General features: G+C 43.4%; 63 protein-coding genes and 1 pseudogene (2 of these 64 only partly in view). 54 read left to right on the forward strand and 10 right to left on the reverse strand.

The genetic code is table 11. From position 1 onward, the window contains the following. The 4 genes from tpdA to IX95_RS17860 all read right to left on the reverse strand — a co-directional run. Positions 1-440: the beginning of a cyclic di-GMP phosphodiesterase TpdA gene (gene tpdA / locus IX95_RS17845; RefSeq protein ID WP_038162521.1), read on the reverse strand. 1,273 nt of this gene lie to the left of the window's left edge; only the first 440 of its 1,713 coding nucleotides appear in the window; the start codon lies at positions 438-440; its stop codon lies beyond the left edge, outside the window. Positions 441-678: 238 nt separating this feature from the next. Beyond that, positions 679-2,040 (reverse strand): L-serine ammonia-lyase, encoded by a 1,362-nt coding sequence (locus tag IX95_RS17850; RefSeq protein ID WP_019276100.1) that lies wholly within the window; start codon positions 2,038-2,040, stop codon positions 679-681. Between the two features lie 94 nt (positions 2,041-2,134). Then, complete coding sequence (locus IX95_RS17855) at positions 2,135-3,388, reverse strand: aromatic amino acid transport family protein (protein ID WP_019276101.1); 1,254 nt, start codon at positions 3,386-3,388, stop codon at positions 2,135-2,137. 290 nt (positions 3,389-3,678) lie between these two features. Continuing rightward, positions 3,679-4,287, reverse strand: coding sequence for a CoA pyrophosphatase (locus IX95_RS17860; RefSeq protein WP_038162524.1), 609 nt, complete (start codon positions 4,285-4,287; stop codon positions 3,679-3,681). An 83-nt stretch (positions 4,288-4,370) separates the two neighbouring features. Between IX95_RS17860 and IX95_RS17865 the strand changes: the two genes are divergently transcribed. Both IX95_RS17865 and IX95_RS17870 read left to right on the forward strand, forming a co-directional pair. Then, on the forward strand, positions 4,371-4,913 hold the full coding sequence (locus tag IX95_RS17865; protein WP_038162527.1) for a heme NO-binding domain-containing protein: 543 nt from the start codon (positions 4,371-4,373) through the stop codon (positions 4,911-4,913). 5 nt (positions 4,914-4,918) lie between these two features. Next, complete coding sequence (locus IX95_RS17870; protein WP_038162530.1) at positions 4,919-6,610, forward strand: ATP-binding protein; 1,692 nt, start codon at positions 4,919-4,921, stop codon at positions 6,608-6,610. Here the strand turns inward: IX95_RS17870 and pabB are convergent. Beyond that, positions 6,607-7,974, reverse strand: coding sequence for an aminodeoxychorismate synthase component 1 (gene pabB / locus IX95_RS17875; RefSeq protein ID WP_038162533.1), 1,368 nt, complete (start codon positions 7,972-7,974; stop codon positions 6,607-6,609). The genes IX95_RS17870 and pabB overlap by 4 nt on opposite strands. A gap of 191 nt (positions 7,975-8,165) precedes the next feature. On the opposite strand from pabB, the gene IX95_RS17880 reads away from it, so the two are divergent. The 8 genes from IX95_RS17880 to IX95_RS17915 all read left to right on the forward strand — a co-directional run bounded on the left by IX95_RS17880 (position 8,166) and on the right by IX95_RS17915 (position 15,850). After that, complete coding sequence (locus IX95_RS17880) at positions 8,166-9,689, forward strand: fumarate hydratase (protein WP_006958887.1); 1,524 nt, start codon at positions 8,166-8,168, stop codon at positions 9,687-9,689. A 110-nt stretch (positions 9,690-9,799) separates the two neighbouring features. Beyond that, entirely contained in the window at positions 9,800-9,985 is a 186-nt protein-coding gene (locus tag IX95_RS17885) for a hypothetical protein (protein WP_038162536.1), read from the forward strand. Positions 9,986-10,114: 129 nt separating this feature from the next. Continuing rightward, positions 10,115-11,491 (forward strand): YcjX family protein, encoded by a 1,377-nt coding sequence (locus IX95_RS17890; RefSeq protein ID WP_038162540.1) that lies wholly within the window; start codon positions 10,115-10,117, stop codon positions 11,489-11,491. Continuing rightward, complete coding sequence (locus IX95_RS17895) at positions 11,488-12,537, forward strand: YcjF family protein (RefSeq protein WP_038162543.1); 1,050 nt, start codon at positions 11,488-11,490, stop codon at positions 12,535-12,537. Before IX95_RS17890 ends, IX95_RS17895 begins: the two co-directional genes overlap by 4 nt. 102 nt (positions 12,538-12,639) lie before the next feature. Beyond that, positions 12,640-14,184: a transcriptional regulator TyrR gene (tyrR, locus tag IX95_RS17900; protein WP_038162545.1), complete on the forward strand. Its 1,545-nt coding sequence runs from the start codon at positions 12,640-12,642 to the stop codon at positions 14,182-14,184. Next, positions 14,185-14,763, forward strand: a complete 579-nt coding sequence (gene rimJ / locus IX95_RS17905) for a ribosomal protein S5-alanine N-acetyltransferase (RefSeq protein ID WP_038162548.1) — start codon at positions 14,185-14,187, stop codon at positions 14,761-14,763. It abuts the gene before it with no gap. A gap of 2 nt (positions 14,764-14,765) precedes the next feature. Next, a complete protein-coding gene (locus IX95_RS17910) occupies positions 14,766-15,353 on the forward strand; it encodes an HD domain-containing protein (protein WP_038162551.1) in 588 nt (195 codons plus the stop codon). A gap of 23 nt (positions 15,354-15,376) precedes the next feature. Then, on the forward strand, positions 15,377-15,850 hold the full coding sequence (locus IX95_RS17915) for a DUF2947 domain-containing protein (protein ID WP_038162554.1): 474 nt from the start codon (positions 15,377-15,379) through the stop codon (positions 15,848-15,850). Positions 15,851-15,889: 39 nt separating this feature from the next. On the opposite strand, the gene IX95_RS17920 is transcribed toward IX95_RS17915, so the two are convergent. Then, complete coding sequence (locus IX95_RS17920; protein ID WP_038162557.1) at positions 15,890-16,309, reverse strand: BLUF domain-containing protein; 420 nt, start codon at positions 16,307-16,309, stop codon at positions 15,890-15,892. A gap of 122 nt (positions 16,310-16,431) precedes the next feature. On the opposite strand from IX95_RS17920, the gene IX95_RS17925 reads away from it, so the two are divergent. From IX95_RS17925 to IX95_RS17970, 10 genes are all read left to right on the forward strand, one after another. Then, positions 16,432-17,403: a GGDEF domain-containing protein gene (locus tag IX95_RS17925; RefSeq protein WP_038162560.1), complete on the forward strand. Its 972-nt coding sequence runs from the start codon at positions 16,432-16,434 to the stop codon at positions 17,401-17,403. Between the two features lie 184 nt (positions 17,404-17,587). Further along, on the forward strand, positions 17,588-17,764 hold the full coding sequence (locus IX95_RS26690; RefSeq protein WP_006958866.1) for a hypothetical protein: 177 nt from the start codon (positions 17,588-17,590) through the stop codon (positions 17,762-17,764). A gap of 161 nt (positions 17,765-17,925) precedes the next feature. Next, complete coding sequence (locus tag IX95_RS17935) at positions 17,926-18,564, forward strand: GTP cyclohydrolase II (RefSeq protein WP_006958865.1); 639 nt, start codon at positions 17,926-17,928, stop codon at positions 18,562-18,564. Between the two features lie 166 nt (positions 18,565-18,730). Continuing rightward, positions 18,731-19,993: an imelysin family protein gene (locus tag IX95_RS17940; protein WP_006958864.1), complete on the forward strand. Its 1,263-nt coding sequence runs from the start codon at positions 18,731-18,733 to the stop codon at positions 19,991-19,993. A 115-nt stretch (positions 19,994-20,108) separates the two neighbouring features. Next, on the forward strand, positions 20,109-21,497 hold the full coding sequence (locus tag IX95_RS17945; RefSeq protein WP_038162563.1) for a di-heme oxidoreductase family protein: 1,389 nt from the start codon (positions 20,109-20,111) through the stop codon (positions 21,495-21,497). 9 nt (positions 21,498-21,506) lie between these two features. Beyond that, complete coding sequence (locus IX95_RS17950; protein ID WP_038162565.1) at positions 21,507-22,538, forward strand: imelysin family protein; 1,032 nt, start codon at positions 21,507-21,509, stop codon at positions 22,536-22,538. Further along, positions 22,528-23,610 carry a DUF1513 domain-containing protein gene (locus tag IX95_RS17955; RefSeq protein WP_038162567.1) on the forward strand — a complete coding sequence of 361 codons (1,083 nt, stop codon included), beginning with the start codon at positions 22,528-22,530 and terminating at the stop codon, positions 23,608-23,610. The genes IX95_RS17950 and IX95_RS17955 overlap by 11 nt, the downstream gene beginning before the upstream one ends. A 109-nt stretch (positions 23,611-23,719) precedes the next feature. Continuing rightward, the gene (locus tag IX95_RS17960; RefSeq protein WP_038162568.1) at positions 23,720-25,273 is read left to right on the forward strand and encodes a L,D-transpeptidase family protein; all 1,554 of its coding nucleotides are present in this window, start codon (positions 23,720-23,722) and stop codon (positions 25,271-25,273) included. A gap of 184 nt (positions 25,274-25,457) precedes the next feature. Next, positions 25,458-25,997, forward strand: coding sequence for a YcbK family protein (locus tag IX95_RS17965; protein WP_006958859.1), 540 nt, complete (start codon positions 25,458-25,460; stop codon positions 25,995-25,997). An 83-nt stretch (positions 25,998-26,080) separates the two neighbouring features. Further along, a complete protein-coding gene (locus IX95_RS17970) occupies positions 26,081-26,737 on the forward strand; it encodes an MBL fold metallo-hydrolase (protein WP_038162570.1) in 657 nt (218 codons plus the stop codon). 53 nt (positions 26,738-26,790) lie between these two features. On the opposite strand, the gene IX95_RS17975 is transcribed toward IX95_RS17970, so the two are convergent. Continuing rightward, entirely contained in the window at positions 26,791-27,468 is a 678-nt protein-coding gene (locus IX95_RS17975) for a DUF2982 domain-containing protein (RefSeq protein WP_038162571.1), read from the reverse strand. A gap of 221 nt (positions 27,469-27,689) precedes the next feature. Between IX95_RS17975 and IX95_RS17980 the strand changes: the two genes are divergently transcribed. The 8 genes from IX95_RS17980 (at position 27,690) to IX95_RS18015 (ending at position 36,227) form a co-directional block, all read left to right on the forward strand. Beyond that, entirely contained in the window at positions 27,690-28,061 is a 372-nt protein-coding gene (locus IX95_RS17980; protein WP_021457472.1) for a hypothetical protein, read from the forward strand. Positions 28,062-28,494: 433 nt separating this feature from the next. After that, positions 28,495-29,586, forward strand: coding sequence for a TRAP transporter substrate-binding protein (locus IX95_RS17985; protein ID WP_038162573.1), 1,092 nt, complete (start codon positions 28,495-28,497; stop codon positions 29,584-29,586). 138 nt (positions 29,587-29,724) lie between these two features. Continuing rightward, a complete protein-coding gene (locus IX95_RS17990) occupies positions 29,725-30,264 on the forward strand; it encodes a TRAP transporter small permease subunit (protein WP_006958854.1) in 540 nt (179 codons plus the stop codon). A 10-nt stretch (positions 30,265-30,274) separates the two neighbouring features. Continuing rightward, positions 30,275-31,558, forward strand: coding sequence for a TRAP transporter large permease (locus IX95_RS17995; RefSeq protein ID WP_006958853.1), 1,284 nt, complete (start codon positions 30,275-30,277; stop codon positions 31,556-31,558). A gap of 79 nt (positions 31,559-31,637) precedes the next feature. Beyond that, positions 31,638-32,993 (forward strand): cache domain-containing protein, encoded by a 1,356-nt coding sequence (locus IX95_RS18000; RefSeq protein WP_006958852.1) that lies wholly within the window; start codon positions 31,638-31,640, stop codon positions 32,991-32,993. Further along, the gene (locus IX95_RS18005) at positions 32,986-33,624 is read left to right on the forward strand and encodes a response regulator (protein ID WP_006958851.1); all 639 of its coding nucleotides are present in this window, start codon (positions 32,986-32,988) and stop codon (positions 33,622-33,624) included. Before IX95_RS18000 ends, IX95_RS18005 begins: the two co-directional genes overlap by 8 nt. Before the next feature lie 88 nt (positions 33,625-33,712). Further along, entirely contained in the window at positions 33,713-34,051 is a 339-nt protein-coding gene (locus IX95_RS18010; protein ID WP_038162576.1) for a DOPA 4,5-dioxygenase family protein, read from the forward strand. Positions 34,052-34,352: 301 nt separating this feature from the next. Further along, positions 34,353-36,227, forward strand: coding sequence for a methyl-accepting chemotaxis protein (locus tag IX95_RS18015; RefSeq protein ID WP_038162580.1), 1,875 nt, complete (start codon positions 34,353-34,355; stop codon positions 36,225-36,227). A 28-nt stretch (positions 36,228-36,255) separates the two neighbouring features. Here the strand turns inward: IX95_RS18015 and IX95_RS18020 are convergent, their stop codons facing one another. Next, positions 36,256-37,122, reverse strand: a complete 867-nt coding sequence (locus tag IX95_RS18020; protein WP_038162583.1) for a patatin-like phospholipase family protein — start codon at positions 37,120-37,122, stop codon at positions 36,256-36,258. Between the two features lie 217 nt (positions 37,123-37,339). Here IX95_RS18020 and IX95_RS18025 point away from each other — a divergent pair, with 217 nt between their 5' ends. The 3 genes and pseudogenes from IX95_RS18025 (at position 37,340) to IX95_RS18035 (ending at position 39,885) form a co-directional block, all read left to right on the forward strand. After that, positions 37,340-37,816: a Dps family protein gene (locus IX95_RS18025; RefSeq protein ID WP_038162586.1), complete on the forward strand. Its 477-nt coding sequence runs from the start codon at positions 37,340-37,342 to the stop codon at positions 37,814-37,816. Positions 37,817-37,902: 86 nt separating this feature from the next. Beyond that, positions 37,903-38,127 carry a hypothetical protein gene (locus tag IX95_RS18030; protein ID WP_038162589.1) on the forward strand — a complete coding sequence of 75 codons (225 nt, stop codon included), beginning with the start codon at positions 37,903-37,905 and terminating at the stop codon, positions 38,125-38,127. A 339-nt stretch (positions 38,128-38,466) separates the two neighbouring features. Next, a pseudogene (locus IX95_RS18035) lies at positions 38,467-39,885 on the forward strand (basic amino acid/polyamine antiporter). 24 nt (positions 39,886-39,909) lie between these two features. Here the strand turns inward: IX95_RS18035 and rarD are convergent. After that, complete coding sequence (gene rarD, locus IX95_RS18040; protein WP_038162592.1) at positions 39,910-40,800, reverse strand: EamA family transporter RarD; 891 nt, start codon at positions 40,798-40,800, stop codon at positions 39,910-39,912. A 299-nt stretch (positions 40,801-41,099) separates the two neighbouring features. On the opposite strand from rarD, the gene IX95_RS18045 reads away from it, so the two are divergent. The 5 genes from IX95_RS18045 (at position 41,100) to IX95_RS25955 (ending at position 44,579) form a co-directional block, all read left to right on the forward strand. After that, positions 41,100-41,456, forward strand: coding sequence for a PilZ domain-containing protein (locus IX95_RS18045; protein ID WP_021458334.1), 357 nt, complete (start codon positions 41,100-41,102; stop codon positions 41,454-41,456). Between the two features lie 343 nt (positions 41,457-41,799). Then, positions 41,800-41,985, forward strand: a complete 186-nt coding sequence (locus tag IX95_RS18050) for a hypothetical protein (RefSeq protein ID WP_038162595.1) — start codon at positions 41,800-41,802, stop codon at positions 41,983-41,985. Continuing rightward, complete coding sequence (locus IX95_RS18055) at positions 41,975-43,084, forward strand: LPO_1073/Vpar_1526 family protein (protein ID WP_038162598.1); 1,110 nt, start codon at positions 41,975-41,977, stop codon at positions 43,082-43,084. The genes IX95_RS18050 and IX95_RS18055 overlap by 11 nt, the downstream gene beginning before the upstream one ends. 165 nt (positions 43,085-43,249) lie before the next feature. Continuing rightward, complete coding sequence (locus IX95_RS18060) at positions 43,250-44,053, forward strand: hypothetical protein (protein WP_038162600.1); 804 nt, start codon at positions 43,250-43,252, stop codon at positions 44,051-44,053. A 226-nt stretch (positions 44,054-44,279) separates the two neighbouring features. Further along, complete coding sequence (locus tag IX95_RS25955) at positions 44,280-44,579, forward strand: WYL domain-containing protein (RefSeq protein ID WP_081885447.1); 300 nt, start codon at positions 44,280-44,282, stop codon at positions 44,577-44,579. A gap of 158 nt (positions 44,580-44,737) precedes the next feature. On the opposite strand, the gene IX95_RS18065 is transcribed toward IX95_RS25955, so the two are convergent. Next, entirely contained in the window at positions 44,738-45,091 is a 354-nt protein-coding gene (locus IX95_RS18065; protein ID WP_038162604.1) for a hypothetical protein, read from the reverse strand. Between the two features lie 321 nt (positions 45,092-45,412). Between IX95_RS18065 and IX95_RS18070 the strand changes: the two genes are divergently transcribed. From IX95_RS18070 to IX95_RS18160, 18 genes are all read left to right on the forward strand, one after another. After that, complete coding sequence (locus tag IX95_RS18070) at positions 45,413-45,715, forward strand: hypothetical protein (protein ID WP_152562045.1); 303 nt, start codon at positions 45,413-45,415, stop codon at positions 45,713-45,715. 186 nt (positions 45,716-45,901) lie between these two features. Continuing rightward, complete coding sequence (locus tag IX95_RS18075; protein WP_038162609.1) at positions 45,902-46,249, forward strand: hypothetical protein; 348 nt, start codon at positions 45,902-45,904, stop codon at positions 46,247-46,249. Between the two features lie 618 nt (positions 46,250-46,867). Further along, entirely contained in the window at positions 46,868-47,209 is a 342-nt protein-coding gene (locus IX95_RS18085) for a hypothetical protein (RefSeq protein ID WP_038162614.1), read from the forward strand. Positions 47,210-47,567: 358 nt separating this feature from the next. After that, positions 47,568-47,939 carry a hypothetical protein gene (locus IX95_RS18090; protein WP_152562046.1) on the forward strand — a complete coding sequence of 124 codons (372 nt, stop codon included), beginning with the start codon at positions 47,568-47,570 and terminating at the stop codon, positions 47,937-47,939. Between the two features lie 603 nt (positions 47,940-48,542). Beyond that, entirely contained in the window at positions 48,543-49,043 is a 501-nt protein-coding gene (locus IX95_RS18095) for a hypothetical protein (protein WP_235202647.1), read from the forward strand. A 135-nt stretch (positions 49,044-49,178) separates the two neighbouring features. Continuing rightward, positions 49,179-49,631: a DUF6998 domain-containing protein gene (locus tag IX95_RS18100; RefSeq protein ID WP_038162620.1), complete on the forward strand. Its 453-nt coding sequence runs from the start codon at positions 49,179-49,181 to the stop codon at positions 49,629-49,631. A 146-nt stretch (positions 49,632-49,777) separates the two neighbouring features. Continuing rightward, a complete protein-coding gene (locus tag IX95_RS27025; RefSeq protein ID WP_038162625.1) occupies positions 49,778-50,101 on the forward strand; it encodes a hypothetical protein in 324 nt (107 codons plus the stop codon). Positions 50,102-50,276: 175 nt separating this feature from the next. Beyond that, positions 50,277-50,609: a hypothetical protein gene (locus IX95_RS18110; protein WP_025625109.1), complete on the forward strand. Its 333-nt coding sequence runs from the start codon at positions 50,277-50,279 to the stop codon at positions 50,607-50,609. A 162-nt stretch (positions 50,610-50,771) separates the two neighbouring features. Continuing rightward, positions 50,772-51,278 carry a hypothetical protein gene (locus IX95_RS18115; RefSeq protein WP_038162631.1) on the forward strand — a complete coding sequence of 169 codons (507 nt, stop codon included), beginning with the start codon at positions 50,772-50,774 and terminating at the stop codon, positions 51,276-51,278. 143 nt (positions 51,279-51,421) lie between these two features. Next, positions 51,422-52,174, forward strand: coding sequence for a hypothetical protein (locus IX95_RS18120; protein ID WP_038162634.1), 753 nt, complete (start codon positions 51,422-51,424; stop codon positions 52,172-52,174). 116 nt (positions 52,175-52,290) lie between these two features. Then, positions 52,291-52,779, forward strand: coding sequence for a DUF523 domain-containing protein (locus IX95_RS18125; RefSeq protein WP_038162636.1), 489 nt, complete (start codon positions 52,291-52,293; stop codon positions 52,777-52,779). A 144-nt stretch (positions 52,780-52,923) separates the two neighbouring features. Further along, positions 52,924-53,436, forward strand: a complete 513-nt coding sequence (locus IX95_RS18130; protein ID WP_038162639.1) for a DUF4145 domain-containing protein — start codon at positions 52,924-52,926, stop codon at positions 53,434-53,436. Between the two features lie 146 nt (positions 53,437-53,582). Next, positions 53,583-54,095, forward strand: coding sequence for a hypothetical protein (locus IX95_RS18135; protein ID WP_038162643.1), 513 nt, complete (start codon positions 53,583-53,585; stop codon positions 54,093-54,095). Between the two features lie 133 nt (positions 54,096-54,228). Then, a complete protein-coding gene (locus IX95_RS25995) occupies positions 54,229-54,546 on the forward strand; it encodes a CPCC family cysteine-rich protein (protein WP_081885450.1) in 318 nt (105 codons plus the stop codon). Between the two features lie 645 nt (positions 54,547-55,191). Further along, positions 55,192-55,605 (forward strand): RDD family protein, encoded by a 414-nt coding sequence (locus tag IX95_RS18145; protein WP_038162647.1) that lies wholly within the window; start codon positions 55,192-55,194, stop codon positions 55,603-55,605. A 137-nt stretch (positions 55,606-55,742) separates the two neighbouring features. Further along, positions 55,743-56,216 carry a hypothetical protein gene (locus IX95_RS18150; protein WP_038162652.1) on the forward strand — a complete coding sequence of 158 codons (474 nt, stop codon included), beginning with the start codon at positions 55,743-55,745 and terminating at the stop codon, positions 56,214-56,216. Between the two features lie 134 nt (positions 56,217-56,350). Further along, on the forward strand, positions 56,351-57,301 hold the full coding sequence (locus IX95_RS18155; protein WP_038162653.1) for an adenylate/guanylate cyclase domain-containing protein: 951 nt from the start codon (positions 56,351-56,353) through the stop codon (positions 57,299-57,301). Next, on the forward strand, positions 57,298-57,671 hold the 5' portion of the coding sequence (locus IX95_RS18160; RefSeq protein ID WP_038162656.1) for a Pycsar system effector family protein. Its footprint extends 157 nt past the window's final position; 374 of the gene's 531 nt are visible here — the first part of the coding sequence; its start codon is at positions 57,298-57,300; its stop codon lies beyond the right edge, outside the window. Before IX95_RS18155 ends, IX95_RS18160 begins: the two co-directional genes overlap by 4 nt.

Below are 57,671 nucleotides of genomic sequence, written 5' to 3' on the forward strand. Positions count from 1 at the left end.
GTAAGACATAGGGCGATAGCGTAACGAATAGTGTGCTTAGATGTTTTGCTGATTTTTAGTTGCTGCTGAACGCCATTTTGCTGATTGTCATGACTTTTAAAAGGCACAAAATATCCAATTCGGTGGATGTTTTCGATGACATTTTGGCGCGAATCCAGATGCGATTTGGTCAGTTGCTTAAACTTTTTTCGTAACGAGGCGACGATGTTTTTAAATCCGTTCTCAGGCAGCGTGACATTGTGATGTTGAGAGATTTTGCGTTCGATACAACGCTGGCTTATCGGGGCATTTAACGTTCCGTAACAAGAGATGATACTTAAAATCAGATATTCATTTTGGCTGATTGAAAGAGAAGAATGTCGTGTGTTGTTTAATTCTAATGAGATGTCGCTGTCTGACAAACAAACGCAGATTTGGTTTCCTAATTCAAACCTAATCATTTGTGAAGGCGCTCCTGGGATTAAATGTAGCGGGAAGTTATCAATAATGAGACAAGTTGGATGTGATGTATTGCGAGCATATCCAAAGTAAGAGGATATAGTGTCTTATTTAGCTTTTTTTATATATTTAACTACGTGATTTTAAAAAGGATGCAAGCGTAACAGATAGGAAGGGGAGACAGGAAATAAAAAAGCCCGAGCGACTGCCCAGGCTTTCCAAACAAGATATCTTAAAGTGTTAGCAGATAACTTTTACTGCAAGGCCACCTTGAGAAGTTTCGCGGTATTTTGCGTTCATGTCTTTACCGGTTTCTAGCATGGTCTCGATAACCTTATCCAGAGACACAGTCGGAGCCGATGAACGACGCAGAGCCATACGAGAGGAGTTGATCGACTTCACGGCAGCAATACCATTACGTTCGATACATGGAACCTGGACCTGACCCGCAACAGGATCGCACGTTAGACCTAGGTTGTGCTCCATCGCGATTTCCGCAGCCATACAGACTTGCTCTGGGCTACCACCCATAAGCTCGGCAAGACCAGCCGCTGCCATTGAACACGCTACGCCGACTTCACCCTGACAACCAACTTCCGCACCAGAGATTGACGCGTTACGCTTGTAAAGGCCACCGATCGCGCCAGAAGCCGCGAAGTAGCGGATGTAATCTTTCTCAGTGACGGTTTGAATAAACTTGTCATAGTAGGCTAAAACCGCAGGGATAATGCCACACGCACCGTTTGTTGGTGCTGTAACTACACGGCCACCTGCTGCGTTTTCTTCATTAACGGCGAAAGCAAACATGTTGACCCAGTCTACAACAGCCATTGGATCGTTAGTCGTTTTCTCAGAAGTCATCAGTTGCTGGCGAAGAGCCGCAGCACGGCGAGGTACACGAAGTGGACCAGGCAGAATACCTTCCGTATTCATTCCGCGATCCATACACTCGCGCATGGTTTTCCAAATGTTAGCAAAGTAAGTGCGAGACTCTTCTTCAGAGTGCAGTGCGGCCTGGTTCTTCATCACTAGTGTACTGATGGAGAGGCCGCTTTCTTTACACTGGTTCACCAGCTCTTCAGCGGTTGTGAATTCGTAAGGCGCTTTAATCGGGTTTTCTTCTTCTTTGCCGAAGTTTTCTTCGTCAACGATGAAACCACCACCGATTGAGTAATAGGTTTTTGAGTACACTTTCTCGTTGTCGATCCAAGCGTGGATCTGCATACCATTTTCGTGCAACTCAAGGTTAGTAGTATGGAAGTTCATACCACCATCTTTCGGGAACGATACTGTGTGACAGTGCATGCCAACAGGTAGGCGCTCAGTTTCTTCTACACGAGCGATAAAGCCCGGAATAGAATCAATATCGACTTTCTCAGGGGTGTTGCCTGCAAGACCCATAATAATAGCGATATCCGTGTGGTGACCTTTCCCTGTCAGTGATAGCGATCCATAAACGTCAACGGTGATTTTAGTGATGTCGCGCAATTTTCCCATTGAGCGTAAATCATCAATAAACTCTTTGCCCGCCTTCATTGGGCCTACAGTGTGCGAACTTGAAGGACCAACACCGATTTTATAGATGTCAAAAACACTAATCATATCGATTTCCTCAAAACAAAGCCTCCCAACGGGGAGCGGGAGGCTTATTATTATCGTTATATTTTTTGTTTAACCACTTAATTCACTAGTGTGATTAAAGTGCTCCGTAGATTACAGAACTAATTGCCGCAAGACCACAGATTGTTGTGAAAATCTGAACAGGCGCAGAAGTTTTGTACTTCGCCATTGCTGGTACTTTTTGCATCGCAAAAACAGGCATTAGGAATAGGATCGCTGCAATCATTGGCGCGCCCATGGTTTCAATCATGCCAAGGATGCTTGGGTTAACAATAGCCACAATCCAAGTGGTGATAACGATGAAAAGAAGAGAAGCTTTTTCAATCTTGCTCTTTGGTGCTTCAGAGCGAGATTTGATTAGACCCACAAGACCTTCATGTGCTCCTAGGAAGTGACCAAAGTAGCTAGACGTAATTGCTGCGAATGCTACAAGTGGACCCATGTAAGAGATAAGTGGAGACTCATGAACGTTTGCTAGGTAAGACAGTACAGAGATGTTCTGTTCTTGCGCCATTGCTAGCTGCTCTGGAGATAGAGACAGTACAACAGAGAATACGAAGAACATAACAAAGCCCATCAGCATCATTGCTGCGCCGCCAGTGATAGCATCTGTTTTCTGAACAGCATTTTCACCGTACACACGACGTTGCTCTTTAGAAAACTGAGAGATGATTGGGCTGTGGTTGAAAGAGAAAACGATGATTGGGATTGCTAGCCAAACGATAGAAGGCATTGCAGACCAGTCAGGTGCGACTTCAACCATTGAGCTGTTCCAGTCAGGAATCAGGTAGAAAGACAGAGCAAGAAGGATGAATACCAATGGGTATACCATCGCAGAAGTAGCTTTCAACATTAGCTCTTTACCGAATACAACACCCGCAGTCATGGCTGCAATCAGTGCTCCAGATAGTAGCCAACGAGGGATAGATTCCATGCCCATTTGGTTGACTAGGAAAGAATCTACTGTGTTTGTGATACCAACACCATAGATAAGAACAATAGGGTAAATAGCGAAGAAATAAGCAAAAGTAATAAGGTTTGCGCCAGTTTTACCGAAATGTTCTTCCACTGTATCAGTGATATCAGCTTCAGGGTTTTTCGCAGAAAGAACGAAACGAGCCAGTGATTTGTGAGCGAACCAAGTCATTGGTGCTGCGATTAGTGCAAGGATAACTAATGGCCAAAAGCCGCCAGCACCCGCTTTGATTGGAAGAAATAGTACGCCAGCACCTACTGCAGTACCGAAAAGTGACAGACACCAAGTGAAGTCTTTGTAAGAAAACTTACTAGACGATTGTGCGGTCGAAACCGCTGAATTTGTAGCATTCATTTTGTGATACTCATTTTTGGGAACAGGAAATAAGTCGAGTGCAATTTTGCATAAAAATCTTGCACGAAAAATAGATCTAAATCATGAATTGATACGAGTTATAACATGATATGTCAAAAACAGGTTTTTGCTCACGAAAATGATGTGCTACTAGTGATTTATGCTAATCCATTTCATTAGAAAAACTAATCTTGTTGCAAATTTGTTTTATGCATGTCGCGAGAAAACGTTTGCCTTATTGATGAATAGTTTAACTAATGTGATGAAACTTCGAACAATATTAAGATTTATTAATATTGATGCATAATATGTTTCTGCATGGCATGGATAATTTGCGCTGTCATTCCCCAAATGAAGTGCTTTTCGTAGGATAAGCCAAATACACGGTGTGAATGATTGCGGAACTGAAAACGTTCACTGTGCAGGTGGTGTTTATCAAGAACAATTTCTGCGGGTACTTCAAAAACCTCATCCACTTCATTGGTGTCAATGGTTGTCTCATAGTCTGATGAAACGAAAGCTAGGAAAGGTGTTACTGTAAATTTGCTGATCGTCACCAGTTCTGGCATCTGACCAAAAATGGAAATCTTACCGTGTTCAATGCCGATTTCCTCGTAAGTTTCTCTTAACGCTGTATCAGCCAGTGAATTGTCCCAGTCTTCATATTTTCCACCCGGAAAACTGACCTGCCCGGGATGATGTTTTAAGTGCTTTGCGCGTTTGGTGAAAATGATGTTCAGCCCATCGCCCCTCTCAACAAAACCTATAAGTACTGAGGCTTTACGTAAGGATGCATGATTGATATGTGCAACTCGTTTTATTGTTTCGTGGTGGTAGTCGACGGTTTGCTGTAACTGGAACTTCTGAATTAATTGATTTTTATTGAGTTCTGACAACACGTTAGCTCCATATGCGTATTTGAAAAACTATACTTTATGATTCATGCTTGAAAGACCATCATATACCAAGGATAGCTTAATATATGAAAGGAATTATCTTCACAGAATTTATGGACTTAGTCGAAGAGAAGTTTGGCCTTGATGCACTTGATCAACTGCTTTCTGATGCGGGTGATGAAGGCATTTACACATCAGTAGGCAGTTATGACCACAAAGCTTTGGTAAAACTTATCGTCCAGTTGAGTAAACAAACGGGTATTCCAGCTGAAGAGCTACAGCGCGTTTTTGGGCAATCTGTCTTCGAAAATCTTTACGAATCGTTGCCTGAGCGTAGTAGCCTTCAAGGGTGTAAAAACTCTCTTCAGTTTATTCGTTTAGTTGAGGACTATATCCATATTGAAGTGAAAAAACTTTATCAAGAAGCTAACCCTCCACGTTTTGAATTCATTTCTGAAACGGAAACAGAAATGATCTTTGACTACAAAAGCGCCCGCTGTATGTCCCATGTCTGCTTAGGCTTGATTGAGGGATGTGCCCAGCATTTTGATGAGTCACTTAATATTGCAATGGAAAACAACGACAAAAGCGGTAATGATGTTAGGTTCAAGGTTGCGGTCGTCGGGTAAAATCAATGAGTAGTGAGTCTGCGCTAGAACGGAAACTTGCCAGAGAGATTGCTGCACGCAAGCAAGCGGAATTGTTGCTGGAGCAGAAAAGCCTCGAACTTTACGAAGCGAATGAACACCTAAAACTGGTTCTTACGCAGCTTAAAAGGCAAACACACAAAGACTTGCATAAGCTAGCGTTCGAGGAGCAAATTAACGAAACTCTGATTCATTTTGGACGTGCTTTCCTCAGTCGTACCTTGGATGATGGTTTGCTTTCTAATCTTCTTGAACGACTCGATTCCTCATCTGCGTTGACCGAATCGGGTTTGTTTCTAGCGACCGATATTGTTTCAACGATTCACGATAGCCGCTTCGGGCACGCGCAAAGGGACAAGGTAGATGAGATCAAGCCCTATGCATTTTGGGAAGAAGACAGAGTATCTCTTCCGTTAGAGATTGATCATAAGGTGGTGGGAGAGTTATCGGTACTCACAGAAGATCAAGACATCGAGGAGGAGTTTGTAGTTAGTCAGATGCGCTTGGTCGCGGATTTGCTTTGCAGCGCCATCAGCCGACAAATTATGTTAACGAATACCCAAGAAGCTAGAGCCAGAGCAGAAGAATCGGAAAGAGCGACAAAAGAGTTTGTCGCCATGATTAATCATGAGTTGAGAACGCCACTAAATGGCTTGCTTGGTAGCGCTGAATTGCTCGCCGATACCTCGCTAGACGAAGAGCAACGTACTTTGCTAACAAATCTATCTCATACGGGGGATTTTTTAAGACATATCATCAACGATATTCTTGATTTCAGTAAGATGAGTGCGGGAATGATGGAGCTTATTCCATCGACTTTTGCTTGGAAAGAATTAACGAACATGCTTCAGGGCGTGTTTGCGAATAAAGCTCAGGAAAAAGGGATTCAGTTTTCAATTCACTCGGCTCCGGAAGTCCCCGATTTTCTGATAGGAGATTTCGACCGTATTTGCCAAATTCTGATTAACCTAGTCGGAAATGCAATCAAGTTTACCTCTGCGGGCTCTGTACAGGTTGAAGTCTTCTGGCAAGAAAACAACCTTCATATCTCGGTCAAAGATACGGGAATAGGGATACCAGAAGGAGCGAAAACGATTCTTTTCGATCCTTTTGTACAAGCAGACAGAACCGCTAAACGTAATTTTGAGGGAACAGGACTAGGGCTGGCTATTTGTAAAAATCTTATAGATTTGATGAAAGGCGAAATCAGCTTTACCAGCCAGACAGGTGTTGGTACCCAGTTCAAACTATCCATCCCACTTAAAGTTTCGACTCAAGAGTCGAAGATAGAGAAAACCGACAGTGGTGTAACCAAACCGCTAGAAAGCTTGTCTATTTTAGTGGTGGATGACATTCGGATGAACCAAGTCATTATTAACCAAATGCTGAAGAAGTTATCGATCACCCCTGATATTGCCAGTAATGGCTTAGAAGCCATAAAAGCGGCGTCGGGAAGCAGCTACGACTTGATCTTTATGGATTGCCGAATGCCGGAAATGGATGGTTTTGAGGCGACCAGTTATCTTAGAGAGCAAGAATTTAGCCAACCGATCATTGCCTTGACTGCAGGAACGACACTTGAAGAACGTGAAAAGTGTATCCAGTGCGGTATGGATGACATTTTAACCAAACCTTATACCGCAAAAGATCTCAGATTGATGCTTGAAAAGTGGGCTTAACTTTCGAGCACAGGCAGAATTCTACACAGCTTGTCTAACGTTTCCTGATACTCAGCGTCATTTTCACTGTCTGCGACTAAACCGCCTCCAGCCCAGACATAAATCTGATTATTTTCTGCGATGAGAGTGCGTATCGTAATGCTGGTATCCATTGCGCCATGGCGGCTGATATAACCAATACTACCGCAATAGGCACTGCGTCTATGAGGCTCTAACTCTTCAATGATTTCCATAGCACGGATTTTGGGTGCACCAGTGATGGATCCTCCCGGAAAACTGGCTCGTAACAGATCAGCAGGAGAGTAGGGTGAATCCAGCTCTGCCCGAATGGTGCTCACTAAATGGTGAACGGCAGGGAAGCTCTCAATATCAAACAGCTTAGGTACATGTACACTTCCTGGCTTCGCCACTCTGCCGACATCATTGCGCAGCAGATCGACGATCATCAAGTTCTCAGCCTGATCTTTCTCTGCATGGGCGAGCTCATGTGCTGAAGCCGTATCCTTAGTAGCATCCGGATAGCGTGGGCGAGTACCTTTGATTGGCTTAGTTTCAATTTGTCTATCATGAACTTGAAGGAAGCGTTCTGGTGAGACACTGAGGATTGCACTGTGTTCGGTGCGAACGAATGCTGAAAATGGCCCTTTATTGTAGGATTCCAGTTTTTGATAGGCTTGCCATTCGCTTCCTGAATATTTTGCCTGAAATCGCTGGGCAAGGTTGATTTGGTAGCAATCTCCAGAGCGCAAATACTCTTGTACGCTGGCAAACTTTTCGCTGTAACTCTCTTTAGTCATGTTTGACTGCCAAGCACTCTGTAGAGCAAACTTGGCCTGAGTTGGAAGAGACTGAGAAACCAACCAATCGTAGTGGCGTTCTACCTCTTCGCCTACGACAAATGCCTGCTGTCGCTTGTGATCAACGATCACTGCCCATTGATACAGACCAACAGCCATGTCAGGAGTTGTCAGGTCTTGTTGTGCAATTTGAGGTAATCGCTCAACACGTCGGCCAAGATCGTAAGCAAAGTAACCCAGTACTCCTCCCACAAATGGAAGTTCGCCAGAGTACTGCTGCTCTGGTAACCATTGAGTTTGCTGCTGTTCGAGCAAGGTAAAAGGATCACCGTCAGAGTCAAAAGTCTCTTGTGGAGTGACAACTCGAGTGGTGTTGCCTGATGTAGTCAATGTTACCAGTGGATTAGCAACCAAGATGTCAAATCGGCTGTCGACATGGCTCTCTGATGCGGAACGTAACAACATTGCCCAAGGCTTAGATTCTATGGGGCTAAAAAGCTGCTTGGATAGCTCTGGGTGATAGTTAATCGGCTTGATTTCTAAGCAATTTGGCGCGTTGTTATTCATTTGTTTAATTTGTGACAAAGAGTTCGTTCACTGCATGGCAAGAGAGGGAAACCAAGAGTATCATATTGCGAACTATCGCCGCTACATTGACGTTTTATAATAAAAAGGTGATGTCAGTCTTCTAAACTTGCTTATATAAGCAAACGTTTTGATAGCGGTATAAAGGAAGCATAACTATAACGAGGCATGCAATGACGGTAATTCGCAAGCAAGATGTGATCAGCAGTGTCGCTGATGCACTTCAGTACATTTCGTACTATCACCCTCTGGACTTTGTTCAAGCCCTGGAAAAAGCCTATCACAAAGAAGAAAGTCAGGCGGCTAAAGACGCTATGGCTCAGATTCTGATTAACTCCCGTATGTCTGCAGAAGGTCACCGACCGATCTGTCAGGACACTGGTATCGTGACCTGTTTTGTTAACATCGGTATGCAAGTTCAATGGGACTCGACCGATATGACAGTACAACAGATGGTCGATGAAGGTGTACGTCAGGCATACACCAATCCAGACAACCCACTTCGAGCGTCAGTACTGCTTGACCCTGCGGGCAAGCGTATTAACACGAAAGACAATACGCCGGCGGTTGTACACATCAATATGGTACCGGGCAATACGGTTGAAATCCAAATTGCAGCCAAAGGCGGTGGTTCGGAAAACAAAACTAAGATGGTAATGCTTAACCCATCAGATGATATTGCAGAGTGGGTAGAAAAAACCTTGCCAACGATGGGCGCAGGCTGGTGTCCACCGGGCATGCTGGGTATAGGTATTGGTGGTACTGCGGAAAAAGCAGCGGTACTGGCAAAAGAATCTCTAATGGAACACATTGATATTCAAGAGTTGATCGAACGTGGTCCAGAAAACGCTGAAGAAGAGTTACGTCTAGATATTTTCAATCGTGTCAATAAGCTTGGTATCGGTGCGCAGGGCCTTGGCGGTTTAACTACCGTGGTAGATGTGAAGATCAAAACAGCGCCAACGCATGCCGCTTCTAAGCCAGTGTGCTTGATTCCAAACTGCGCGGCGACAAGACACGTTCACTTCACTTTGGATGGCTCAGGTCCTGCGGATCTTACACCACCTAAACTTGAAGAGTGGCCAGATATCACTTGGGAAGCGGGAGCAAACACTCGTCGCGTGAACCTTGAAGAGGTGACTCAGGCAGATGTAGAACAGTGGAAGACCGGCGAAACCGTTTTGCTGTCTGGTAAGATCCTGACAGGTCGTGATGCTGCTCATAAACGTATTCAGGGCATGCTAGAAAGTGGTGAAGGGCTGCCTGAAGGTGTCGACTTTAAAGGGAAGTTTATCTATTACGTAGGCCCTGTTGATGCAGTAGGTGATGAGGCAGTTGGTCCTGCAGGCCCGACTACCTCAACTCGTATGGACAAGTTCACCGATATGATGCTTGAAGAAACTGGCATTATGGGCATGATTGGTAAAGCAGAGCGTGGTCCAGCGACGGTAGAGTCGATCAAAAAGCATAAAGCGGTTTATCTGATGGCAGTTGGCGGCGCGGCTTACCTTGTGGCAAAAGCTATCAAGAAAGCACGCGTTGTGGCGTTTGAAGACCTAGGTATGGAAGCGATTTATGAGTTTGAAGTCGAAGACATGCCAGTGACCGTTGCTGTAGATTCAACTGGTGCTAATGCTCACCAGATTGGTCCTGATACTTGGAAAGTGAAAATTCAGGAAATGGAATCTCAAGCCTGATCTTTGTGAGAAATGGCTGAATTACATAGCAAATATTTGATGAAGGTGCGACAGAGGCCGCGCCTTTTTTTATATACTGTTCTCTGCATTGAAGAACTTCAGGAGCATTCATGCCTCGATTTATTCAAATCTTACAGCTAATCATTGCCATAGTTGTAGGTGTTTTCATCGGCTACGATATTGTCCTTCACGGCATCAGCATCTTTAATCAAAAGTACGTAATGATCACCTGTGCTTTGTTTGTATTGCTGGAGATTGCGTTGTTTGTCATCTACAAGCTGATTGAAGACGACTAGACACAATGCAATATGTGATACCCAAGTGACATACTAAGCCTCTGATTTATATCGGAGGCTTTTTTATTCATCTTTCATTAAGATTACAATGGTTAGGATAATCTCGTGTTCAAAACAAAGAGACAGTAAATGAAGAGTATTACTCAGGAAGTGAATGATTTTATTAACCGCAGCGTCGATTCTCATGTGCGTGTCGCGGTGACTGGTTTATCTCGTGCGGGGAAAACGGCGTTTATCAGCTCCTTGGTGAATCAGTTGTTGCACACTTCCACTCACGACAATCTTCCTTTACTGGTTTCAGCACGCGATAAGCGCCTAGTGGGTGCGAAGCGTGAACCCCAAGCCAATATGATGGTGCCACGTTTTGCCTACGATGAAGCGATGGAGCATGTGTTCACACAGCCGCCAAAATGGCCCGAGCCGACTCGCGATGTGAGTGAAATTCGTCTTGCAGTGAAATACAAGCCGACGAGAAAGTCCAAAAAGTTGTTTGGCAGCACATCAACGCTGCACATCGATATCATTGACTATCCCGGTGAATGGTTACTGGATCTCCCTTTATTGGATATGAGTTTTCATGAGTGGTCACAGACGCAATTCGCGGCTCTTAAAGGTCAGCGTAGAGAGTTGGCAAAAGAGTGGTTAGCCAAACTAGAACAACTAAACCTAGCAGATGACGTCAACGAAAGAGAGCTTGAGGCGATCGCGCAAAGCTACACCCAGTATTTACATGATTGTAAGGATGCTGGACTACATTGGGTTCAGCCGGGCAGGTTTGTCTTACCTGGTGAACTAGAAGGTGCGCCAGTCCTGCAGTTTTTTCCTTGCCGCTTTGATAAAGAGAGCAAAGCCAGCAAAGACTCCAATTTAGCCATGCTAAAAGCGCGGTATCAGGAGTATCAGCAAAAGGTTGTGAAAGCGTTTTACAAGCATCACTTTTCGACATTTGATCGTCAAATTGTATTGGTTGATTGCCTACAACCATTAAACGCCGGTTACGAATCTTTCCACGATATGCGCCATGCGATTGAGCAGATCATGCACAGCTTCCGCTATGGCAGAAGCAATATGTTAAAGAGATTATTTGCCCCGAGAATCGATAAGATATTGTTTGCAGCGACTAAAGCCGATCATGTGACGCCAGAGCAGCATCCTAACTTAGTTTCTCTGTTGCAGCAGATGGTGCATCCCGCTTGGCAAACGGCGTCCTATGAAAACATCGAAATGAGCTGTATCTCTATGGCGTCTATTCAGGCGACTAAAACGGGCTTTATCAACCGTGGTACCGAATCAGTTCCTGCGATTCAGGGCATAACCCTTGATGAACAACCACTGACAATCTTTCCTGGTGAAGTGCCGAAGAAACTGCCTCAGCAGAGCTTCTGGCAAAGCGAAGGATTTGAATTTACCGCTTTCCGGCCACTCCCTAGTTCGGTAGACGATCCTCTGCCCCATATTCGTATTGATAAAGCGCTGGAATACCTGATTGGAGACAAGCTGAAATGACCGATTCTCAAGATGCAAAGCTAAAGCAAAAACAAGTCTTCTCTCAAACATTGGATCAAGAGCCTATGGGTAGCGACCCGGACTTGACCTCCCAAATGCAGTTTGAAGAACAAGAAACCTTTATACCAGCGGCATTAAGCTCAAAAGAAACGCAAAGTGAGGCTGAAGAAAAGCTGGAACAGGTGATTCGACCTAAAACAGGGCGTCGATGGTTAGCGAGCGGACTGCTAACAGCCTTTTCTGGCTTGGTTGGTTGGCAAGCCATCGACAGTATTATTACGTCTGTTCAAAGTGCTGATTGGTTAGCGCTTGGCTGGGCTGGTTTTATGTCGACGCTGGCAGCGTTAGGTATCGGGGCAATTGGTAAGGAGCTGTGGAAGCTCAAAACGTTACGTCATCACTTTTCTATTCAAGAGCAAAGTGAAGCCTTGATAGAAGCCAACAGCGTTGGGCAAGGTAAAGCGTTTTGTGAATCTATCGCGAAGCAAAGTGGCATTAAGACAGAATCACCAAGTTATGATCGTTGGACACACAGTGTCAATGCCTCTCACAGCGACGCCGAAGTGCTCGACATGTATGACGCGATGGTGGTGAGTGAACAGGACAAAAAAGCCACTAAAATCGTTACGCAGCATGCAACGGAGTCAGCCGCTTTGGTGGCAATAAGCCCACTGGCTATTGCAGACATGCTGCTGGTGGCATGGCGCAATTTCAAAATGATCGACAGTCTTGCCGATGTTTACGGTGTAGAGCTTGGATACTGGTCTAGGTTGAAGCTGTTCAAAGCGACGTTGATCAATATGGCGGCTGCAGGTGCCAGTGAAATAGCGATAGATGCCAGCATGGATCTGATGTCTATGGATCTAGCAGGAAAAGTCTCCGCCAGAGCAGGGCAAGGGCTGGGTGTTGGCATACTGACCGCAAGGCTTGGGGTCAAAGCGATGGCATTGTTAAGACCAATACCTTGGCACCCAGATAGAAAGGTGAAATTGGGTGCGATTCGAAAGCAGATTGTAGAAAAAATCGCCTCTATAACAATCAAATAGTGCGAATGTGAAGCAAGTAATGTCGGTTTGCTTGACGAGGATCTAGGCTTAAGGGAAACTACTGTCAACTTTTCCTGACACCTCAGACTAGGGATTTAATCAGTGCGTTTAGAAGTGACATGTGAAGACAGATTGGGGCTTACTCGTGAGCTGCTCGATATTCTGGCTTCTAAAAATATTGATTTGCGAGGGATCGAAATCGACATTACGGGCATTATCTACCTGAATTGCCCAGATATTGACTTCGATACTTTCAGTGAACTCATGGCAGAGATACGTCGTATATCAGGTGTAAGAGACGTAAGAAAAATTCAATTTATGCCGATGGAAAGGCATAACACAGAACTTATCTCCCTGTTGAACAATCTTCCTGAGCCAGTATTGGCCATAGACCTGAAAGGCAATGTTGACATGGCCAACCATGCAGCGCTAAGCCTGTTCAGCTGCGAAGAAGAAGAGATGATTGGTCACCAGATCAGCACCTTGCTACCAAGCTTCAACTTCTCCAAATGGGTGGAAGGCAAAATTACCCGTCAGCGGGAAAATATCGTTATCAGTGGTCTCGACTATATCATGGAGATCATGCCGGTCTATATTACTGATGAATCCAACGAGTCGATTCTCGCCAGTACGGTAATGATAATCCGCTCATCTCAAGAAAAGTCGGCGTTAGAAGATTCATTACCTCTACACAATAACCTTGGTTTTGAACACTTTGTCGGTGTGTCTAATCGACACAAGGCACTGATGAGCCAAGCTAAGAAGCTGTCGATGCTTGAGCAGCCACTGCTGATTCAGGGTGAAACAGGTACGGGTAAAGAAATGCTCGCCAGAGCGTGTCATAATCGTTCTCACCGAGCTGCCGCTCCGTTCTTAGTCTTGAGTTGTGCATCCATGCCTGATGATGTCGCGGAGACGGAACTGTTTGGTCATGCGCCTGGCTCATTCAATCATGAGCAAGGCCATAAAGGTATATTTGAACAAGCAGATGGTGGCACCGTCTTTTTAGATGAAATTGGCGAAATGAGCCCACATCTGCAAATCAAATTGCTGCGCCTGTTACAAGATGGTACTTTTCGCCGTGTAGGTGCGGAGCAGGAGATTCATGTTGATGTACGCGTGATTGCTTCAACGCGCCATAATCTGGCAGATTTGGCAGAGTCGAAATCCTTCCGAGAAGATCTTTTCTACCGCCTCAACGTACTGACACTCAATATTCCGGCACTGCGCGAACGTTCTAACGATATAGGCCCATTACTGGATCTGTTTGTTGTTAAGTACGTTAAGCAGTTAGGTATCATGAAACCAGAGCTGGAAGAAACACTGGTTGATCAACTGGTGAATTACCAGTGGCCAGGGAACATGCGTCAACTGGAAAATATGGTGCTCCGTGCACTGACTGAACTGGATTCAGATACATTGACGATCGACTTGTTCCACCTGCCTCAGCTAGAAAGCCCAGCTTCGACAGGTCCGACAATTAACCTCGACGGCTCGTTGGATGAAATCATGAAAGATTACGAGTCGCAGGTTTTGGAGCGACTTTATCAGTCTTTCCCATCCAGCCGTAAACTAGCAAAACGCCTTAATGTTTCTCATACCTCTGTGGCTAACAAGTTACGTGAATACGGAATAAGAAAAAACTAAATGGAACGACTCAGTACTCCTCAGCAGGTGTTTGAGCAGGATGGGGATATCATCCTGCGCACTGCAGAACCAACGGACGGTCAGCTCATCTCCGACTATTTTATTGCCAACCGTGCGCACCTGAAACAATGGGAACCACGACGCGAAGACGCCTTCTTCTCTGAAGCAGGTTGGACGCAGCGTTTGATAAAGCTTAATGAGTTGCATCGAATGGGCTTGGGTTACTACCTGATCATTATTGATAGTGAGTCGGGAGAGATGTTAGGCACCGTCTCCTTTAGCAACATTTCGAGATTTCCGTTTCATGCGTGTAATCTTGGCTATTCGCTTGGTGAGAATGCGCAGGGAAGAGGCGTGATGACACGGGCATTGAAGATGGCCGTGAACTACATGTTTAACATCCAGAATATCCATCGGATTATGGCGGGCTACATGCCACGCAATCAACGTAGTGAGGCGGTCTTGAATCGTTTAGGCTTCAAGCGGGAAGGGTTTGCTGAGGACTATTTGCTGATTGATGGCCGCTGGGAAGACCATAACCTGACATCACTGATTAACCCTAACTGGAAAGAGAGTTAAGCATGAGTAGATTAGAGCAACAGCTGGCTTTATTGATGGAGCTGGATCAACTGAAATCTGTTTTGAGACGTACTCGAGTCAAAAGTGCAGATGGCCGTCTTGAAAACAGTGCAGAGCACAGCTGGCATGTTGCTCTAATGGCGATTCTAATGGAAGAACACGCCAATGAGCCGGTGGATATTGCTCGTGTCGTAAAAATGTTGTTACTGCATGACATTGTCGAAATCGATGCTGGCGACACCTTTGTTTACGATGTTGCCGCGTCAGCAGTACAAGAAGAAAAAGAGCTTGCTGCTGCTCAGCGATTATTCGCGATGTTGCCTGAAGAGCAGGGAAAAGAGTTGCTTGAGTTATGGCTAGAGTTTGAGCGAGCAGAATCGGCAGACGCCAAATTTGGTAAAGCACTTGATAGGATCATTCCTATGTTGCTTAATTATCACAACAACGGTCAGAGTTGGCAGGAGCACGGAGTGACTCGTGAGCAAGCTCTGACGGTGAATAGAAAAATAGAATATGGCTCACAAGCTTTGTGGGATAAGGCTCAACAAGTGATTGAAGAAGCAACCCAGAAAGGATGGCTAAAAGCCTGAAGATGCCATAACGAGGAAAATGAATGTCGTATCTCACTTTGGATGAATACCAAAGAAAATGGATTTTCACTCACCAGTCTATGCCTGTTCCTGAGCAGGATTTAGCACAGATAAAGCCAATGACTCAGGCCAGAGCGGCGCAGCTTTGGAAAGAGAACATCAGTGCTCAAAGCCCAGATGCAGAACGCTTGAGTTCAGGTGACTGGCCAATGAAAGACTCTAATTGGAAAGAGACTTTGGATTGGATGGCTGCCTGGGAAGCTGATGAAGAGGCGTTGCCTGAGGGAGTAGCTGAGTTTATCGATTGGCAAGATGACGTAACTGTTTATTTTTGTTATGAAAAATACAATGTTATTGAAACCAAATGGAGTGTATTTAAGAAGCACTGGAAGAACTTTTTGTTTTACGATGATGGCCCAGTTCTAATTGGTCGAAGACGAAAAGAAGCCTTGTGGTTCGACTCCGAAGGTAACGTTAAACTCGGACATCGAGATTAAAAGAGCAGCCGTAAAGGCTGCTTTTTTTAATGTTTTTCATCAGACAATGGTGACCACATTACGCAAGTTGAGCAGAAGGTTATGTGCACTATGACCAGACATATTGTAAGGATCGAACTTTGAACTAGTGGAGTATTTGAGATTGACAGGCATAGTAGAGTTCATCTCGGGAATATAACCCATGCTCCAGTCACTAAATTCGCGTTCAGCAACCTCTGAATAATCTAGCAGCAATATGTTTTCATGCCTTGGGTCGTTTAGAATCTGGTGGTAAATTTTATTGACTTGAGCTCTCGAACCTTCGAGGCATTGCAAAAAGTAATTACGGTTAAATAGAAGCAAACCTGTTACGTCAACCAGAGAGTTGTTTTTTCTCGCCACATCAAGAATATTCTGAATATCGGAATCTGTAATCCCTTTTGTTATTGTGCTCGTGTAAACCAATCTGACTAGGAACATAGTTTTCTCCTTTTCTTGTTAGGTTATTGTCCCTCAGCTTTAAGTATATGCAATAAAACGCACGCCATAGTATTAACGTCTATAATGTGATTTAACGAACTAAGTCTATTTAGGATCGGTGGATGGAAGCTAAGATTCTGAACTCTGTTGTCGAAATCACTGAGCAAAGAAACTCGCTCTCTCTTGGCCATTGTCTGGTTGCAACTCTACTTGAAATGATGCCCATTGAGTCCATTAGCCTGACCCATTACATATCCAACACATCTATTGTTGTCGCCAAAGTATTCAGAAATAGCAAACAAGAAGAATATCAATGGACATACGATCAGGCGCCAGAGCAGTGTTACATACATGATCATAAAGAAAGCGCATTTAACGTTACAAAACCACAAACGTCGAGTTATGTATGCCGTTATCCAATCCCGATTTCTGAAGAGAGCTCGGCATTGTTGCAAATTGAAACCGATGCAGACCCTGTAAAGTTTGAGCTATTGATCGATGGCTTTGCCAAGATATATTGCAACTATTTGATGGTGTTGCATGAGAGTGAACGTGACAAGCTGACTGGGCTGCTCAATCGAAAAACACTCGAAGAACGCCTATCACATTGTTTTAATTTGTCTGTTAATCAAGATTCAGGTTTGTATGCCTGGGTCGCTATCATTGATCTCGACTTGTTCAAGAGCATCAATGATACCTATGGGCATATGATCGGCGATGAAGTGCTATTAATGTTTTCTCAGCAGCTACAGAATTTCTTTTCTGGTTCAGAGCAATTGTTTCGATTTGGTGGTGAGGAGTTTGTCGTGCTACTGCCACCTCAGGAAAAGAAACAAGTGCTAAAAGAGCTGGAGTTATTTCGCAGGCACATTGAGTCATTTCGCTTTCCACAAGTAAATAATATGACGTTTAGCTGCGGAGTCTGTGCGATCTCCAGACACGAGTATTTGCCGACAATTTTAGGTCATGCTGATGCGGCACTCTACAGTGCAAAAGAACATGGTAGGAATCGAATCGAGTGCTATGAAGATCTTATACTCGGAGCAACTGAACCTGGTGATAATGATCATTTGGATGACGTAGAACTGTTTTGAAAGATCAATTTTGATCAAGTAATTTGTTGAATTGTAAAGATTATACCGATGAATAAAATGTGATTTAATGCTCAAAAATGCTTCATATCTTTGCGCAATTTATGTAATTTGCTATCATTTTTGAGACAAATGGTTTGAGTCACCATTTTATATCGGTTTATAGATAGAGACTTAGGGAATAGTAGTGGATACAAATATATCTCAATTACGCAAAGATTTTTATGCTCAAATAAGCTCGCTGCAAGCTTATTCTTTGCCACAAACTAAACCAACGCTTTCTCTGTTAACTGAAGAAGAGCTTCAGGTGCTCGAAGCTCTTTGGATTGAGCTCTCTATGTGGAAGAAAAAACAAAACCACTAATTTTCATTATCTGACCAGTTTCATAAAGAACCTCACGAAGTAAATTCGTTGAGGTTTTTTATTGTCTTAAATATAAATTGTTATATTATAACAAAAAGTGATCTGACCATTGATTTCTCGGATATCAATCCCCATAGTTAGATACATAAGAGATTTCTAAAATGATAGAAATAGAAGATAGCAAGATTCAAGTGAGTAGGGATATGGCGGAAGTTAGAGCCAGAGTAGATTTTAAAGTCGGTAAAAACAGTGATATAGAAGCGGAGCTTCTTTCTTTTAAAGGACTCAAGACCGACAAAGAGCATGTAGCCATCATTTTCAAACAAGCCGACAAGACTCAGTCCAGCCCTTTAGTTCGCTTGCATTCAGAATGCCTGACAGGTGATGTTTTCCATTCTTCTCGATGCGACTGTGGTGAACAGTTGGATGAGACGATTAATAAAATGGGTGAATCAGGCGGGATTATTCTTTACTTGCGCCAGGAAGGTCGTGGTATTGGCCTTTACAATAAGATTGACGCGTACAAGTTGCAAAGTGAAGGTCTGAATACCTATGAAGCGAACAACCATTTAGGCTTTGGTGATGACCTGCGTGATTTTACGGAAGCGGCGCAAATGCTTAAAGCGTTGGATGTCAATAAGATCCGTTTAATCACGAACAATCCGAAGAAGATCCGTGAACTGAAAGAACATGGTGTTGAAATCGAAGATACTGTCAACACCTCTGCGCATATTAAAGATGGTAACGAAGGATATCTTAAAGCCAAGGTGTCACACGGAAAACACGATCTTAAGCTCTAGCCCAATAGCAGCCTATGTTGATAAAAGCCTCACTTTTGTGAGGCTTTTTTGTATAACCCTTGCAAAAAAAATGTAAGTTTGTATTATCTGCGCCTATAAGTGTAAATGAGAATAATTAGCACTTATTATGCAGAATAATTATTAAGCTCAACAAGGATGCTTTTCAATGAATGTAAAATCACTTTTAGCGCGCTCTGTTGCAACTTCTCTCGTTCTTGCTAGCAGTTCTGTTTTTGCAGCGAACGTGACGAAAGAGCAAGTGGTAGAACACTACGCAGATGTTGCTCACGCAGTATTTGCCGATGCACTAACAACTGCTAAGACACTAGACCAATCTATCGAATCTTTCCTTGCTGCTCCATCTGAAGCCAAGCTTGCTGAAGTAAAACAAGCTTGGCTTGACTCTCGCGTACCGTACCAACAGTCTGAAGTATTCCGTTTTGGTAACGCGGTTGTTGATGATTGGGAAGGCCAACTAAACGCATGGCCTCTTGATGAAGGCCTTATCGACTACGTATCTACTGATTACCAGTATGAGCTAGGTAACGAAGGCGCGAGCGCAAATATCGTTGCAAATAAGCAGCTAACGATTGGTGCAACTAAACTTGACGTTGCTCAACTGACTCCAGAAGCGATTGCTGATCTGAACGAGGTGGGCGGCTCTGAAGCTAACGTTGCATCTGGTTACCACGCGATTGAATTCCTGCTATGGGGTCAAGACCTAAACGGTACTAACGCTGGTGCTGGTGAGCGTGCTTACACTGACTTCGTTGTTGGTAAAGGTTGTACTAACGGCAACTGTGACCGTCGTGGTGAGTACCTAAAAGCTGCTGCTGATCTACTGGTTCAAGATCTACAGTGGATGGAAAAACAGTGGTCTTCAGATGTAAAAGGTAACTACCGTGAAGAACTTCTGAACGACTCTGCGGACAATGGCCTTCGCAAAATGCTATTCGGCATGGGTTCTCTATCTCTAGGTGAGCTTGCTGGTGAGCGTATGAAAGTCGCTCTAGAAGCTAACTCTACTGAAGATGAGCACGATTGTTTCTCTGACAACACGCACAACTCTCACTACTACAACGAGCAGGGTATCTACAACGTATACACTGGTCTGTACAAACGTGAAGACGGTACGCTTCTATCTGGGCCTAGCATCGCAGATCTTGTAGCTCAGAAAGACAAAGCGGCGGCGAAAGAGATCCAGAAGCAATTCGACGTAACACGCTCTCAAGTAGGTCAACTTGTCACTTCTGCTGAAAAGAACGGTCAGTACTTTGACCAGCTAATTGCAGCAGGTAACGCGCAAGGTAACGCACTAGTAAACGAGACAATCATGTCTCTAGTTGCTCAGACTTCATCTATCGAGCGAGCGGCGAAAATCGTTGGTATCAACAGCCTGAACCCAGACACAGCTGACCACGAATTCTAAAAACAATTAAATAATTTTAAGGGCTCTTAGTGAGCCCTTTTGCTGTTTCTATAACCACACTTTTAATGAGAATATTTCTTAACAAGGTGCTGGTCTTTACCCGAGAACTATTGGTATGAAGTTGTATAAAAAGTCCATATTAGCCTCTCTAATACTGGTGAGTGCTTCTGTTTCTGGTTATGAAATGAAATCTGGCGGCGGTACCGCGGTTAAGAAAGAGGGCGCAAATGCTTATTCTTTGCCTGCCGGAAACCTGCCAATGTCCAAGCGACTGGATTTCAGTGTTGGTAACAGTTTTTTCCGTAACCCATGGGTACAAGCGCCGGCTTCTACCGATGCCCGTGACGGCTTAGGGCCTCTTTTTAATACCAATGGTTGTCAAAACTGCCATATTAAGGATGGTCGTGGCCATCCACCAGAAGAAGGGGATATTCATGCCGTTTCCATGCTGGTGCGTTTGAGCATTCCTGCAATGACACCAGAGCAGAAAAAAGCTTTCATCAAAGATGGTGTCATTCCAGAACCAACGTATGGTGGTCAGCTACAAGACTTTTCACTTCAGGACCAAACTCCTGAAGGACAGATCAAAATTACATACACAGATGTACCAGTGACCTTTACCGACGGTACAAAAGTAGTGCTACGCAAGCCAAACCTGAAAATAACAGATTTAGGTTATGGCGAGATGCACCCAGATACCCAATTTTCTGCACGTGTTGCTCCGCCAATGATTGGCTTGGGGCTATTAGAAAGTATTTCTGATGAAACGCTGCAAACTTGGGCAGATGAAAATGATGCCAATGGCGATGGTATCTCAGGTAAGGTAAACAAAGTCTGGGATGTACAGAAGAATGATTTCGCCATTGGTCGCTTTGGCTGGAAGTCCGGGCAACCGACACTCATGCAGCAAAACGCCGCCGCATTTAATGGTGACGTTGGCCTAACCAGTAACTTGTTCCCACATGAGAACTGTACATCAAAGCAATCTATTTGTGCTGAATTGCCGAATGGCGGAGCGCCTGAAGTGAGCGACAACATTCTCGATTTCGTTGAATTCTATTCCCAGCACTTAGCCGTACCGATTCGTCGTAATATCAACGATCCGGAAGTTAAGCTCGGTCAGAACTTATTTGCCAAAGCAGGTTGTGATAGCTGTCATAAGAGCGAAGCGAGAACCATGAAACGAGAAGACCTACCGGCTTTGTCGAATCAGAAAATTCATCCTTATACCGATTTACTACTTCATGATATGGGTGAAGGACTTGCGGATAACAGGCCTGAGTATTTGGCGAATGGACGTGAATGGCGAACTGCGCCATTATGGGGCATCGGTTACACCGAAGAAGTCAACGGCCATACTTATTTCCTTCATGATGGCCGAGCACGTAACCTGATGGAAGCGGTATTGTGGCATGGTGGTGAAGCTGAGCCCGCGAAACAAACCGTTCTCAAATTCAATCAAAAAGAGCGCGATGCATTGATCGCTTTCTTGAATTCATTGTAAGGAATCACGATGAAGATCTTTTCTTTATCAGCACTGGCTGCCTCGATGATGCTACTGGCAGGTTGCCAGTCAACCAGCAGCACAATGCCTGTCGCCCAGCAAACTTCTCATCCTAGCCAGGGTGTTTACCAAGTAGAGTTTGCCGCAGCACACACTTTCTCAAATCAAGCGGATAAGCTGGCCAGCCAAATGGCGGCTTACTGTGCGGATGAGGCCCAACTGGAGTCACTGAAGTCTCAATGGCATCACACCATGGTTGCTTGGATGGCGCTGCAAGGGCAGGAAAGGGGGCCTGAAAAGGCACTTGAGCAGAGCTGGAATATTCAGTTTTGGCCAGACAAAAAAAATACGACGGGTCGCAAGATGACTGCGCTGACGGGCCAAAGCAAGACTTGGACGCAAGAGCAAATTTCTCAGCAGAGCGTGACGGTTCAGGGTCTAGGCTCGGTAGAATGGCTGTTGTATGACCAAGCCTCTTCTTTGAGTTCATCACAAGCTACCTGCCAAACCGGTATTGCAATCGCAGAGAACACTGCTGCGAATGCTGAGACCATTGCTACGGCATGGCAGACTAACCCTTGGGTTGAGCTGGATGAAAAAGCATGGACGTCTGAGTACATTTCTCTTCTTTCTAATCAGCTTGAATACAGCATGAAAAAGATGAGTCGTCCTTTGGCGAACTTCGGTAAACCAAGACCGTATTTCGCTGAATCCTGGCGCTCGGAAACTTCCATGCAGAATCTCAAAGCTAACATTGAAGCGATGCAGGCGTTGTACTTAGCGGGTGGCAACGGGCTGGATAAACTGCTGCGTGAGCGTGGCAAAGTACAGCTCGCTGACAGCATCGCTCAACAGTTTGATACCGCACTGGAAACGTGGCCGACCGATGAAAGCTTGTTTGACATGCTGCAGACAAAAGAGGGTTATCGCAAAGCCTACGCTCAATACAATAAGCTGGAGCAGTTGAAGTATCTTATCCACGAAGAAGTGGCAATTGAACTTGGTGTCGTAATAGGGTTTAACGCAACTGATGGTGACTGATAACACAAGAAGAAACCTTCTCAAGGCAGCGCTGTTCGGCGCTGCTATGCCTTTGCTGCCTTTCGGTTGCGCGAGTACGTCAGAGACATCGGGTCAGCCGTCACTGATCGGTTGTTCCTTATCTGGCCGAGACAAGTACTCTGCGGTAGTCGCGGATGAGTTTGGTCAACCGATAAGACAAGTTCCTCTTCCTGCAAGAGGACATGGAGTCGCAACAAACGCGAAACTTAATCATGCGGTGGCGTTTGCTCGTCGTCCAGGTACGTTTTTCGTAGTTTTTGACTATGTGACTGGCGAAGTGATCAAATCCTCAGCCGCCCATTCCAATCGTCACTATTATGGTCATGGCGTGTATTCAAACGACGGTAAGTGGCTGTACGCAACCGAGGGTGAGCGTGGTACCAGCCGAGGCATTATTGGTGTTTACGATGTGCTGTCTGGTTATTACAAGGTAGCAGAGTTTACCAACTTTGGCCTCGGGCCTCATGAAGTGATTGCCATGCCAGATGGCTCTCTAGCAATTGGTGTTGGCGGTGTTCATACCAATGGCCGACAGCCGCTCAACATTGCAACTATGAAGCCTAGCTTGAGCTACCTTAACTCCAATGGTGAACTGACAGAGCAGGTGGCTTTACCAGATAACCATTTGAGTATTAGACACCTTGCGCATGATGGTGACAAAACTGTCCTGTGTGGTCAGCAGTACCGTGGTGAGCCGGATGAGTACCCGTCTCTTTTGGCAATGCATACTCAAGGTGGTCAAATGATCCCGCTGGAAGGGGAACCAGAACAGTGGGCAAGATTCAATCATTACATTGCGAGTATTGCGGCAACCGATGAGTGGATTTTGGCAACATCACCTCGCGGAAACTGCTACGGAATCTGGTCTAAGCAAACCAGAAAAATGGTGGAATTAGCCTCATTACCGGACGCTTCAGGTGTCGTTGTACAGAACGGCTTTTTCCGAGTTAGCTCGGGGGCTGGCGGCGTGATCACACAATACTCACCAGAAGAGAAGAAAAAAATTCAGTCGGGAATTCAATGGGATAACCACTGGTCGATGATTTCTTAGCCTACTTCATTGTAAAGCTTGGGAAAATTAATATTCTCATCAACATTTCATCCTAGCCTCTTATTTCTCTGCCATACTTTGATCTCGGGCGATTAGATTGGAGAGTAAGATGGCTAGACTTAACCCCCTTCTATTACTGCTGATAATTATTCCTATACCGACTTGGGCCAGTAGCTATTTTGAGCGTATTGGGTGGTTGGAGCCAGACAGTCATGTCCTTCGGGTCCTGCAATATTCCAAAGATGTCGAACACATTTATCAGAGCAATCACAACCAGTTGATCTGGTTTGATCTTCAACAAAGCACTCGGCTTGAGTTTCAACTTGAAATTATCACCAGTGCAGGATTCAGCCCTCTTTTTGCCCGTCAATTGAGATACCTTGAGTACTATCGTAAGAGCAATCGATGGCATGAATATGACCTACTTGCCACCGATACGTTACTTCTCTACATCAGCTACGCTGAGCAAGCGAAACTGCTTGGTTATGACTGGTTCTTCGAATCCAAATTGTACAAACCTTTACCGAAACTGAGCCAAACCAATTTAATTGCCGTTGCTGTGGCGGTGGATCATCAACAGCTCAGTGAGCTAATAGAAGTCTATACCCCAGACAGTGATGACTACCAAAAGCTGATTGACAGCTACTTGCACGTTGTTAAGTTCGAAGAGCTGAACCTACCTAAGTACACCCAAAGAGGGTTAAGGCAAGTCGGGGACAAACTGAAAAATCGAGAAGTTCTGTTGGTCAGAATGGAAATGGTCGATGTCGATTTGTCAGATGTGCGACGGGATGTAAATTGGTATGACGCCACTTTAGAAACCGCTGTAAAGCAGTTCCAACGCCTTCATGGTTTAACGGACGATGGCATTATTGGCCCCGATACGATTCGTTGGTTGAACATTAGCCCGAGTGAGAGGTTATCTATACTGGCGCTCAATGCCGAACGTGGCAGGTTATGGCCGATCGAACGTGACACCATCATTGTGGTGAATGTGCCCGGGTTTGAGATGAAGTATTGGTACTCAGGCCAAGAAGTGTTTGAGTCTAAGGTGGTTGTAGGGCGTAAGGGCAGGCCAACACCGATGATGACGACTAAGCTGGATTCATTGATTCTTAATCCGACTTGGAATGTGCCATGGAAAATCATGGTTGAAGATATCATCCCCAAAGTGAAAGAGGATCCTGAGTATCTGGTTCGCCAAAATATTACGATTGTGCCTAAGTGGGGATCGAAAGAGTTGATTAATCCAGAGGACATTGATTGGCAAAACATGCGCCCCAGCGCGTTTCCGTATCGAATGACGCAGCTTTCAGGAAACAACAATGCGCTCGGCCTATACAAGTTTAACACCCCTAATCGCCGTGCGATCTATCTGCATGATACACCAAGTAAAAATTTGTTTGATGAGGCCAGCAGGGCATTCAGCTCAGGTTGTATTAGGGTTGAGCACGCGGATCAATTTGCCACGCGTTTGTTAGAGAGCCAAGGCTTGGATATGTCGACGCTGGACGAAGAAGAGTTGGCGGCAAACAAATCGATTCCACTCAAACAGCGTGTGCCGGTGCACATCATCTACCAAACAGCCTGGTCAGAGGGCGGCAAGATCCATTACAGGGACGATATATACCGCTGGGATCGTTTCAGTTACGGCAAAGGGTGAGCCTGACCAAAAAATAACATTTTCTCACAACAAAGTTTTTTATTAATAAGGTCAAGCAGTAAGCAAATTTCTATGCTCAGAATCTATCTATGAGCATGGTTTATGCATTTGCACTTCATATTAGAGTTAGGTAGTGTCGCCGTTCGACACGTTTCCATCAACGATTTTATGAAGGCTGTTCACCGTGGATTTTTCTCGTAGAGATTTTATTAAGTTAGCTGGTAGTGGCTTAGTTGTAGCCAGCTGCGCTCCTTCTCTTGCTTTCGCTGCTCACCCAGATCAACCTCGCGCATTGGCCTTTAATAACCTCCATACAGGGGAAGAACTGGAATCTTGCTACTTCGATGGTCGGGACTATGTAGCAAACGAACTGAGTCGCATTGATAACATTTGCCGAGACTTCCGCCGCAATGAAGTCCATGAAATGGACAAATACCTGTTCGATCAGATTTCACTGATTCAATCTGAGCTTGGTGTTGAAGCAGAAGTTCAGATCATTTCTGGCTACCGATCTCCTGCCACCAATGCAGCGTTACGCTCTAAATCAAGTGGGGTGGCGAAGAAGAGCTACCACATGCTAGGTCAGGCGATTGATTTTCGTCTTGACGGTGTCAACCTGAAAAAAGTCCGCGACGCTGCGATTGAGCTTAAAGCGGGCGGTGTCGGCTATTACCCTAGAAGCAATTTTGTCCACATTGATACTGGCCCAGTCCGCCACTGGTAAACGTCTTCATATAAGACAAGGTTGTCAAAAACCTTACCAAATGTCATAGTTTCGCCAGTTTAGATATTCAGTAAGGTTTCAATATGTCTCTGAAGTACCAAGTTGTTCCTGTCACTTCTTTTTCGCAAAACTGCTCGATTGTATGGTGTGATGAAACCATGGAAGGCGTGGTGGTTGATCCCGGTGGCGACGTAAAGCAACTGGCGATACTGATTAAGGAGTTGGGCGTTAAAGTCGTCAATTTGGTTCTGACACATGGCCACTTAGATCATGTTGGCGGCACAGAGCCTTTGTCCGCTGAGCTGGGCGGTATTGAAATTGTCGGTCCACACAAAGATGACAATTTCTGGCTTCAGGGTTTAGCAGGGCAAAGCCAGATGTTTGGTTTTCCATTAACCGAAGCATTCGAACCGCAAAAGTGGTTGAATGATGGCGATACCGTAGAGTTTGGTAATCAAGTTCTCAATGTTTACCATACTCCAGGCCACACACCAGGTCACGTGGTGCTATTCAGTGAAGAAGCTAAGCTTGCCTTTGTTGGTGATGTGTTGTTTAACGGTTCAGTCGGACGCACAGACTTTCCTAAAGGCGACTTCGATACTCTGATTAATTCGATCAAAACCAAACTTTGGCCTCTAGGTAATGACGTTCGATTCGTGCCGGGCCATGGTCCTGAATCTACCTTTGGTAGAGAGCGTGCATCCAACCCATTTGTGGCGGATGAAATGCCACTTTACTAATTACTGAAAAAGGTCGCCTCGCGCGACCTTTTCTTATATTGCCTATCATTCCATTATTCGTATTTTTCTTCCGGTTCAGCAGCGGCAAGATAGCGTCTTGCAAGCCCGACAAATTCTTCGGCTGAACGGTCTAGGTCATGTGCGGAAATGAAGATATCGTAATCAAAGTAACTTCTTTGATAGCGCATTCTATTGGCAAGCATGGCTTGCAGCCCTGAATACTGTTCGCCTTGCGTATTTTTATACGGCTTGGAATCCAAAACTATGTCCTCAAATTGGGTGCCTTGCTGACTCTGTTTGGCCCCAAGATACAGTAAAGCTCTTTGGCTAAGCAGAATCTCCGTGGCGATTCGAGGACAAATACTATCGAGGTACGGTGAATAGTGTTTGAGTTTAATTCCGATCCAAGGCAGAGGCTGCTGCCATCCTTCTTGATCATAATGGCAGATGCCAATCTTGCTCACATTACTCCATTTTACCACCCAACCGCCTTTGAACAGGTGCTGCTGAAAGTGGGTGGCTGTTAATGTGTAGGAGACGGTGCTTTTGAGAATCAACAGGTAGCCAAATCCGAGCATAGACAGGATAGCGACCAGCGTCAAAACTGCCTGCTGGAAATCTGGAGAAAACATTACAAGAGAAATCAATACAATAGAAGCTATAGTCGCAAGGATTTTGGCAATCGGTGAAGATAGCCGAATCGGTTGATTGGTAAGATGCAATGTCTGCATTTACGACTCCTTGGCGATAACTTAAACCTCTGTTTATATATTCAGTAGTTATGAAAAGGATCATAATTGGTACTGATTAAATTGTAGCCTGATGACAGCATATCACGCATTTTTGCTCGATAAAGCCCCTCATACCCTGTAAATGGCCGCATTTTTTTGGTATAAATCGCGCTTCAAATTTTCACCACTGCTCCGTATGCAGTGAAATGGAGAGAAACTCGATGAGACTTGCTCATAAGCGTAAAGTGCAGATGAAATTGCAAAAACGCGTTAAGGCGACTGTTGCCAATGTAGAAGCAACTAAGAAAGCTAAGCCTGTAGTTGAGAAGAAAGTAGCTGTAGCACCAGCAGCGGAGAAAGTTGTAGCGGCTAAAGAAGTTAGCGTTGCACTAACTCCAAAACAACAACAAGTACTAGACATTGTTGTTGCTAACGCTGAAGGCATCAACCCTAAGGGTATTGGCCTAGCGGCGGGTCAGGAAGAAGCGAAAGCGGCTTCTTGGGCAACAGGCGCGCTGAAAAAACTACTAGAAGAAAACCTAGTAGCAAAAGAGCAGTTAGCAGGTAACAAAGTTATCTACAAAGCAGTTTAATTCATACTGTTAGCGACCTCTTTTGAAATAGCAGACACCTCTGCTTCTTCAGACGAATAGAAGAACCTCGATGCCTATCGGGGTTTTTCTCCATTCGGACCTTCCTTTTTACTGATTTATCATTATATCTATCAATATTTAACATTTGTCACATTTATAAAATCTTTTACTCTATATCTTCCACGCATCGTTCTCTACGTATTAATCCAAACTTCTAGTGTCTCAATTTTTTATAAATATTTGAATCTTAGTAAATTATAATTTCTATATCCTTTATCCTACGTAGTAATACGTAATTCTAAGGTTGAAGTATATTTGGGTTTGTTAATTTTTCTCCGTGTTCGCGCTGATTTCCTATTTCTCGTAGATAAACCACTCTGTAATGGAACAGAAGGTAACTGGAAAGTTGCTGAATCTAACAAAGGACGTGAACATGAGTCTAATCAGACAATCTTTGAAACGAGTACTGAAAGGTACGGCTATAGCAGCGGCACTAGCTGTTGCTGCGACATCAGTGAATGCTGCTGAAAAAGTGTACCGCTTGAAGCTGGCGGAAACTTGGGGCCCAAACTTCCCAATCTTTGGTGATGCAACCAAAAACATGGCGAAGATGGCGGAAGAAATGTCTAATGGCCGCCTTCAGATTCGAATCGACTCTGCAAATAAGCACAAAGCGCCACTGGGTGTGTTTGATATGGTGAAATCGGGCCAGTATGACATGGGGCACTCTGCGTCTTACTACTGGAAAGGTAAAGTGCCTAATACGCTTTATTTCACCTCGATGCCATTTGGTATGCTGCCGACAGAGCAATACGCTTGGTTTTACTACGGCGGCGGTATGGAGTTAATGGAGAAAGTCTATTCACCTCATAACCTGATGTCTTTCCCTGGAGGTAACACAGATACTCAGATGGGTGGTTGGTTCCAGAAAGAGATCAACTCTGTCGATGACCTAAAAGGTCTGAAAATGCGTATCCCTGGATTTGCCGGTGAGATTCTGGCGGAGCTGGGTGCAAAACCAACCAACATCGCACCGGGTGAGCTATATACCTCGCTTGAGCGCCGCACTATCGATGCACTTGAGTGGGTAGGGCCATCACTTGACCTACGTATGGGTTTCCACAAGATTGCACCTTACTACTACACAGGTTGGCATGAGCCAGGTACAGAGCTGCAGTTCCTGATCAATAAGCGCACTTGGAACCGTCTGCCTGACGATCTGAAAGCGATTCTTCAGGTTGCCATGAAGACTGCGGCTTACGATATGTACACTCAGTCTAAACACGAAAGTGGTAAGAACTGGGCGTCAATCAAGTCTGAATATCCAAATGTGCAGGTGAAAAACTTCCCAGCGGAAGTCATGACAGCACTTCGTGAAGCTAACGAGCGTCTACTTAAAGAACATGCTGACAAAGATGAAATGGCAAAAGAGATCCAAGCGTCTCAGGCTGCTTACATCGAGCAAGTTCGTCCTTGGTCTGACATCTCGCATCGCGCATACCTGAATAGTCAGGCACAACAATAATTATAAAAATTCGTTGCCAGTTTGATAGAGCTGGCAACGAGAAGCCCAAGAAAACTCTCTTATAATTTGAAGAGTCTATAACAAAGCTCCGCAGGCTTCGGCCAAGCGGAGTTATTTCAAAGTTCCATGGAGTAGGGAATGAGAAATCTAATCTATATAGAGCGCATCTTTAATCGTTTCGGCGATTTCCTAGGATGGCTGTCGAGTATCCTGTTTATCTTATTGCTCGCAAATGTCGTTTACGATGTGGTGATGCGCTACGTGTTTAACGATGTTTCCATTGCATTTCAGGAAATGGAGTGGCACTTGTTCTCTGCCGTATTCCTTCTGGGTGTACCTTATGCCATTAAAGCAGGTGGCCATGTCAGGGTAGACCTTTTTTACGAGCGCTTGTCTCATCGGGCACAGGCGATCATTGATTTAATCGGTACCATCGTTTTTCTTTTTCCGTTTTGTCTGCTGGTGGCTTGGTACGGCGTTGATTTTGCTAAAGAGAGTTTCGCCCTAGGTGAAACGTCTGGTGATCCTGGTGGCTTACCCTATCGCTGGGTAATTAAAGCCATGATTCCATTGTCGTTTATGTTTATGGCAATAAGTGGTGTTGGATTACTGCTTCATTCTCTCAATAAGATTTTTAACCCGCATTTAATTTACGCCAACTCAACAGAGCAAAAGTAAGGAGACAAAAATGGTCGGTATTGTAATGTTTTTTGTTGCCTTGTTTGCTTTGCTGCTTGGCTTCCCAGTTGCGTTCACCTTTGGTGGTATTGCACTGATATTCGGCGTCTGGGCCGAAGGCATGGATATGTTTGCTTTCATGCCATATCGCATCCAATCCATCATGGAAAACACGGTATTGATGGCAGTGCCATTGTTCGTTTTCATGGGTTTGGTTCTTCAAAAAACACGTCTAGCGGAACAGCTGCTTGAATCCATGGGTAAGCTGTTTGGTGGTGTGCGCGGTGGTATCGCGATTTCAACGGTGTTAGTGGGTGCTTTACTGGCGGCGTCTACAGGCGTTGTTGGTGCCTCTGTTGTAGCGATGGGGCTTATCTCTCTGCCAGTTATGCTCAAGTACAACTACGATAAAGGGCTGGCGTGCGGAACGATTTGTGCCTCAGGTACGTTAGGCCAAATCATTCCACCCTCTATCGTCTTAATCCTTCTTGGTGATGTGTTAGGTGTACCCGTTGGGGATTTGTTTCAGGCAGCGGTTTGGCCGGGGCTCGTTTTAGTTGGCGCTTACGTTCTCTATATTCTGATTTACGCCAAACTGAATCCAGAAGCTGCGCAGCCAATTCCTCGTGATGAATCGGTAAGCCGTAAGCAGGAAGTCATCACTGCGCTTAAGGCTGTGATCCCGCCACTTGCGCTTATCGTAGTGGTACTTGGTTCCATCTTTGCTGGTGTCGCGACACCAACAGAATCTGCCGCGCTTGGTGGAGCAGGTGCGATAGTACTGTCTCTGCTTTACAAGCAATTCAGCTGGAACATGGTGTACGAAGCGTCGAAAGAGACGGTCAAAGTAACCGCGATGGTGTTTGCGATTCTGCTTGGTGCCACAGCGTTCTCCATGGCATTCACCTACACGGGTGGTGATTACTTGGTTGAAGAGTGGATGCTACAAATACCGGGTGAGAAATGGGGCTTCCTGATCATCACTATGTTAGTGATTCTGGTTCTGGGCTTCTTCATCGACTTTGTGGAAATCTGTTTTATCATCGTTCCAATCATCGCACCTGTTGCCGAGATTATGGGCATCAACATGACTTGGTTTGCGATCTTGATTGCGATGAACCTGCAGACTTCCTTCCTGACCCCACCATTTGGTTTCAGCCTGTTTTATCTCAAAGGTGTAGCACCGAAAGGGGTGACAACTCGAGACATATACCGAGGCGTGATGCCATTCATCGGTATTCAGATCCTCGTGTTGGCGTCACTGTTAGTCTTCCCTGGATTCTATGGAATGTGATCGCCCGATTACAGAAATGTAACAACTCTTGCTAAAGTAAAGCTGCTCGTATGGGCAGCTTTTTAGTATGGGAGAAGGAATGCCTCTAAAAGCTAAGTTGATTTTGTTGAGCTTGTTGCCGCTATTGTTAGTGATGGCGCTGACAAGTTGGATCGCTATCTACCAAACCAAAACGCTGGGTGACAAAGAAGTGAAAATCTTCCATTCCAGCCTCATTAAGTCCAAAGAATCGGCGCTCAAGGATCTGGTTGATTTGGCCTTTGATGCCATTGAGCACATCTATAACGATCCTAATATCGAAGAGCATCAGGCAAAGGAGCAGGTCAAAGCGATCATCAGTCGTCTGCAATATGGAACTGATGGCTACTTCTTTGTTTACGACAAGAACGGGACCAATCTGGTTCACCCAATTATGCCTGAACTGGTGGGGCAAAACCTACTACACATTCAGGATGAAAACGGCAACCACTTAATAGAGTCTCTACTTGCGCAGGCAAAGTCCGGTGGTGGTTTTCATCAGTATTTGTGGCAAAAACCATCGACTGGAGAAAGCGTACCTAAACTGAGTTACGCGGCTTGGTTAAGCAAGTGGAATTGGATGATCGGTACGGGCTTGTACATTGAAGATGTCACTGAAGAAGTGGCAAACCTCCAATTGGCGGTCAACGATAATATCGAGACGACCTTCTTTTCGCTTATTGTGATTGTTGTGGTGACCGTCGCGGTGATTCTGGTTTTGACATTAGCGGTCAATTTACATGAGCATCGACTGGCGGATAAGAGCTTAAAAGAGCTGGCGCATAAAACTGTGATGTTTCAGGAAGACGAGAAAAAGCATTTAGCGAGGGAGCTTCACGATGGTATTAACCAGCTTCTGATCTCAAGCAAATGCCATTTGGAGTTGCTTGGCACTAAACTTGATGACGAAACACAAAAGCAGCATCTGGCTAAATCGCAAAATTCGCTTATGACAGCGATTAATGAAGTTAGGCATATTTCTCATCAGTTAAGACCGAGTGCGCTGGATGATATCGGTCTTGAGGCTGCGATGACGACTTTGCTGACGGACTTTAAAGCGCATTCTGGCGTCGATGTTGAGGCGTCATTGTCAACCAGTCAGAGCAGGCTAAAATCAGAGGTAGCTACCACGCTTTACCGAGTGGCACAGGAGTCGCTGACTAATATAGAGAAGCACTCTCAAGCCAAGCAGGTGACGGTGATACTGCAGCAATTGGGCGACATGCTTCAACTGATCATACGTGATGATGGTGTCGGATTTGATGTAGGCTCGACGTTAAGGAAGTCGGGTATTGGTTTACGCAATATGCGTGAGCGAGTAGAGTTTTTGGGCGGCGATTTTGAGCTTGAAAGCGAACCAGGGTTTGGTACAGAGATTACCGTTCTGTTGAAATTAGATGGATTAATATATGGATAAACCGATCAAAGTGGTGATAGTCGACGATCACCAGGTCGTCTTAGATGGATTTATCGCTCGGCTCCAACTGGAACCAGAAATTGAGGTGATTGGCTCGGCCAGCAATGGCTTGGAGGCGATTGAAAAGGTTAAGGAGCTAACTCCAGACGTTGTGTTGATGGATGTGAGTATGCCATTAATGAATGGTATCGATGCAACACGTCTAATCAAGGAAGAGCTGCCAGAGATTAAGGTATTGATGCTGACCATGCATGATAACCGCGAATACATCATGAAGGTGATGCAGGCTGGTGCTGTTGGCTACATGCTGAAAGAGATTTGTGCCCGTCGGATGGTGCAGGCGATTAAAACGGTTTACCAAGGCTCCACCTATTTTTGCGAATCCGTTACACAAACCTTGTTTTCTCAAGAAGTGATTCCTGCTGCGCAAAAACCTAACCCTCTCAGTCGACGCGAGGAAGCCGTTCTTAAATTGGTTGCGGAAGGAAACAGCAGCAAAAAAATTGCAGCGCTGCTAAGTATAAGCTATCGAACCGTTGAAACCCATCGACAGAACATCAAACAGAAACTGGATTTGCACAGTACAGCTGAACTCGCAAAGTACGCAGTGGAGCAGGGGCTACTTGGCTAACCCCAAGTGTAATGAATGTAAGTGTTTGGGAGTTCAGATCAGGAACGTGTTAGGATTAAGTATTCGAATACGTTCTTGTTTTATTGTTATGACCTATCCTAAGAATATCCATCAAGATTACCACGCACACGTCTATTTTGACGCCAACAGCAACGATTTCGCTTCTGACTTGAGGGATCAAATCAGTCGTGAATTTGACTTTTCTGTTGGGCGCTTTAACCAGAAACTAGTCGGCCCTCATACGATGTGGAGCTTTTCTGTGACGTTTACAGCGGGTGACTTCGATGCTCTTATCCCGTGGTTGGATAAATCCCGTGGCGAGTTGTCAGTTTTGGTCCATGCGCTAACAGATAATGACTTAAAAGATCATACGGAGTTTGCCTACTGGTTGGGTAAACCTGTTGAACTGAATCTATCTTCGTTTTAAATAACTTGTATTTATCACGAAAATCAATTGGTTTTATCTATCATTTATGGGAATGCTATTTTTAGAAGTTTTTATGTCTACCTTACTGATTAGGCTTGGATAATTTACTATTTTAACGATAACGGCTATCACTGTTAATTATGATTAATCACTAATCATTAACTTTTTCAGCTTGGTTTATGTACTGTCTTGGCCCATACGGATGTTCGGGGAATGCCAGGAGGGCCAGTCATCATACTACTAGGCTGAAAAGTGCAGTTTGATTAAGCGCGCAGCCTAGGCTATTTGCCAAGAGGTATACGTGTTTAGTTTTAAAGCCAAGCTACTTATCAGCAAACTTTCGCTACTGGTTATTTCACTCGCTGCACTCGCTTATTTTCAGTATTCATTTTTGCATAGTGACAGAGAAAAAGAGATCCACAACACCATTGAATCAGTTCTGACTGGTGTAGAGAATACCGTGCAATCTGATATTGATGGGTGGAAAAACCTTGCGTTATCGACCACTCAGACCATTGAACACGAATACGCACCTAAAAGTATCGAACAGATCATTGAACAACCAAAATTAAAAGAGCTGTTTGTCGCGACGGGTATCGGCATAGAAGAAGATGGCGGTATCATTGAAAATGTACCAGGCTGGGTGCCAGACAGCACATGGGATTCTCGTGAACGCCCTTGGTATCAAGATGCCAAGCAGCATCGCTCTTTGATCATTACTGAGCCCTATATCGATGTTAACACTCAGCAGCAGATGATCTCCATTTCAGCGCCTGTAGTTGTAAAAGGGGAGTTTAAAGGGGTCACTTTCTTTGATGTTAGCCTTGCGGTATTGAGTGAGAAAATTAACCGAATTTCACCATTGAATGCGGGTTATCTGTTTTTGATGACCAAAGACGGCAACATCATTTCTCACCCAAACAAAGACTATAACGGTAAGCAGCTGTCTGAGGTGTACCCTGAGCTAAAACTGGGTGGCGATGACCAGGTACTGACCCTTGATGGTGAAAAGAACATCGTCCAGCAACTACCGTTGACAGGCCATGACTGGATCATCGGTTCTGTACTTAAAGAAGATATTGTTTTCCAATCACTGGATGACATGCGTGACCAGACGTTGATGTACCTTCTGGCCGTCATCATGATCTCTGTTATTGTGCTCGGTTTCGTGGTTAACCTACTGATGAAGCCGCTATCGAACATGACGACTGGCATTAACAGTATTTCGGGCGAAGGTGACAAGAAAGATCTAACTTACCGCCTTGAAACTAAAGTCGATAAAGAGTTTGCGTATATTGCGGGCGCGTTTAATGGCTTTGTGGAAATGCTGCAAAACAATATTCAGACCTCCAAACTGTTTGCCAATGATCTGACTTCGACAACCAGAACTGCTGTAGAGAACTCGGAGCGTTCTGAAGCTTCCATCCTTAAACAGCAGCAAGAAGTTGAGCAGCTTGTGACGGCATTGAATGAAATGAGCAGCACCGCGCAGGAAATGGCGCGCAACACTCAAAGTGCGGCTCACGCCGCCAGTCAGGCACACGACGCATCGGTTGAAGGTGTTCAGACGGCAGTAAACGCCAGCTGCATCATCGGAGAGCTGTCAGCGCAGGTCGCTCAGTCTGAACAGGATGTCAAACAGCTCAATGTGTCTGCCGATAACATTAAGGGAATTCTGAGCGTCATTTCTGACATTTCAGATCAAACCAATTTGCTGGCACTGAATGCATCGATTGAAGCAGCACGAGCAGGGGACTCAGGTCGAGGTTTTGCTGTTGTTGCCGATGAAGTTCGCCAGCTTGCACAGCGTACACAAAGCGCAACGGCGGATATTGGTAAAATTCTCGAAGAGCTGGAGACTGGTACTGAGCAAGTAGGGCAGTCTATGTCAGTCAGCCTGACCAAAGCGGATGAGGCGATTAGTGGAATGAAGCAGGTTGAGATGGGTCTTAATACTATTAATGAGTCGGTTCAGTCTATTAACGATATGAACGCACAGATCGCGACTGCTGCTGAAGAACAAAGTTTAGTTGTTGAAGAGATCAGCACCAATGCGACAAACATCTATACCTTATCCAGCGAAGTGACGGATCTGGTGTCAAACACGCGAACGGCTGTTCAGAAGCTGAAAGACCAAAACGAATCAGACAAATCCCTCGAAGCATTCGTTGTTTAAACAGGAAAAGACCGCTTCGGCGGTCTTTTTACAGGCAGAAATGACAATTCTCTGCATCTAACCCATAAGCGCCTTTGCGACTGGCTAGGTGCTTTCTCCCTTCTTCGATCCCCATGAAATAACCTTCATCTAAAGCCAGTTTTTTCATTGTTAATCGTTTCACGGTGAAATTCTCTGGTGGCGCGATGACACGTACTTTACCCCCTTCTGGTGGATTGCGAATAAAGGCTAATGCTTGGTTGTATCCTTCGGCTCTTCTAGCCAGTGCCTCGGCAATTTTCGGGTATTTATGTAGCAGCTTTTTGATTACCCAAGAGCTTTTCGGCTTAGGCATCTCGTAGCTGAGTGGGTGAGAGAGGACAACTGTAATGTCCGTCGCACCGCGGCGATACGCCTCCATCACAGGAATGGAGTCTGCGACGCCTCCATCGGTGTAGCAGCCACCAGAGAAGCACGGCGTTGTTTTATAGGCGATAGGCAGTGCGCTGGTGGCTTCAATGATCTGGCTGAGGTTGCTGTGATTGAGCTGGTAGTAGTCAGCTTGTCCCGTATTGATATTAGTGGCAACAGCCAACATTGGGGCCGACTGGAATACTTGGTGTGTGTCTAGCGGATAGCGCTTCTCGGATTCTGACACCAACCAATGCACGTCAATAAGATCACCACCTTTTACAAACCGCTTAGGGTTGTAAAAATCTCGGTCAGTGGCCAGTTCAGTGATGACGTGATAGCTACGGCCTATCTGCTTACCTAGGTAGCCGAGTAGATTGGACGCACCCGCCGAAACGCCAATGACAAAGTCATAAGGGTAGTAATCATCGTCAATAAAAGTATCGAGCACACCCGCAGCAAAAATGCCGCGCATTGCGCCTCCTTCAACAACAAGAGCCTTCACTATCTTGTCCTCAACCAATTGTTTTATCCAGAATAACGCCAGCGAACGACATCGGATAATCGGATCTAGGCATCATTGAAATAGGCAAAAACTATAGATAGGAAACTCCTATTGAAAGTATAGAAATGAACGTTTTTAACTATCTTATCGTGATGGATATAGTGAAGTCATTGAAGGGCAACAGCCCAAGAATATTGAAATTGATGAGGAATGCATGATGACAAACCAAGTTAACTTAATCGGCCTAAACAACGAAAAATCACAAGCCTTGGCGACCGAGTTGAATGCATTGTTAGCACACTACCAAGTGCTTTACATGAACACCCGCGGTTATCACTGGAACATCAAAGGTCAGCAGTTTTTCGAATTGCATGTGAAATTTGAAGAGATCTACACAGACCTTCAAACAAAAATTGATGAGTTGGCAGAACGTATTCTGACGATTGGATCAACGCCAGACCACAGCTTTAGCCAGTACTTGGCCAAGAGTGATATTGAAGAACACCAGCATGCCACTACAGGTAAAGAATGTGTGAGAGGCCTTGTTCATGGTTTCAGCACGCTACTAACTCAGCAACGCGCTATTTTGGCTCAAGCTGAGGATGCAGAAGATGAGGGTACAGCCGCCTTGATGGGTGACTATATTCGAGAGCAAGAAAAGTTAATGTGGATGCTGAACGCATATATGCAATAAAGATACTGTTTAAATAAACAGTCTTTTCTTGAATTATTGGTGAGGATATTTATACTGTATATAAGTACAGTTTCTGGAGGTGAGTTATGTTGTGGGAAACCCTTGAACGTGTTAATCGCCTGCGCCAGGAGGCGCTAAACGACCCAGAGTTTATTCGCTCGGCAAAAGCGCATGAGAAGGCGTTAGAATCTCAAGAAGTTCACTATATAGGGGCTTCAAAGCGTTCCGCTAAGCCGAAAAAAGCAAAAGCTCTATCAGATATTTACCAGCAGTCAGAATTCGGGTATGACCCTTCTGTCTCTCACCATTAATCGACTATAAAGCAGGGCGACAGTGCCCTGCTTTTTCGTTTTCTCGTCCGGTTATTCACAGTTAGCCAATACCTCTTGATGGTTTCATACATTCTTTGATTTGATCTCTTGATAATTTATTGATTTGACAACTGATTCTTTGGTGGTTTTAAATTCTAATATATATTGCATTTGTGGAATTAAATATTAGTATGGCGACTTGGTTTGATCAGTAACAATGAAGTGTTTGATTATGAATCTATCTTTGCGATAGCAGTCACAACTGCTCTGCCGCTTATTGATATTTCTTCGTAATATGACCACTTCCATAGCGTTCGAATTTATAATCCGGAAACAACAATGAACAACAAACTCGGGCTCAGTTCTCTTACTGCGATCGTCATTGGCTCAATGATAGGCGCAGGTGTATTTAGCTTGCCACAAAACATGGCTGCTGTTGCGAGCCCTGCTGCCGTGATGATCGGTTGGTCGATCACGGGGATCGGCATGGTTTTTCTTGCTCTCTCATTTCAAAAGTTAGCCTTTCACAAGCCTCATATCGAGAGTGGTGTATTCGGCTATGCCAAAGAAGGATTTGGCGATTTCGTCGGCTTTTGCTCTGCGTGGGGGTATTGGCTCAGTGCGATGTTGGCCAATGTCTCTTATCTGGTTATTGTGTTTAGCACACTGGGTATGCTGTTTGATACACCAGACAATATTGTTTTTGGTTAGGGCAATACTTGGGTGTCGATCTTAGGTGCTTCTGCCTTATTGTGGATGGTACATGCTCTGGTTTTACGTGGCGTTCAGACTGCGGCTTTGATTAACATGGTCACGACTTACGCCAAGTTGGTGCCGCTATTCGTTTTCATACTATGTGCTCTGTTTGCTTTTAGCTGGGACACATTTACGCTCGATTTTAGTGGCCTTCATTTCGGTGAAGGGCATGGGTTAATGGAGCAAGTCAAAAGTACCATGCTGGTGACCGTTTGGGTCTTCATCGGTATTGAAGGCGCGGTGGTCGTATCAAGTCGAGCTCGAAACCGGAAAGACATTGGCCGCGCAACGATATTAGGTCTACTTACCGCGTTATCTATCTATGTGTTAGTGACGTTACTGTCGATGGGCGTTATTAAACCAACGGAACTCGCCCACTATCAGAACCCTTCAATGGCGAAAGTGCTCACTCATATCCTTGGGCCATGGGGGCAATACATTATTAGTATTGGCTTACTAGTGTCTGTATGTGGTGCATTTTTGAGCTGGACGGTGTTGGCGTCAGAAGCTCCGTATTTATGTGCTAAAGAGAAAATGTTCCCAGCCAAGTACGCTAAGTTAAACAAGGCTGGCAGTCCGGTAAGGCCGTTAACCCTGACCAATGTTTGGGTTCAAGTCTCTCTCATCTTTGTGATGTTCGCGGGTAGCACGTACGATACCCTACTGATTATTGCCTCCGAAATGATCCTAGTGCCTTACTTTTTGGTGGGTGCATTTGTACTAAAACTGGCGCTAGAGCAGAAAAATAAAGGCAGCCTGCTAGCCATTGGTATCGGTGCAACCTTGTATGGGCTTTGGTTGCTGTACGCTTCCGGGCTCAATTATTTAATGCTTTCTGCCATTTTTTATCTGCCGGGTTTGTACTTTTACATTCAGGCTAAAAAAGAGCAGGGTATTAACCCATTCGAAGGTAAAGAGAAGGTAGGGGCTGGACTATTGAGTGTGGTCGCTGTGCTGGCTGTTGGCCTGTTGTGGCAAGGCATGATTAGCCTTTCATTTTAAAAAATCCCCCAGCTGGGGGATTTTTTATGAGCGTTTTAGTACAACTCGGTTTTTGGCGCTTTCTGCAATGGTGAACAGCAAGCCTGCCCATATTAGGCTGAAACTCACTAGTTTGACTTCATCGAAGACTTCGCCAAATAAATAGATCGCCAACAAAAATTGGATAGACGGCTCAATATATTGCATTAGGCCGACGGTCGACATACTGGTTAAACGAATCGCGAGAGAATAGAAAAGCAGCGGAATCAAAGTCGCTGGAGCTGCGCCAACGTAGAGGGCAAAAGTCTCCCAGCCAGAGTTAAGAGATTCCGTTCCAACCGTCGCTTCTTTGAAAATAAGGTAGCCCAGTGCAAATGGCGTCAGTGCTAGAGCTTCAACAAACAGACTGGTGCTCCACTCGTATCGGATCTTTTTCTTGCACCAACCATACAGCGTAAAGAAAATGGCCATCGTGAGTGCGATAACGGGTACCTGCCCATATTGCATCACCTGATAGCTCAAACCAGCGCTTGCCAGTACCAACGCGACCTTTTTGCCAAGTGAAAGCTTTTCTCCCAACACAAATACGCCCAGCGCCGTCATCGTCAACGGGCTGATAAAAAAGCCTAAGCTGGCATCGATAACGCGATCATTGGTGATTGCCCATGTGAAAGCGCACCAGGAGATAGACATCAAGGTACTACCAAGGATTGTAATGGCGAGAGAGTGGCGATCCGCGAAAATAGCCGAAAAGTCAGGCATTCGTTTGGTGACAAATAACACAATCAGTATGCCAAAGGGCACAGACGCGACCAATCGAACGGTCAGTAGTTCGTCTAAAGCCGCGTTAGGCAAATATTGATAATAGAGTGGCAGTAAACCCCATAGAAGGAATGAAAGCGCTGCCATCCAGTTACCGGTACGTTCTTGTGACATCGAATAAACCTAGTGATTAATATGCGTGCAATGTATGCGCAAAACTACGTATTGTAAAGGAGTTTGTTGTGTCGTTACTTTCTGGTTTTTATTCATTTAAAAACAATGGCTTATGATGTTTTATTTGAATGGTCATACCGTGTATCAAGATCACAGGCTCAAAACTAAACGCTAAAGATTTTCTTTTAATAGTCGACAGTTATACTATCTGGAAAATTAATTGATATTGGTGACAAAAACCACCAGTACAAGGTAAGGATCTTCGGGACGCTATCACTCGAAGTAATAGGAGATTGTTGATGAGTGATTTTGAACAAAAACGTAAATTCTATCGCTTGAAATACCCAAGAAGAGCAAGACCTTCTGTGCGTATTTCTAACGAGCTGTTTCACGTAACCGAAGTTTCTGAAGGCGGCATTCGAGTGGTAAAGAACACATTTACCGACTGGTACAAAGGGCTGGCTATGTCTGGAACCCTCAATTTACACAACAACAAACAAGTGACCTTTGAAGGCGCTGTACTTCGTTTTGATCAGAATGAAGTGATTGTGAAGCTAAAGAAAGGGCCAACGTTTAAGAATATGGTCGAAGAGCAGCGCCATATTCGCCAGAAGTACCCAACGTATTTCTCCCGACCAGTCACCGAAGTCGCATAACGACAATCTCACCTGCTATCACGTTAAACCGCTGGCACTTACACCCAGCGGTTTTTGCCATTCATATCTAAGATGTCTAAAGGCAGCAGATGGTGATCATCACCACGCCGATGCTCACTTATGTTTGTGATAAATATATATTAAATTTAAAATCAACGGGTTAGGTGAGTTGGTGAAGAGATACTACGCAATCAAAGTGCGTATGCGCACTTTGTTCAGATGATATTTCTATCTTTCTGTAGAGGAATCAGGGAGATTTGCTGAAAATCGGGCATTTAAAAGTGAGCATGCGTAGTATACAAATGTTATACATTCGAGTTTCCCATTATTTATCGGAGGTAGTATGGACTGGGTTGTTCAAAATAAAGAATGGCTTTTTAGTGGTATTGCTATAGCAATTCCCCTTGCAATTGCTGGCTGGTTTTTTTCTGGCAAGAGTAGCAAACAGGTTCAAAAAGGTGGTAAGAACTCGACCAATATCCAAGTTGGAGGGAACTTGAACATTAGGGAAAGAAAAGATGATGAGTAAGCAAAGTCAAAAAGGCGGAGATGGCTCGACCAACGTGCAAGCTGAACAGCTAGTAATCAATATGGGTATCGATGAAAAGCGGGCTCGTGAAATTTATCAAGAGATGAATTTGCAGCTGAAAAAGGAGTATTCCCAAGAAGCGTTAGAAATTGCAAATTCGAGAGTCATCGAGTTTGAAAATAATTTGATGCCAAAGATGAACGCTGTTGATGGAGCAATGCAAGCATTTGCTGATCCTAGTTTTCAGTTGTTGTTAGTTGAGGCGCAAAAGCGTGCAGCTGCTACGGAAAGAGCCGCTGACTATGAGCTACTATCCGAGTTACTAATTCATAGGTTTCAAAAAGGTGAAGATCGAACTATAAGAGCAGGGATTAGCCGCGCTGTTGAAATTGTAGATGAAATTTCCGATGAAGCTTTACTGGGTATGACGGTAGCTCATTCAGTTTCAGCGTTTTTGCCTGCAAGTGGCGACATTAGTGTGGGCTTAGATACATTGAATGAATTGTTTGGAAAAGTTCTATACAACCCATTACCTACAGGCAATAGCTGGCTTGATCACCTTGATGTACTTAATGCCGTGCGTCTAAACTCTTTTGGTAGTATGAAAAAAATGAATCAATACTATCCGGAAGCGCTATCGGGGTATGTTGATATAGGTATCAAGAAAGATTCAGACAATCATGCTAAAGCAGTTGAAATGCTCAAGGAGCACAAATTGCCTCCTAATTTATTGTTAGATCATAGCTTAAATGATCAATATGTCCGGTTAGGTGTAACTAGTAAAAGTCGAATTAGTGGAATTCAACTGTATCAAACATTTATAAATAATGGGCAGGCAATCAATATTCCAATTGCTCTGTCTCCAGAGCAAATTAAAGCCATTGAGTCCATTTACGACCTTTATGAAAATAATGCTAGCTTAAAGCAGCAAAACATCAATGCTTTTATGGCTGAGTGGGATAAACGAGAGAATTTACATACATTAAAAAGTTGGTGGGACTCTATTGATGTTCTTTTCCAGTTGACATCAGTAGGCAAAGTTTTGGCGCATTCGAATGCTCAAAGGTGTGATAAAAGTTTACCTCCACTTGATGGCTAGAAAATGTATAACAATGCATTTAAGAGTGATTCGTAACGCTTGGCAGTTTCGCTTCGCTCAAGTATAGCCAAGCGTCACTCACACCTTAATGCGGCGTTATACGTCCATTTGGCTCTGCAAGTTAATATGAGTATAATTGTCTTTTTTATTATTCGGGGCTGTTATATGAAAAATCAATTGCTTAGTGCGGTTCTAGGTGCAATTGTCGGAGCTATCATTTCTGCATTTGGAACACCGGTAATTAACGACTGGTTGTCTTCAAATAAAGAACCATTGCTGCTGTCAGAAATCAGCAAACCATTTTTGAAGTCATTAGATGAACCGATCCGAAAGCAAATTAAAACTATAACTTCTACATACTCGATTCAGCACTCCCAAGGCTCCACGGCTGAAGATATTACATTAATATTCAAATCATCCGAGCCTTTAGACAAAAAATCAATTGCCGTTGTTTCTGGAGCTGATAAGTATAAGCTAACAGAAGTGTCTGGTAACGAAGTTCATATCGACTTTGCTTCTATTCGTCCGACTGGTGGTGCGTCAATCACAATCGCACATTCACCAGAGTCTGATATTTTATTTGATCATTTAATCCACACTGGTCAAATTATTGGTAAACACTTATATGAAAATAAAGAGTCCCCAGTAAATAATCCTCTCATATTAGTAACAATTATGATGGTCATAATTGTTACTTTTGTAGCCTTATTTATCCTTGTTGGTCATTATGCAGCAAAACGTTTTGTACACACAGAAGACCAAGTTAATGGTGAGGCTACTAAAGAGCAGCGCATCTATGTTGCTTCAATCATCATTGGTATATTTATATACAATATGATGACTGAAAATTTTCAAGGTGGCTTACCTTTACCCAAAATTAGCTTACTGGAAGTTTTATGCGGTGTAGTGCTTTATTTGGTGCTTACTAACTTTGCTAATCTAAAATCAGCCTTGCGTAAGGACGTATAACAAAGCGTTTAAGACAGATTCCCAACGCTTGGCATTTTCAGTGCTATCGTTGGGTTTTGTGTTTAAGGTGGTATGGTTAGATTTCGTGGTTGCGTTGCTCACTACTTAACGCGGCGTTAGGCTTTTTCCGCATAAAAATTGTGGATTTGCCAACAACTTCAATTATTTGAGTATCGAATTCTTGTAATGTGTCTAGTGGCATATTGCCGTTCTTTGAGGTATCAAAATGAACGAATCAGAAATTCGAAGAGCAATTCAAAATAAGTTAGTAATTGAGTTTACCTATAGCAATAGGTTACGCGTGGTAGAGCCTCATGTGCTTGGTGTCTGTAATGGCAATGTTCAAGTCTTGGCTTATCAAATTGGTGGTCAAAGTAGCTCCGGAGGGTTACCTGAGTGGCGTAGGTTTGACTTGTTCAGGATTAGTAATTTACGGGTGACCACTCAGACTTTTGCTGGACGTAGACCTTTCCCATCAGGAACTCATAGTCCTTGGGATCGTGAACTCGAAATAGTACCAGCCTAACAATCTGTTTAAGAGTGATTCGCAACGCTTGGCATTTTTGCTATGCGTTGCGTTTTGTGTTTAAGGTAGTCTGCGGCGGCATCGGTATTGCGTTGCTCACACCTTAACAGGGCGTTATAGCAACTAAAAGGCCACCTGTGATAGTGGCCTGTAAGGAATTAGTAAGATGAACAAGCGCCGTATGATGGTGCTTCTTTTATTCGATATTTTCTGCCGTTTTGATCTTTCGTATTTGTGTATGAGTAAGGTAGATCGTCATAGTATGAAGGCATTTCTAAAGCGCTGTACCCACCATTAGGCCATTCTGCAAGCGCGTAGTTAGAGTACGATTGGTACTTGTAGCTATTTGTTGCTTCATTTAACTGCGAGCCTGTGATTATTGTGACAGGAACTTTGTACGGCTCTCCCCATGAGTAATCAGCTTTTTGATATTGGACACAGCCATACTCTTGAGAAGCAAAAGCTACGTTGATCGTACCTAGCAAAGTTAAAGCAATTACAAACTTTTTCATTTCGTTTTAATTTAAAGGTGCCGTATCCCTTTTATTCCATGCTACTTAGCACAAGGGAGTTTGGTCATTAATCTATGCACTCCAAATTTGCGCGCGGATTATATGGGTAAAATAGTTCTTCGTATACATAAAGTTGAATAGTTGCTATAACAAACTGTTCAAGAGGGATTCGCAACGCGTGGCATTTTTGCAATGCGTTGATTCTGGTGATTAAGGTGGTATGCGGCAGCTTTTGTATTGCGTTGCTCACCCCTTAACAGGGCGTTATGTACTTATCAGGAAAATTATAAATTGGATAAAAATGTAGAATATGCAAGCCATATGATTTCATGGCTTGATAAGCTCGGAATTCCCAAGTTAGACATCGCCGAGAAGTCATTCAAAATCGTCAAGTCTTATTGGCTCCAGAACGAGAGTACGGACCTAGAGGCGTTGCGTGAAGAGCTGTGGATCTGGGTTGATGGAAATGATGGTTATAACACTCAAATTACAGATGTTGCAAAAATGAGAATTATTTTGTGCCTTGCATATGAAGACAACCGTGAGTTAGCAGAGGTGGGGTACTTCGAAGATCTATTAGTGTCTATCGGTGTAAGTTACGAGGATGCTTACAAACGTACATAACAAAGCGTTTAAGAGTGACTCTCAACGCTTGGCATTTTCAGTTTGAATCGGCTTAAGTGTTTACGGCACAATGGTTTAGGTTGTATGGTAGCGTTGTTCACACCTTAACGCGGCGTTATGGCGCTAGGTAAGTTATATTCAATCAGTTGCTATAATTGATTTGTATCCAAGGGTAGGACATGAATCATGAAAAAGTCAGAAGCAATACAACGAGCGAGAAGTATATACGGCGTCGATTTTCGAAGTCGCAATACTCACTTTTCAAAGATCAACAAGGCATTACCAGTTTGGTGGCTAGAGGTTTCATTAGACAAAATAGATGACAGCCGGTTAAAGCAAATCTATTTCTTACTCGAAGATGGTATGAACATACATTTGCTCGACATTCCTACGAATTACTTGCGTGAGAATAAATCTGGTTTCTACATTCGACACGACAAGAATCACATGTGTTTTAAAATTGATGTGTCATCATATCAAGAGCTAATGGGGTCTAGAAGAGAGTCAATGAAGCGCTTTAGAGTCTCGCCATAACAAACTGTTCAAGAGGGATTCGCAACGCGTGGCATTTTCACTATGCGTTGGTTTTAGAGTTTAAGGTGGTTGGCGGCGGCTTTGGTATTGCATTGCTCACCCCTTAACAGGGCGTTATGGTGCAGCAAGATATAGTTTTTATTTGGCTTGTTGGTCCAGCGTTCGCTGCGAGTCTCATGGTCATTCTCAAATCTCCACTAGGTTCCAAATCTTTATCTCTGGTGAAAAGCCGCTTTGAGTTTTTCATGACGGCTAATCTGCCGTTTGCATTTGGCTCCCAAGTTAAATTTGCATTACGGCAATTAGCTGTAGCGTGGCTTTAGTGGGGCGGCCCTTTTTTGTTTTAGTTGGCTGTATCGTTGTTGTTGGGTTTCTTCTTTGGACTTCATTGGGTTGCTGCATACTGGTTTGTTGTGTTTAGTGGTCACAATAAGCCCATGCTTTGCGGTGAGTGTGTTGGTTGTCTTAGTTTTCCATAACCAAGCGTTTAATTGGACAACCAACGCTTGGCAGTTTTGGCTCACAGTTTAGTTTTTGTGTTTATGGCACAATGGTTTAAGTTTGTGGCAGCGTTGCTTGCCCATTAACGCGGCGTTATGCTCCAATATAGGATTTATAATGGCAAGCAAAAATATACGATATTTGAAAGTATTGGCAGTAATGCTTAGCATATCCCTACTCGGCTACATTATCTTCCTGTTAATTCCTGAGCCATATTTGGAACGTGACTACCCATATGCTTTTCATGTGATGTTTGGAGTAGTGGTGTTAGCTGGAGCTCCTCTTGTGTTGGCTACAATCAGTTTAGCATTCGATGTTTTCAAAGCATGGGGTGGGGTATATTGTATGGATTATTTAGTTTGTGTTAGCACACTAAATCAAATAGCTCCGATATTGGTATATGTTGGCTTATATGGGCTAATTTGGAACTTTTATCGCCTACTTCAAGGCAAAGCATAACAAAGCGTTCAATTGGACAGTCAACGCTTGGCAGTTTTGGTTCACAGTTTAGCATTAGTGTTTATACCACAATGATTTAGTTTTTTGGCAGCGTTGCCTGCCCATTAACGCGGCGTTATGTATATTCAATAAAAGTGTTAGTTTGACTTTAATAAGTGCGCTTCCTTTTTACGCTTTATTTTCTTTTTGTATTTAATTTTGTAAATTCAATAGTATTTTATATCAATGTTGCTTTAACTAGTATTTTATAAAGGTTGTAAACAAAATGAGAGTGGTAGTTGTAGTTGTATTTGTATTTCTTTTCACGTTGCTAGGGTGCCAAAGTTCAGGTAGTACTCAAAGGACTTTAGACCCAATTATGAAGTACCTTAATGCCCCTAAAAGTCAAGAAATAGAGGCACATAGCCTGTCAAACTACATAAATCGAGCATCCGAGTTGGCTACAAAGAAAGGTTACAAATACTTTGCACTAGTTTCCAAGTTGAACAGTAAGCATCAGCAAAGTATCTGGGTTTACCTGTATAGTAATAAAGAAGAGCTACAATCGTTGAATGAGAAAATTCGCAAAAATAACAAAATGACGCTGATAGATACATTTACCACGAAAGACAGTAAGGGTCGTCGTTACATATCTGCTGATTTAGTCCCTGGGCTTGCCTATGCTATCGGTGACCATATACATAACAAAGCATTTAAGAGTGATTCCCAACGCTTGGTATTACCAGTTTAGCGTTGGGTTTCGTGTTTATGGCGCAGTGGTTTAGTTTCTATGTAGCGTTGCTCACACCTTAATGCGGCGTTATGGTGCAGCAAAATATAGCTCTTACTTGGCTTGTTGGTTCAGTGTTTGCTACGAGTTTCACGGCAGGTTAGGCATGCCCACTAGATTCCAAATTTAAATCTCTGGTGAAAAGCCGATTTGGGTATTTCGCTAAGGCTAATCTGCCGTTTGCATTTGGCTCCCAAGTTAAATTTGCATTACGGCAATTAGCTGTAGCTTGGCTTTAGTGGGGCGGCCCTTCTTTGTTTTAGTTGGCTGCATCGTTGTTGTTGGGTTTCTTCTATGGATTTCATTGGGTTGCTGCATACTGGTTTGTTGTTTTTGGTGGTCACAATGAGCCCATGCTTTGCGGTGAGTGTGTTGGTTGTCTTAGGTTTCCATAACCAAGCGTTTAATTGGACAACCAACGCTTAGCAGTTTTGGCTCACAGTTTGGTTTTTGTGTTTATAGCACAATGTTTTAAGTTTGTGGCAGCGTTGCTTGCCCATTAACGCGGCGTTATGTGAAAATTCTCCTGAAGCCATTGTTAGCTCTAAGTAAAGGTATTAGATAGTGAAAGATATAATGCTCAAATTAGCGTACTTCACGCAGCATATAACTTTGAATAAAAATGAATACGAATACATAGGGGAAGACGAGCTTAGCGTTGTATTTCGCTACAATAATAGCGTCCTTTGCCGCCCCTATATTTATTTTCGACCAGTAAATATTAGTAGTGCTTTGAACGAACATGAATTTATAGAGACTATATTCGAATGCTATGAGGGGAATGTTGAAATTGTCTCTCAAACTTTTACCGAGTTTGAAGACAGATTTCGGATAGTTACACGCTATGGTATGGTTCTTGGCGATACTAATGGTGAGTTTTCGGGGTGTGAGTTTACTTATAGGCAAGATAACGACAACATTTTTAAGTACCAAGTCGAAAACTCCATAGCGCCTGAAGATGAATGTTGTACACCTTTGAACCCTCTAAAACTCTCAGTAAATGGAACGTTAGAGTGTGAGGTTGTGGAAGAGCCTTTAGTAGGTTCTTTTCTCTGCCCAAATTAATTTTCACATAACAAAGCGTTTAAGAGCGACTCCGTAACGTGTGCCGGTTTCGCTTCGCTCAAGTTTGGCACACGCTACTCTGCGCCTTAACGCGGCGTTATGCGGCAACAGAAAACTTGAGTTTGGAAGTAATAGATGAGTAGTGTAAAGCAGATCCCTGAGAAAATTCGGAAGTTGTACGAAATAGTCAATGAACTGGAGGCAATGTTTACCGGACGTCATTTCACCCCTGATGGTCACTTAGTAGGAAGCATAGGCGAAGTGTTAGCTGAATATCATTACGGGTTAGAGCTGTTTACTGCATCTGCTGAAACACACGACGGCAAAAGCCCTTGTGGTAAATTAGTTCAAGTAAAAGCAACTCAAAGCAAATCAATCGGGTTACGTTCGGAGCCTGAGCACCTGCTAGTCTTAAAAATTCTACCATCTGGTTCAAGTGAAACAATTTACAATGGCCCTGGCAAACTTGCTTGGGACAATGCGGGTAAAATGCAGAAAAATGGGCAGAGATCTTTGTCAGTGAGTAGGATGCAAAAGTTAATGTTGGAAATAGAGGCACAATATCAACTTCCAATAACCGCCGCATAACAAATTGCTTAAGAGTGACGGCTAACCTTCGGCATTTTTGGTTCGGTTGAGTTTAGTGATTACGGTGGCTTTGCTTGAGTTCAGTGGTTTAGCCGCACCTTAGCAAGGCGTTAGCTGCAATCGGTATTTTGGAGATTAAAAATCAGATGTATAAACTAGAAATTTTTTGCACACCTGAGCAACAAGACCTAGTTCTAAGTACTTTACATGAGTCAAGTGTCGATAAAATCGGAAACTATGATCACTGCTGGGCTATTGGGTCGGTTACAGGGTCTCACCGAGCTCTCGATGGCTCAACTCCCATATTTGGAGATAAGGGAAAAGTGGAAAACTACCCACTGTTAAAAGTAGAAATTAACGTGGCCAAGAGCCAAGTTAAACCCATAGTTGAACAGTTACGAGTGTGCCTCGGTTGGGAAGAGCCTTTAGTGAATGTCTTCAAAGTTTATAACTTAGAGTTTGATCTTTGACGGTGGAATTTGCAGCTAACAAACTGTTCAAGAGGGATTCGCAACGCGTGGCATTTTCAATATGCGTTGGTTTTAGTGGTTAAGGTGGTATGCGGCGGCTTTGGTATTGCGTTGCTCACCCCTTAACAGGGCGTTATGTGCTACTTCGAAAAATGACGATGAGAGAACTTAATCAATGGATGAAACTGGTTATACGACTATTCATGTTTGGGTGGAAAATGCTCTTCTACCTCGTAATCTTCAATCCCCTCACTGGGAAGATAGTGATCAGTCAGAAGTAAAATTGAGTGTTTCTCCAAAAGGGAGGCTCAGAAGCAAACCTATATATCTAGAATCTATCGAACTAGCAGTAGACTTTGCTGAGTATCTGAAACCCATATTTGCAAAACGTTCCTATCGAGAAGCTTATCGTATCGAACTTGAAACAGTTCCAACTACACAATCTAAGCTTATACAACGTTGGAAAGAAGCTGATTCAAAAGAAGTATTGCAGCAGATCAGCTATTAATAACTACGCACATAACAAGGCGTTTAAGAGGGATTCTCAACGCTTGGCATTTTCAGTTTGATTCAGTTTTAGTGTTTACGGCACAATGGTTTAGGCTAGGTGGTGGCGTTGTTCACCCGTTAACGCGGCGTTATGTGCTATCGCAGTATGCAAGGAATTTTGATGATATTTGAATGGTTTTCTACGGTATTCTCTGAGCCTACAGAACAAGCGAAGCTATTTACGGTCGCTATATCGACAACTCTTGCTGTTACTCTTTTATTGCTAAATCAATGGTTCATTAGGAAGCGAGATAGCAAGGAAAGGGCTATAGAAAAGTTAGAAGAGCTTACAGGAGCCGTACATGAGTTTTACTCGTTAGGTACCGAGGTAAATCGCTCGCTCAATCTAGGTAAGAATTACGATGAAAAGCTTATTGAAAAGTTTGTAGGGCTTGGAATTAAGATTGACACTTTGTGTAGTCTATATTTTCGCCAGTCAAAGATAGATACTTCTATCTCTTCAGATATCATCAGCTTAGGAATGGATGAATTAAGTGAACTAAAGCTCAAAAATGGGGATACGATTCCTAGTGACCACCCTTATATAGAAGCTAATGAAGAGCTTCATACTTGGTTTGAAGCAGCGCAATTAAAGTTGGAAAAGTTAATAAATCAGCACGTAAAATAGCACATAACAAAGCATTTAAGACGGATTCCCAACGCTCGACATTTTTGGTTTGCTTCAATTTTAGTGTTTACGGCACAATACTTTAAGTCTGGTGGTCTGCGTTGCTCACCACTTAATGCGGCGTTATGAAAAAAGGATAGCAAGTGGTAGCCTCGAAGATCGTTGAAAAAAGTTGCAGTTTTATTAGTGAAGCGTCTTGCTATGAAGTAGCTAGAGATTTTGCGGGGCCAGCACTAACTGCTTTCGCAGTCATAGCCTCGATTTATATTGCATTTAAGCAGATATCGAAACAACATAGCAACGCTATTAAAGCTCAAAAAGAAGAGACAAAGCGAAATACTCGAATTGAACTCTTTAAAGACGTTAGCCTTCTAATCGAACAGAGTTCAGCAGTTATTAGAGAAGTTAACTCATATTGTACAGTTAAAAATAGCATTCCAGATCAAGTCGCATTGTTGGATCACCAAGAATATTCAGAATTATCTAAAAGAGTTATCCAAGCTCTACTTCTAATTGTTAGCAAAATTGAGTCTCATGAAATAGTTCACCCTATGTTATTTAAAACATTTAGATATTCACTTCAATCTATCGTTCACGATGTCATGAAGCTCAGGGAAGATACAACTAGCACTACATGCCTAAAAAGAATGCTGGAGTATACATCCGATGCATCTTGCTACTTAGGAGATTTCCAAGTCTGCCTCCAGAATTTGGCATATGGGGACATATTTAAAAACAAGATTACCGCTCGGGTACCAATTGATAAAAGTTTACGGGTTATAGAAGATGATCCAAAAAAACTAGAAGCATTGCTTAACTACTTTGAAAACGAAAGTAATTGGGGTGTAAGCTGTAATAAATATGAAAATGAAGCTAAGGCACAGTTTTCTTCATAACAAAGCATTTAAGAGTGATTCGCAACGCTTGGCAGTTTCGCTTCGCTCAAGTATAGCCAAGCGCTGCTTACACCTTAATGCGGCGTTAGCTATCTCTCGTATATAAAGGAGTTCCAGTGGTAAAAGTTCTCGTTAGTTCATGTTTGGTTGGAAACAACGTTAGATACAATGCGAGCTGTTTATCAATCCCAGAGCCTGAGTTGCTCTGGCTAAAGTCATACACAGAACTAGTGATTTTTTGCCCCGAAGTATCAGCAGGTTTACCTATTCCTAGAGCACCAGCTGAAATTATTACTGGTAAAGGTGTTGATGTGCTGGATGGTTTGGCAAACGTTGTTGGAAATGATGGCATCGATGTTACGGAACAATTTGTAAGTGGGGCAGAAAAGGCTTTGGAACTTTGCAAAAACCAGCAAATAAAGTACGCGATTCTTGCTGAAGGCAGTCCTTCCTGTGGCAGTTCAAAAATTTATGATGGCACATTCAACGGGATTAAAGTCGATGGTTCAGGGGTAGCCACTGCATTGTTAGAGCGCAATGGTATTAAAGTCTACAGTCAACATACGATAGCTAAGCTCCGAGAGGCGTTGGAAAAAAATAGCTAACAAACTGTTCAAGAGTGATTCGCAACGCGTGGCATTTTTACTATGCGTTGATTTTAGTGATTAAGGTGGTATGCGGCGGCATTGGTATTGCGTTGCTCACCCCTTAACAGGGCGTTAAATGCTTTTCGGTAGAAGTAGGAATCAATGACATCACATCCATTATTACCAATGCCAAGTACAAATCTAGAAATCTCTGAGTCATATGCACTTCTTGGTCGTGCGTTAGCATACGCTACAGATTTTGAACACAACTGTAGAACGTTGGCTCATTTGACAGATGTTGTGAACACAAATAATGAGTTTTCATTCGAGGTCTACATGCTTTTGAAGTCAGGTACTTTGTATGAAAAAATTCGGTCATTGGTATCTGAGTATAGTTTACCAACGCATTCAGAGGACAGTATTCACGCCGCTAGGAAGGCAAGAAATAACATTGCTCATAGTATCTGCATAGAACATGAAAAACTCTTGTCTAGTGAGAGCGGGCGTTTGGCTTTTAGGGCAAACATCATGTGCGAAATGGATGCGCTAATTAAGGGGAACCAGTTAGTTCAAGACATAACACGAATACTAAAACAAGGCAGCAAAGACACATATGGCTCAGAGGCTATCGAGTATTTTTTTGCTGTATCTGAATGGCTTGATGGTAAAAATTAGCCACGCATTTAACAAACTGTTTAAGAGTGATTCGCAACGCGTGGCATTTTTACTATGCGTTGGTTCTAGTGTTTAAGGTGGTATGCGCAGCATCGGTATTGCGTTGCTCACACCTTAACAGGGCGTTATGCATATTAGAGAGAATAATGAACTCATATACGAGCGAATGTAAAAGGTTGTCTATCAATGCACGAGCTGCAATTGGTCTGCTTGTCTTTGAGCGCTTCTGTGTTCTTCATGGTTTAGAACTTCATGATAATCAGGAGTTTTTAGAGCACTTATGGGATTGGTTTCTCGTTGATGGTCCAGACGAATTCGAGCCTTGGGAATCTAAACGACCCACTTTAGTAAATTGTGGGCTAGGTGACGAATTTCCCGAGGATTTAAGGCTCTCCCTCGCTCAAAAAGGTATCGGCGAGAATCAATTTAGGACTCTTGTCGGTGGGATAACCGATATTTTATGGGGTAGTTTTTGGGGAGCGGCTGAAAACGAACAATCAATGGTTGCACTTGAAAATGTCATTTCAGCTAGTGGCATAGAACAACTGCCGGTTTTAACACCCTTCAAGTTTTCATTGTTTTTACAAAATGATGGTTGGGGTGACAAAATCACATCTCAAGATTTGGAGTTTTGGCGCACCTGTGTGAAATATGCATAACAAATTGTTCAAGAGTGATTCGGCACGCGTGGCATTTTTGCTATGCGTCAAGTTTAGTGGTTAAGGTAGTATGCGTAGGCTTCGGTATTGTGTGCCTCACACCTTAACAAGGCGTTATATTTCTGGGGGCTACATGAGTAAAATTCGAGAGCAAGCTAAGGATACTTTGTATGCATGCCCTTGTTGTGGGTACGCGACTATTGGAAAGCCTGCTGAGTATGAAATATGTGAAATCTGTTTTTGGGAAGATGATGGGCAGGATGATCCAGATTCTGAAAAATTTCTAGGTGGGCCTAACGGTGTTTCATTGAGTGAAGCAAGATTTAACTTCTTGGTGTTTGGAGCAGCTGAAAAAAAGGATTTGCGACATTGTCGATCTCCTAGTAAAACCGATACAAATTTACGAAACTACTATTTAGAATATCGAGTGGTCTCAAGGAACAAAATATAACCAAGCATTTAAGAGTGATTCCCAACGCTTGGCATTTTTCATTCCGTCGTTGGGCTTAGTGTTTACGGTGGTGTGGTTAAATTTTGTGGTAACGTTGCTCACACCTTAATGCGGCGTTAATAAGCTTGCTGTAAACGAATAGTGCTTTATGGCAAGTAGTTGGTCATGTGCTTTTGGTTTAGCCGTTGAGTTCTAGCTTGCACGTGCGCTTTGGGTTCGTCGTTTCTTTGGTGTAATGCCATTTGAATTCTTCGATAGCGCTAATATGCCAGCAACCGACATCACTCTCAGAAGTTCGTCGTTGTGGCAGTTAACTGTCCGTAACTTCAGTGGGTGGCTCGTCCTTTGTAACCTTAGGTTTGGCGTTTGCTGTCATTTGTTCTCTGGAAATCAAAGTGGGTCAGCAGCCAGTAAAGGTTTGGTTGGTTTGTGGTGTTGGATTTAGTGGTTTGTTTGGCTCTAGAGCGCGCCGAAAGTACTTTATTAACAATGTGTTCAAGCTGGATTCTCAACGCTCGGCAGTTTTGGTTGCAAATTATGTGCAGTGTTTAAGGTGGCTTTATTAAGTGTGGTGGTGCGTTGCTCACCACTTAACACGTCGTTAGCAAATTTATTCGATATCTAACTCACATGGAGGAGAAGTAAGTGGAAACAGATAGAGATTCGATTATCGAATCGCATAGGCTTGCAAGCCCGGGTCTTCGGTATTTAGGACAAATCATTGATGGTGCAATAAGTGCCGCAATATTCATTTTCTTTCTTTGGCTCGGTACATTAATTGGTTTATCCCAAGACTCATCTGGCTTAATCGCCTTTTCTGCCGCTGCTTTTTATTTCCTACTTTCTGATGGTTTCGCAAAAGGTCAAAGCCTTGGTAAGAAGCTACTAGGTATCTCAGTTATAGACTCAGTTACAGGAAAAAGTTGTAGTTTTCCTCAGTCGTTTTTCCGCAATGTTTTGACACCAATAATCGGCATGATTGACGCGATCTTTATTCTAGGTAAAAGAAGGCAGAGATTAGGTGACAAACTTGCGAAAACAATCGTTGTAGTAAATTAGCTAACAAACTGTTTAAGAGTGATTCGCAACGCGTGGCATTCTTACCATGCGTTGGTTTAAGTTATTAAGGTTGTATGCGGGAGCTTCGGTATTGCGTTGCTCACACCTTAACAGGGCGTTATGTTTTAAGGTTGGATATGAACGTTGGTATCGAAGATTGTGAGCTTACATACAAAGCGAGTTTGCTAATATTTGAGGAATTGTTGCGTTTAAGCGTTGATAACTTTTCCGTTCAATTCAACTCGTCTATTGATAGAGGTTGCGATCGCCAACAAAAGCGGTTCAAGGAAAGTATTTCCGAATTTTACCTGGGGGTATTCACTAAAGAAGTTTGTTTTTTTAGTTACAACACAAATTGTTTTCGAGAAACGTCTAAGCACTATAAATTTAATCGAGACTCCATACATATTATCAGCCGTTCAATGGGAAGAGGGTTGATGTGCTTTAAGTCAGATCTTGAATGGGGAATAAGTGAGTGGCAGTTTTATTCGGGCAATAAGCTAATAGCAGGTGCAAATGTTAAGGATGATTATTTCTATATTTATGGTGTTTCTCAACGTTTTATCGATAGATTATCAACATTAAAAGTCCCCGTTATTTATCAAACATAACAAGGCGTTTAAGAGGGATTCTCAACGCTGGGAATTTTAGGTTTGATTCAGCTGAAGTGTTTACGGCACAATGGCTTAGGTTAGGTGGTGGCGTTGTTCACCCCTTAACGCGGCGTTATGACTAGGAGGAATAATTGAGTTTAGTAGACTTTTTAAAAGAAATAGATGAATCAGTGAAAACTGTAAATTCATCAAATTTTGATGTGGAAATTGTTGAAACCGACTATGTGCCTTCATTTTCAGATTCTTCAATTACTTATGAAAATCATGATACTAAGAAAAAAAAGTGTAAGCGTCTCGAAAGCTGTGTGTTATATGTAGATATTCGTAATTCGGCAAAAATTAGCGCATCGAAGAGACCTAAAACACTAGCAAAAGTCTATTCAAGTTTTGTCAGTTCTATGCTTTCTTGTGCTCGGTATTATGGAGGGCACGTAAGAAATATCATAGGTGATAGAGTAATGGTCGTATTTGATAAACAAGATTGTTATACAAATGCTGTTGACACTGCAATATTGATGAACACTGTTTGTAAGCATATTTTGAATAAAAGAATTTCTTCCTTTGAATTTAGCGCAGGCATTGGAATAGACCATGGAGAAATGCTTATAACTAAATCTGGATCTATCAAGCAAGGTGATGAAAAAGAGTTTTATAGAACGCTTGTTTGGCTAGGTAAACCAGCAAATGTTGCATCTAGGTTGACTGACTTAGCAAATAAAGAAGTATACACTTCCGAGCAAGGGGTTAAAGAGGGACTTTATTTTCCATTGACTGATGTATGGCACTGGCAAAATAGAACGTATGAAGACTTTTTAAACAGTTTAGAAAAAACATTTACTCAAAAGTTAATACACAAAGAACAATACTTTTCATCTTTTTATTTAACAACTATTAACCAGAAGACTACGGTGAATAGCCCGATATTGATGACTGAAAAAGTATACAACGGATTCAAAGCTGTAAGACCAAACTCTGACATAGTAAAGAATGGTTGGTTTTCAGAGAAAACATTAGATGTTCGAGATTATCAAGGTAAAGTCTTTGGTGGTGACGTAATTAAGACGGCGGTAAATGATATATGAAAGGTGAATCAATAGATGAGCTTCTAGATGGGCACTTAAAGGTGACGATTGATTGGTTAAAATTCGCTGAAGCCAAAAATGGTGTGCTAATAGGTGTTGGTAGTGCTTCAATGTTTGGTATTTTTAGAGTCTTGAACTCTTTCACATCAATGAATATATACATTCAATACTATTTATATTTCTTGCTGTTTTGTATCTCAGGTTCTGTGCTAATTTCTCTGTTGTCTTTTATTCCAAGGCTTAAGCCACCATTTTGGCTAAAATTTGGTGAAAAGGAAGACGGTGATAATCCATTTTTCTTCGGGGATATTTGTAAACACTCTAAGACAAGCTATTTAAATCTATTGGTTGAAAGTGGTGTTAAAAGCAG

It is taken from the genome of Vibrio sp. B183 (assembly GCF_000740665.1).
In the GTDB taxonomy this organism is placed as follows: Bacteria; Pseudomonadota; Gammaproteobacteria; order Enterobacterales; family Vibrionaceae; genus Vibrio; species Vibrio coralliilyticus.

Bases quoted from the DNA above. Each gene is read 5' to 3' on its own strand.
- IX95_RS18130 (WP_038162639.1), top strand. From the start codon at position 52,924: ATGACATCACATCCATTATTACCAATGCCAAGTACAAATCTAGAAATC.
- IX95_RS18060 (WP_038162600.1), top strand. From the start codon at position 43,250: ATGAAAAATCAATTGCTTAGTGCGGTTCTAGGTGCAATTGTCGGAGCT.
- IX95_RS18135 (WP_038162643.1), top strand. From the start codon at position 53,583: ATGAACTCATATACGAGCGAATGTAAAAGGTTGTCTATCAATGCACGA.
- IX95_RS17990 (WP_006958854.1), top strand. From the start codon at position 29,725: ATGAGAAATCTAATCTATATAGAGCGCATCTTTAATCGTTTCGGCGAT.
- rimJ (WP_038162548.1), top strand. From the start codon at position 14,185: ATGGAACGACTCAGTACTCCTCAGCAGGTGTTTGAGCAGGATGGGGAT.
- IX95_RS18070 (WP_152562045.1), top strand. From the start codon at position 45,413: ATGATTTCATGGCTTGATAAGCTCGGAATTCCCAAGTTAGACATCGCC.
- IX95_RS18000 (WP_006958852.1), top strand. From the start codon at position 31,638: ATGCCTCTAAAAGCTAAGTTGATTTTGTTGAGCTTGTTGCCGCTATTG.
- pabB (WP_038162533.1), bottom strand. From the start codon at position 7,974: ATGAATAACAACGCGCCAAATTGCTTAGAAATCAAGCCGATTAACTAT.
- IX95_RS17850 (WP_019276100.1), bottom strand. From the start codon at position 2,040: ATGATTAGTGTTTTTGACATCTATAAAATCGGTGTTGGTCCTTCAAGT.
- IX95_RS17960 (WP_038162568.1), top strand. From the start codon at position 23,720: ATGGCTAGACTTAACCCCCTTCTATTACTGCTGATAATTATTCCTATA.
- IX95_RS17995 (WP_006958853.1), top strand. From the start codon at position 30,275: ATGGTCGGTATTGTAATGTTTTTTGTTGCCTTGTTTGCTTTGCTGCTT.
- IX95_RS17975 (WP_038162571.1), bottom strand. From the start codon at position 27,468: ATGCAGACATTGCATCTTACCAATCAACCGATTCGGCTATCTTCACCG.
- IX95_RS17910 (WP_038162551.1), top strand. From the start codon at position 14,766: ATGAGTAGATTAGAGCAACAGCTGGCTTTATTGATGGAGCTGGATCAA.
- IX95_RS17935 (WP_006958865.1), top strand. From the start codon at position 17,926: ATGATAGAAATAGAAGATAGCAAGATTCAAGTGAGTAGGGATATGGCG.
- IX95_RS17865 (WP_038162527.1), top strand. From the start codon at position 4,371: ATGAAAGGAATTATCTTCACAGAATTTATGGACTTAGTCGAAGAGAAG.
- IX95_RS18090 (WP_152562046.1), top strand. From the start codon at position 47,568: ATGAAGTACCTTAATGCCCCTAAAAGTCAAGAAATAGAGGCACATAGC.
- IX95_RS17855 (WP_019276101.1), bottom strand. From the start codon at position 3,388: ATGAATGCTACAAATTCAGCGGTTTCGACCGCACAATCGTCTAGTAAG.
- IX95_RS18110 (WP_025625109.1), top strand. From the start codon at position 50,277: ATGGATGAAACTGGTTATACGACTATTCATGTTTGGGTGGAAAATGCT.
- IX95_RS18030 (WP_038162589.1), top strand. From the start codon at position 37,903: ATGTTGTGGGAAACCCTTGAACGTGTTAATCGCCTGCGCCAGGAGGCG.
- IX95_RS17985 (WP_038162573.1), top strand. From the start codon at position 28,495: ATGAGTCTAATCAGACAATCTTTGAAACGAGTACTGAAAGGTACGGCT.
- IX95_RS18150 (WP_038162652.1), top strand. From the start codon at position 55,743: ATGAACGTTGGTATCGAAGATTGTGAGCTTACATACAAAGCGAGTTTG.
- IX95_RS17920 (WP_038162557.1), bottom strand. From the start codon at position 16,309: ATGTTCCTAGTCAGATTGGTTTACACGAGCACAATAACAAAAGGGATT.
- IX95_RS18005 (WP_006958851.1), top strand. From the start codon at position 32,986: ATGGATAAACCGATCAAAGTGGTGATAGTCGACGATCACCAGGTCGTC.
- IX95_RS27025 (WP_038162625.1), top strand. From the start codon at position 49,778: ATGTATAAACTAGAAATTTTTTGCACACCTGAGCAACAAGACCTAGTT.
- IX95_RS17980 (WP_021457472.1), top strand. From the start codon at position 27,690: ATGAGACTTGCTCATAAGCGTAAAGTGCAGATGAAATTGCAAAAACGC.
- IX95_RS18065 (WP_038162604.1), bottom strand. From the start codon at position 45,091: ATGAAAAAGTTTGTAATTGCTTTAACTTTGCTAGGTACGATCAACGTA.
- IX95_RS18045 (WP_021458334.1), top strand. From the start codon at position 41,100: ATGAGTGATTTTGAACAAAAACGTAAATTCTATCGCTTGAAATACCCA.
- IX95_RS17890 (WP_038162540.1), top strand. From the start codon at position 10,115: ATGAAGAGTATTACTCAGGAAGTGAATGATTTTATTAACCGCAGCGTC.
- IX95_RS18115 (WP_038162631.1), top strand. From the start codon at position 50,772: ATGATATTTGAATGGTTTTCTACGGTATTCTCTGAGCCTACAGAACAA.
- IX95_RS17925 (WP_038162560.1), top strand. From the start codon at position 16,432: ATGGAAGCTAAGATTCTGAACTCTGTTGTCGAAATCACTGAGCAAAGA.
- IX95_RS17870 (WP_038162530.1), top strand. From the start codon at position 4,919: ATGAGTAGTGAGTCTGCGCTAGAACGGAAACTTGCCAGAGAGATTGCT.
- IX95_RS17940 (WP_006958864.1), top strand. From the start codon at position 18,731: ATGAATGTAAAATCACTTTTAGCGCGCTCTGTTGCAACTTCTCTCGTT.
- IX95_RS18050 (WP_038162595.1), top strand. From the start codon at position 41,800: ATGGACTGGGTTGTTCAAAATAAAGAATGGCTTTTTAGTGGTATTGCT.
- IX95_RS18085 (WP_038162614.1), top strand. From the start codon at position 46,868: ATGGCAAGCAAAAATATACGATATTTGAAAGTATTGGCAGTAATGCTT.
- IX95_RS18025 (WP_038162586.1), top strand. From the start codon at position 37,340: ATGACAAACCAAGTTAACTTAATCGGCCTAAACAACGAAAAATCACAA.
- IX95_RS17955 (WP_038162567.1), top strand. From the start codon at position 22,528: ATGGTGACTGATAACACAAGAAGAAACCTTCTCAAGGCAGCGCTGTTC.
- IX95_RS25955 (WP_081885447.1), top strand. From the start codon at position 44,280: ATGAACGAATCAGAAATTCGAAGAGCAATTCAAAATAAGTTAGTAATT.
- IX95_RS17915 (WP_038162554.1), top strand. From the start codon at position 15,377: ATGTCGTATCTCACTTTGGATGAATACCAAAGAAAATGGATTTTCACT.
- IX95_RS17880 (WP_006958887.1), top strand. From the start codon at position 8,166: ATGACGGTAATTCGCAAGCAAGATGTGATCAGCAGTGTCGCTGATGCA.
- IX95_RS17885 (WP_038162536.1), top strand. From the start codon at position 9,800: ATGCCTCGATTTATTCAAATCTTACAGCTAATCATTGCCATAGTTGTA.
- IX95_RS25995 (WP_081885450.1), top strand. From the start codon at position 54,229: ATGAGTAAAATTCGAGAGCAAGCTAAGGATACTTTGTATGCATGCCCT.
- IX95_RS18010 (WP_038162576.1), top strand. From the start codon at position 33,713: ATGACCTATCCTAAGAATATCCATCAAGATTACCACGCACACGTCTAT.
- IX95_RS17945 (WP_038162563.1), top strand. From the start codon at position 20,109: ATGAAGTTGTATAAAAAGTCCATATTAGCCTCTCTAATACTGGTGAGT.
- IX95_RS17895 (WP_038162543.1), top strand. From the start codon at position 11,488: ATGACCGATTCTCAAGATGCAAAGCTAAAGCAAAAACAAGTCTTCTCT.
- IX95_RS18055 (WP_038162598.1), top strand. From the start codon at position 41,975: ATGATGAGTAAGCAAAGTCAAAAAGGCGGAGATGGCTCGACCAACGTG.
- IX95_RS18075 (WP_038162609.1), top strand. From the start codon at position 45,902: ATGAAAAAGTCAGAAGCAATACAACGAGCGAGAAGTATATACGGCGTC.
- IX95_RS17970 (WP_038162570.1), top strand. From the start codon at position 26,081: ATGTCTCTGAAGTACCAAGTTGTTCCTGTCACTTCTTTTTCGCAAAAC.
- rarD (WP_038162592.1), bottom strand. From the start codon at position 40,800: ATGTCACAAGAACGTACCGGTAACTGGATGGCAGCGCTTTCATTCCTT.
- IX95_RS18100 (WP_038162620.1), top strand. From the start codon at position 49,179: ATGAGTAGTGTAAAGCAGATCCCTGAGAAAATTCGGAAGTTGTACGAA.
- IX95_RS17950 (WP_038162565.1), top strand. From the start codon at position 21,507: ATGAAGATCTTTTCTTTATCAGCACTGGCTGCCTCGATGATGCTACTG.